We start from the raw sequence: 56090 nt of genomic DNA on the forward strand, positions 1-56090 counted from the left end.
AACCTGCAGAAGAAGGCTGCGATCGTCATGGAGTACTACCGTGGCGACGAGCCCCTGAAGCGCAAGGTCGCCTCGACGCTGCTCGAGTCGTTCCTCTTCTACTCGGGCTTCTACCTGCCGATGTACTGGTCGTCGCGGGCCAAGCTCACCAACACGGCCGACCTCATCCGCCTCATCATCCGCGACGAGGCCGTGCACGGGTACTACATCGGCTACAAGTTCCAGAAGGGGCTCGAGCTGGTCGACCAGGCCAAGCGCGACGACCTCAAGGACTACACGTTCTCGCTGCTCTACGAGCTCTACGACAACGAGGTGCAGTACACGCAGGACCTCTACGACGGCGTCGGCCTCACCGAGGACGTCAAGAAGTTCCTGCACTACAACGCGAACAAGGCGCTGATGAACCTCGGCTACGAGCCGATGTTCCCGAAGACGGTCACCGACGTGAACCCGGCGATCCTCTCGGCGCTCTCGCCGAACGCCGACGAGAACCACGACTTCTTCTCGGGGTCGGGCTCGTCGTACGTCATCGGCAAGGCGGTCAACACCGAGGACGAGGACTGGGACTTCTAGCGCTCCTGTGAGGCGCGTCGACGGCTCTGAGGTGACCCTGCTCTGAAACGGACGCTCTGGTCCGGGTGACTGCACCAGGACTACCCTTTCGCCTGAACGCAAGGTGAGGAGTAGTCATGAAGGTCGAGGGCATCACCTGGCACGCGGTCGTGCTCGAGGATGGGACGTTCGCTGCGACCCGGAAGCTGCTGACGGAGACCATGGGCCTGTCGCCCAAGCTCGAGATGGAGGGATGGTCGATGCTCGGCATGCCGAACGGCTCGATCATCGACCTGTTCGCTCCCGAGGCGGCGTCGGAGATGTGCCCGTGGGGCCTCAACGACGGCGTCGTCTTCGGCTTCCGGGTGGACGATCTCGAGCAAGCCTCCCAGCAGTTGGAGGCAAGCGGCTGCGAGCTCCTCGGTGAGGTCAACTTCATCGAGGAGTTGAACTACTCCTGGCGCCACTTCCGCGCGCCCGACGGCCGCGTGTACGGCATCAACCAGCAGCACTGACGGGCCTGCCGGGCCGAGGCGCCGCGTCGTATCGTGGAAACGGATATCCGACGCCGCGAGGGAGGTCGAGGATGAGCGAGGATCCCCAGCGCGCGGCGTGGCAGTACCGGATCGATCGCCTCGCCCGCGAAGAGGCGATCGCCCGTGGCGAGGAGCCCGAGATCGCCGACGTCGCGTCCGAACCGGCTCGACCGTCCACGCAGGCTGAGCGATCGGCGTACGTGGAGAACGCGATCCAGCAGGCGATCCGTCGCGGTGAGTTCGACAACCTCCCCGGAGCGGGAAAGCCCCTCGAGGGGTTGACCGGGCAGCACGACCCCGACTGGTGGATCCGTCGCAAGATCGAACGCGAGCAACTGCGCGGATTGGGTCCGCCGGCGCTCACCCTTCGGGTCGAGAGCCTTGAGCTCGAGGCCCGCCTGGATCGGATGCATCGCGAATCCGAGGTGCGCGAGGCCGTCGAGGACTTCAACCGGCGCGTGATCGAGGCCCGCCGCCAGCTGCTCGGCGGGCCGCCCGTCGTGACCCCGACTCGGGATGCCGGCGACGAGGTTCGTGCATGGCGCGAGCGCCGCGAAGCCCGACAGCGGCAGGCGGCCGAGGAACGCGCACAGCTCGAGCAGGAGCGGGGGACACCACGAACTCGGTGGTGGCGGCGTCGTCAGTCCTGAGGTGGGCGACGCAGCCGCTTGACGTCGGTGCGCCGCTTCTTCGCGTCCAGTCGCCGTTCCTTGGCGCCGCGACTCGGCTTCGTCGGTCGTCGTTGCGGTGACGGCGGCCGCAGCGCGTCGGCGACCACGGCAGCGAGCCGAACGCGAGCAGCATCTCGATTGCGCAATTGGGCGCGGTGCTCGGATGCTGCGATCGTCAGTACCCCGTCGACGAGGCGATTGTTCAGACGGTCGAGCAGCCGCTCCCGCTGGTGCGGAGTGAGCGCTGTCGAGCCGGCCACATCCCACACGAGCTCCGCTCGGGAGTCGGCGGTGTTCACACCTTGCCCGCCGGGACCTGACGACCGGGAGAAGCGCCAGGACAGCTCCGACTCGGGGATCGTGAGTCGGGAGTCGACCCGAAGGCCGGGGCGGTGGGCGGCGGGCATGAACCCATCATCCTCTTGTGGTCGAGCACTACGGGCGAGTCATATGCTCCTGCGCTCATGTGATTGGAGCCTTTTCACAATCACTGGGCACTTGCGTCGAGGTTTCCTCAATCCTCGCGCCAATCTTCGCGTGGCCGACTCCCGTCAGGACTACAACATCCCCAATCGGAAATGCAGTCGGATCGACCTGGGGGGATCTCATGCGTTGGATATGGTTCAGGGCCTCGGCCGCAATCGTCGCGAGTTCGGGCGTCGTCGCCGGACTGCTGGTCAACATCGATCGCGCCACACGCGAGGGTCAGGTTCGCGGTGACGTGCTGGCGAACTACTTCAGCCTGTTCACGATCGTGTCGTCGATCCTCAGCGCCGTCGTGCTGACGATCGCGGCGCGATGGATGTTGCGGCACCCCGGGCCCTCGCCTGAGCCGGTCAGCATCGCCATGGCGATCGCCGCGGTCACGGCGCCGGTGATCCTGCTCGGCATCGTGTTCAACGTGCTGCTGCGTGGGAATCCAGCCCCGATCGCCGCCACCGACCCCGGCTGGGTCTCATTCATGGACTCGTGGGCCACGGAGACGCTCCACGTCGTCCTGCCGATCTACTTCGTGATCGACCTGCTGTTCGCGAGCAGGCGCCGCGCGCTCCCGTGGTCGTCGCTTGCCATCATCGTCAGTTACCCGCTCGCGTGGACCGTCTACACGATGGTCCGCGGGGAACGCGTGGTCAACCCCGACGGCAGCACGCCCTGGTGGTACCCGTACGGGTTCCTCGACCCGCACACTGCGGGCTACGTGTCGGCGTTCACGTACATCGGCGCCATCCTGTTCGCGTTCCTGCTGCTCGGCGCCGCCATCATCGGGATCGGTCGGGCTCGCGAGCGGCGCGCCGCTCGTCAAGAAGCGTCCACACGGTCGCGCATCGGTGGCCTGCCGCTCTGAACCTCACCCGCCCGCGATCCGTGCTCGCCGACGATGACGGGAAGTGACCTCGTGCTGGACACCGCTTCACTCCACCTCCCCGCACCACCAACCGCACGCCAGGTTCGTCGGTCGGGTCTCATCTCGTACTGGCGATCGAAGCTCTGGGGCCTCCTCCTGTCGATCGTCACCGATGGGGTGACGACCATCCGGGCCAACGCAGCTGAAGCGGTCCCGCTCGCTTCGAAGCCGCCGGTTCCGGATGGGCCGCTCGTCGTCATCGCCAACCACTCATCCCACGCCGACGCGGCCGTCCTGCTCGCAACGCTCGGTCGGTCCCGCCCGGTCAGGTTCGTCGCCGCGGCCGACTACTGGTTCGGCAAGCGGCGGAACAAGCTCGTCGCGAACTGGCTGGTCGGCATCTGGCCCATCCGGCGTGACCGGAACGGCATGAAGGATCTGCTCGCCGCCGCTCCGACCGTCGCAGCGGGTGTCGTCGTCGTGGTGTTCCCGGAGGGCAGCCGCCGGCGCACACCGAAGCTCTCCGGCTTCAAGCGCGGCGCGTTCGAGCTCGCCGCGGCATCCGGGGCCAAGGTCCTGCCCGTCGGCCTGGCCGGCGCAGGCGACCTGCTTCCGGCGGAACGGAAGCTCATCCGTCGCGGGCCGGTGGAGGTGCGCTGGGGTGAACCCGTTCACCGTCGAGACGGGGCATGCGGAGGAGGCTGCCGCGGCAGCGTTCGAAACCATCGACACCCTCATCGAAGCGCCCGCCACCCAGCGCCCCGGCCGTGCCTGGATCCGGGTGCGCCGCATGGCGTTCGCCGCAGCGGGGCTGGCACTGGTCACCGCCTGGGCCTTCGCGGAAGGCATCTTCTGGCCGCTGATCGCGGAGATGCCGCTGCTGCTGCTCGTCTGCACGGTCGGACGGTCATGGCGCGGCCCGCTCCTGATCGCGGGATCCGCCCTCGCCTCCGCCCTCGGAATCCTCACCACCTGGTGGCTGGTGTCGCACGGCGTGGACACGCCCACCCCGTTGACCACGGCGCGGATGCAAGAGACCGCGATGTACGAGCTCGCGACCGACCCGTCGAACGCGTTCGCGCATCAGATGTTCAACGGCATCCCCGTCAAGGTGTATGCCCACAGCGCGGGTGAACTCGGAATGGACCTCCACGACGTCGCCTCCTCGATGCTTCCGAGGCTCGCTCGTATCGGAATCGTCGGCTGCATCGGATGGGTCGCGGGTGGTCTGCTGTCCCGCTACCTGAAACCGTGCCTGGGCGCCGTGCAAGCCGTCTGCCTGACGTTGTTCCCGCTCGCGCTCGGCCTCGTCATCTGGTGGTGGTCGTGATGCGCGGCCTGTACGCGGCGAAGCCGTGGTTCACCCGGCAGCTCGGGAGAATCGTGACCACTGCGGTCGACCGCGGGTGGTCGCCGGATGCGTTCACGGCGGTCGGTGTGGCCTTCGCCGTCGTGGCCGCCGGCGGCCTGCTCGTCGGATCCTGGCCAGTGGTGCTCGTCGGACTGGTCGGTCGGCTCGCCGGTGCGAACCTGGATGGCGCCGTGGCTCGAGCCCGAGGAGTCAGCCGCCCGTTCGGGTTCGTCCTCAACGAGATCGGCGACCGCGTCTCGGATGTGCTGCCGTTCGCGGCCCTCGGCATCCTCGCGTGGCAGTCCGGTTCCGTCCCTGCCTTGGTGCTGGCCCTGGTCGCGATGACGGCCGCGTCATGGCCGACCTTCATCTCGCTGTCCGCAGCGGCGGCCGGCGCGCCTCGAATCAACGGTGGACCGTTCGGGAGGACGGAGCGCACCCTCACCGTCTTCCTCATGTCGGTCGCGTTCACGTGGTTCCCCGTCCCTGCCGTGATCGGCGTCGGCTCGGGGGTGATCATCGCCGGTTCGGCGTTGACTGCTGCGACTCGGGCTCGAGCAGCCCATCGCCACCTCCGACTGGTCGACGCATGACCTGGCTCGGGCTGAGTGCCCCTGCGACCGTCGGACTCATCGTGCTCCTGGCCACCGCTCTGCCCGTGCTGCTCTTCGGAAACTCGACCATCCGAAGCAGATGGCTGACCTGGGCCGTCATCGGGGTGGTCATCGGCGCAGCGGAGGCGGTCGGCGTCGCCGGTGCGGTCATCGTGGCGGTCGCGGTCAGCGTCGTGTGCATCGTCGAGTACGTGAAGCTGGCCGGCCTCCGAGCCGTCGATCTCGCGGTCCTGATCACCGCCGGCGTCGGCGCACCGGTGTTGGCGGCGGTGCATCCGGCCGCGGTCAGCGCGTGGCTCCCGTTCGCGTTGCTGGCCGCCGCGGTGCTTCCCGTGCTCAGCCGGGATCCGGAGTCCGCCCTCCCACGAGCCACCGCTGCGGTGTTCGGGATGCTGTGGCTGGTCTGGGCGCCCGCGCAGCTGGTGATCATCCATCAGGACCTGACCCTGCTGGTCCTGACCGTCGCGCTCACGGACGTGACCAGCTGGGCGGTCGGGAAGACGCTCGGCCGGCTCCCCGGGCTGCGTGTTCATCCTTTCGCGGTGTCGCCGAACAAGACGGTCGCCGGGCTGCTGGGCGGGGCGGTCGCCGCCGCGGCCGTCCTGCTGCTCACGGGGCAGTTCAGCTGGGTGTTGCTGGTCGCGGCAGCGGTCGGTGCGCCGCTCGGTGATGTGGTCGCGTCGATGGTGAAACGGCACGCCGGTGTGAAGGATGCCGGGGCTTGGCTTCCGGGGTTCGGCGGGCTGCTCGACCGGGCCGACTCCCTGCTCGTGGTGGCGCCGCTCTTCGCCGCCTCTCTCGCCTGAGGCCGGTCAGCTCGCCCGGCGGTAGCGGATGTGCGTGGCCAGCGGCGAATGCAGCACCTCGACGGGCTCGAACCGGAAGGATTCCACGCCGTCGAAGATCCGCTCGCCGGTCCCGAGCAGGACCGGGGCGATGTCGAGCGTGAGCTCGTCGACCACCCCGGCGATGAGCGCCTGCCGAACGGTGGAGGCGCCGCCCGCGATGTCGACCCCGTGGTCGCCAGCCGCCTCACGTGCGCGTGCATACGCGACGTCGAAGCCGTCGGTGACGAAGTGGAAGGTCGTCCCGCCCTCCATCTCGATCGGTTTGCGAGCGTAATGGGTGAGCACGAACACCGGCGCGTGATACGGCGGCTCGGCTCCCCACCACCCGCGCCAGTCGTCATCCCACTCACCGCGGATCGGCCCGAACATGTTGCGGCCCATGACGTAGGCGCCGCGCGGGCGCATCAGCCAGCCGACCGCGATCTCGTCGGCCTCGTTGGCACGCGCATCACCGGTATGCCAGCCGTGCAGTTCGAATCCGCGCTTGCCGAGCGGGTTCTCGCGACTCTGGTCCGGCCCGGCGACGAAGCCGTCGAGCGAGATCGACATGTGGCAGGTGGTGTCCGGCATCCCGACCCAGCGTACTCGTGCGGTCACACATGCGACGGGGTAGCGTCCAGTGATCGGATGCCTCATGCGACGTGGAGGGGCGGGGACGGGGATGGCAGACCAGGATGACCGCTCGGTCGACGAGTACCTCGCTTCGCTCGATGAGCAGACGGCCACGGACAGCGAGACGCTGATCGAGATGATGCGGCGGATCAGTGGGCAGGAACCCACGCTGTGGAATGTCGGCACCATCGGATTCGGCACGTACCACTACCGGTACGAGAGCGGCCGCGAGGGAGACGGCCACACCATCGGCTTCTATCCGAGGAAGGGCAAGCTGACCGTCTACCTGATGGATGGCACGGCACGCCACTCGGCGCTCCTGGCGGAACTGGGCAAGCACTCCACCACGGGATACTGCGTCTACATCAAGCGGCTCAGCGACGTCGACCCGGTCGTGCTCGAGCGGATCGTCCGAGCGTCGTACGAGTACGTCGAGTCGAAGTCGCAGGAGGGGCCGATTCGCGAGATCCTCTGGAAATCCGAGGCATAGCCGATCACGCGCCTCAGCCTTCGGCCGGCTCCCGCGGCGGGTTGTACATGAACTCGAGGCGGATACCGTTGTCGTCCTCGACGAAGGACGCGTAGTAGCGGTCGTTGAACCGCGGGTAGAGCTTCGGCTCGCGCACAGCCGTCCAGCCGGCGTCGAGGGCGATCGCGTGCAGGCGATCGACCTCGTCGCGGGAGTCGATGGCGAAGGCGAGGTGCTGCCAGCCGACCCGGCCGTGCCGGTGAGGCCCGGTACCGGCTTCGCGCGCGGGGAAGAGGATCAGTTCCTCGACGCCCCGGTACCAGGACACTCCGTTATCGGCATCCTGCCGCGTGCAGCCGAGCGCCTGCATGACGGGATCGAACTGGGCGACCGAACGAGGCAGGTCATCGACGGTGATGCCGAGGTGATCGAAGAGAGGCACCGGGACATCCTATGGGGGCGACATGCGACACCGCCCGCGCGCTCCGGAACTCGCAGAGCGCACGGGCGGCCCGGCACGGCACAGCACGTGCGAACGGGCTATTCGACGAGCTTGCCCGCCGTCGACACCTCGCGCATGAGCGCCGCGATCTCCTCCGGGATCTCGGGGATGTCCTCGCGGGTCACGCCCGTCGACGGCGACCACACCAGGTTCACCTGCAGCGACTCGTCGATGGCCGGGTAGTCGCTCCGGTTGTGGCATCCGCGGGTCTCGCGCCGTTCGAGCGCGGCCTCGAGGGTCGCGCGAGCGGAGAGCGCGGCCGACTTCAAGTCGAATGCGTGCGCCAGGTCCTGGTAGCCGGCGATGTCGGGATGCACGCCGATGTCGGCCATGCGCGCCTCGATCCCGTCGAGCTCCGCGAGTCCGGCGAGGAGGCCGGCCTCGTCGCGCACCACGCCGGCGTGCTCGGTCATGGTGTTGCGGATGGCACGCTGGAGGGCGCGGACGTTCTCCGAGCCATCCGATGCCAGCAGCCCGGCGATCTCGGAGCGCGCTGCCTCGACCGCGGCCGCCGAGCGATGCTGCGCGGGGAGCGCGGCAGAGTACGCTGCCGCCGCCTGTCCCACGATGCGTCCGAAGACGAGCAACTCGATGAGCGAGTTACCGCCGAGGCGGTTGGCGCCATGCAGGCCCGAGGATGCCTCGCCGATGGCGTAGAGGCCCGGGACATCCGTGCCGTGGTCATCGGGGCGCACCCACACCCCGCCCATCGAGTAGTGCGCGGTGGGCGCGATCTCGATCGGCTCCTTCGTGATGTCGAGCATCTGCAGCTCGAGCATGGTCTGGTAGACGCGGGGGAGGCGCTGCATGATCGTCTCGCGCGGGAGGTGCGAGACATCCAGCCAGACACCGCCATTGGGGGTTCCGCGTCCCTCCTTGATCTCGGTGTAGGCGGCGAGCGCGACACGGTCGCGCGTCGAGAGCTCCATGCGCTCGGGGTCGTACTTGGCCATGAAGCGCTCGCCGAGGCCGTTGGTGAGGATGCCGCCTTCGCCACGCGCCGCCTCGGAGATGAGGGTGCCGGCGGCGCTCTCGGGCTCGATGATGCCCGACGGGTGGAACTGCACGAGCTCGGGGTCGCGCACGCGGCCGCCCGCCTCGACAGCGAGGCGCCACGAGTCGCCCGTGTTCTCGTCGCGACGCGACGAGGTGCGGCGCCAGATGCGGTTGTGGCCGCCGGCGGCGAGGATGACTGCGTCGGCGTGGATGAGGTAGCGCGTGCCGTCCTCGAGGTCGAAGCCGTAGGCGCCGAAGACCGCGCCGTCGTCGTTCACGAGGATGCGCGTGACGTACACCGTGTCGAGGATCGGCACGTTGAGCTGCGCGGCCCGGTTAATGAGGGTGCGCTGGATCTCGAGGCCGGTGTAGTCGCCCGCGAACGCGGTGCGGCGGTAGGTGTGGGCGCCGAAGAAGCGCTGCGAGATGCGGCCGTCGTCCTCTCGGGCGAACGGCATGCCGTAGCGCTCGAGGTCATGGATGCCGCGGGCCGCGTTCTTCGTGACGATCTCGACGGTGTGCGGGTTCGCGAGGAGGTAGCTCTCCTTCAGCGTGTCGGCGGCGTGCTGCTGCCAGCTGTCGTCGGGGTCCATCGTGGAGAGCGCGGCGTTGATGCCGCCGGCGGCGAGCGAGGTGTGCGCGTCGGACTTGGCGCGCTTGCCGAGCGCGAGCACGTCGACGCCCGCCTCGGCGAGTTCGATGGCGGCGCGCAGGCCCGATCCGCCGGTGCCGATGACGAGCACGGTCGTGGAGAGCTGCCGCTCGGACGTGGTACTGGTGGTCATGCGCTCCACGCTAAGCATCCCTCGCGTATTACTCCAATGCATATTCGGCGTGCGAACCATGCGCGTATCCTATCGACATGAACCTCGAGCAACTGCGCAGCTTCGTCGAGGTGGCGAAGTTCGGCAACTTCACCCGGGCCGCCGAGGAGCTCTACCTCGCCCAGCCCTCGCTGAGCCGCCAGATCGCCGCGCTCGAGCAGGATCTCGGCGCCGAGCTCTTCCACCGCGCCCGAGGCGGCAGCACGCTCACGGTCGCGGGCGAATCGCTACTTCCGCTCGCGCGCCGGATGCTCGCCGACGCCGACTCGGTGCGGCGCGAGCTCGCCGAGCTCGCCGGCCTCGAGCGCGGCCGGGTCCGGCTCGGCGCGACGCCGACGCTCTGCATCAGCCTCGTCGCCGAGGTGTTCAGCGCGTTCCACGCGGAGCATCCCGGCATCGAACTGCACCTGTCCGAACAGGGCTCGCGCCGGCTGCTCGACGAGCTCGGCAGCGGCGAGCTCGACCTCGCGCTGATCACGACCTCCGACGCCGCGACCGCCGAGCGGTTCACGGTCACCCCGCTGCTCGTCGAAGAGCTCGTGGTCGTGTCATCCGCCGCCGCACCGCCGGTCGCCGCCGGCGACTCCATCGCGCTGGCGGAGGTCGCGGGACTCCCGCAGATCGTCTTCAGCTCCACTTACGACCTGCGCAGCACCACGGATGCCGCGTTCCGCACGGCCGGCCTGACGCCCGAGGTCGTGCTCGAAGGCGCCGAGATGGACGCCGTGCTGCGGTTCGTGGAACGCGGGCTCGGCGTCGCGATCGTCCCTGCGATGGTGCTCATCGATCGCCCCGGCCTGCGATCGGTGCGGCTCGAGGCGCCGACGCTGACCCGCACGATCAACCTCGCGCGTCCGACCGACGTCGCCGCGACCGCGGCGGTCGACGTCATGCAGCGCACGATCGCCGCCACCGCCACCGCGTTCGCGGCCAGGGCGGGCGAGACGATGCGGCTCGCCGGCGCGACGCCCTGACCCGATTCCTCGTCGTTCAGTCTTCGATAGGCTCCCAGAGCAGCTGGGCCACATCCAGCACGAGCTGGGGGCCGGCATCCGAACCGCTGGAGGATCGCACTTCGCCGACGCACACGCACACGACGTCGTTCAGCCTGCGGTAGTCGGGATGATCGCTCAGGTGCAGCACCGTGCCGACGATCTGCCGCGAACCGACCGGGTGAGTCCGCCCATACCCGTGGCATTCGAACATGATCGTGGCAGCGTCGTCCGTCTCGATCACCCCGCGCATGTCGGGCAGGAACGGACCCTCGTCCGTCCGCCGCAGCGGGGCATTCGCCGCCCGGAAGCGACCGGTCAGCGCGCCCTCACAGGATCCCTCCGCCAGGTAGAAGTGCTGCTGCCAGCCGCCCTCGACGTCGACCGCCCAACCCTGCGGATAGACGAATCGAATTCGGTAGAGATACTCGAGCCGCATCCGCCCCGCTCCTCGCTTCGGACTCGATCGTTCAGGTGCGGCTCCGGGCCGCGCGACCCACGGTAGAAGTGCCGGCCACGGCGGTCAAGCGACGTCAGCCGGTCGAGCGCGGCACGTTCACCACTGGGGCCGGCGCCGCGGTTCCCTACACTGGCAGTCGTGGGGGACACACCGAAGGTACCCGCGCTCGCGTCGGACCCTCTCCGCAACCTCGTCGCACTCGCCGGCGCTGCGGTCGTCACGGTCGTGGCGTTCCTCGTCTACAGCGCGGTCCTGCCGGTCCGGTTCACGATCGACGCCGTGATCGTGACCGCGTTCGTGTTCTGGATCGCCTACTCGCTCGCCCACGTGGTGTTGACCCAGGCGCTGTTCGGCCGCGCGAGCAGCGACGACTTACGTCGCTGGCTCAGCATCAGCAATCGTCGCCGTCGCCGCTCGCCCCGCTCCGGCGAGGAGAGCGACCGCGTCGGCCCGACGGTAAACGCGCAATGGTCGATCCTCGCCGCGGCGGCCGTGGCGCTCGTGCTCATCGCCCCGGGCCTGCTCGACAGTCCACTCGCCAACGGGCTCAGCTTCGGCGTGGTCGTCTCGGCGTGGCTTGTCACCGTCTACGCCTATGCGGTGCACTACGCCCGCCTCGACGCCTCCGCCGAGAGCCTCGAGTTCCCCGGGAAGACCGACACCGACCCGGTGTTCGCCGACTACTTCTACCTGTCGGCGCAGATCGCGACGACCTTCTCCTCGTCGGATGTCTCGATCTTGACGACCCGCGCGCGCAAGGTCGTCTCGGGCCAGACCTTCATCGCGTTCGCATTCAGCACGTTCATCATCGCGCTGCTCATCACGGTGCTGTTCATGAGCAACTGAGCGTCCGCGGTTCGGCTCCGAGGGCCGCGCCGAAAGCCGCTCGCCGACCTCCCGCATGCCCGCGTACGGTGGATCAGGGTCGAATCTCCACGATGACGTGGAGTGAGGGGGGCCCCTTGGGCACGATCATCCACCAGCCTGCTGCACAGATGATGGCCGGGCACGCCGTCGGAATCCTGCTGCTGAACACCGGCTACCCCATCATCCCGGGCAACGTCGCGAACGCGTCGACCTACGACTACCCGGTGAGATTCACGGTCGTCGAGGGCGCCGACAGTCCCCGCCTGATCGGCGGTGATCCGACGCTGCTCGAGCCCATCCTCGCCGCCGCCCAAGAGCTGGTCCGCGATGGCTGCCGCGCCATCGTCGGTGCGTGCGGCTACTTCGCCCGCTTCCAGCGCGAGCTCGCCGAGGCACTGCCCGTCCCGGTGTTCCTCTCGAGCCTGTGCCAGGTCCCGATGCTGCTCGGCGCACTGCAGCCCGAGCAGCGGCTCGGCATCCTCTGCGCGAAGCAGAGCAGCCTCGACCAGCGGATGCTGACGGCGGTGGGCATCCGCGAGGACGCGCCGATCGTCGTGGCCGGCATGGAGCACAGCCCCGGGTTCCGCGGCGCGATCCTCGAGGACCAGGGCTGGATGGACGTCGATCAGGTGCGGGACGAGGTCGTCGGCGCGGCCGTTCGGCTGGTGACCGATCATCCCGAGATCGGCGGCCTGCTGCTCGAATGCAGCGACATGCCCCCGTACGCCAAGCAGATCCAGGACGCGACGGGCCTGCCCGTGTGGGACTACGTCACGCTCATCGACTGGATCCACTCGAGCGTCGTACGTCGCACCTACGACGGCTTCATCTAGCTCGACAGGGGAGTGCGCCCGCCGACTCCGAGGACTACCGTTGGGGGGTGTCCGTTCGCGAGGCCGACGCGCGCACCGCTCACGCCGACGGCGTGGAGCGGCTCCTCGCAAGCTACCGGGTACTGCCCGAGGCATCCGCGGTCCGGCTCGCGAAGCCCACGTCGAACCTGTTCCGGCCTCGCGTGCCGGCGGATGCCGCGGGGCTCGACACGTCGGGACTGACCCACGTCATCACGGTCGACCCCGAGGCCCGCACGGCCGACGTGGCGGGCATGTGCACGTACGAGGACCTCGTGACCGCAACCCTCCCGTACGGGCTCACGCCACTCGTCGTGCCGCAGCTGAAGACCATCACGCTCGGTGGTGCGGTCACGGGCCTCGGCATCGAGTCGGCGTCGTTCCGCAACGGGATGCCGCACGAGTCCGTGCTCGAGCTCGACATCCTCACCGGCTCCGGCGAGCTCGTCACGGCCTCGCCCGACGAGCATGCCGACCTGTTCCGCGCGTTCCCCAACTCGTACGGCACGCTCGGCTACGCGGTGCGCCTGCGCATCGAGCTCGAGCCCGTGCAGCCGTTCGTGGCGCTCACGCACGTGCGGTTCCACACCCTCGCGGAGCTCGTCGCCGAGATGGACCGGATCGTCGAGACCGGCCTGCACGACGGCGAGCGGGTCGACTACCTCGACGGCGTCGTGTTCAGCGCCGACGAGAGCTATCTCTGCCTCGGCACGCAGACCGCGGCATCCGGCCCGGTGAGCGACTACACCCGGCAGCGGATCTTCTATCGCTCGATGCAGCACGACGAGGGGGAGCTCCACGATCGCCTGACGATCCACGACTACCTGTGGCGGTGGGACACCGACTGGTTCTGGTGCTCGGAGGGGTTCGGCGCGCAGCATCCGCTCGTTCGCCGGCTCTGGCCGCGACGGTATCGCCGCAGCCGCTCGTACTGGAAGCTGATGCGGATCGCGCGGCGGTACGGCATCGCCGACGCGATCGAGCGGCTCAGGCGGCGCCCGCCGCGCGAATGGGTCATCCAGGACATCGAGGTGCCGATCGGGCGCACCGTCGAGTTCCTCGACTGGTTCCTGATGAACGTGCCGATCGAGCCGATCTGGCTCTGCCCCGTGCGGATGCGGGACGACGACGGCTGGTCGCTCTATCCGCTCCGGCCGCGCGAGACCTACGTCAACGTCGGCTTCTGGTCGACGGTGCCGGTCGGGACGACCCCCGGCGAGACCAATCGGCGCATCGAGCAGGAGGTCGGCGAGCTCGACGGGCACAAGTCGCTCTACTCCGATGCCTACTATCCCCGCGAGGAGTTCGACGCGCGGTACGGCGGCGACGCCTACTGCGCCGTGAAGGGCCGCTACGACCCCGACGGGCGACTCCTCGACCTCTACGAGAAGGCGGTGCAACGACGATGACGACGTTCAAGGACCAGGTGGGCGAGACGGCCGAGACGGATGCCGCGACCGGACCGTCAGGCGACGACGGCAAGCTCAGCCTGGCCGAGATCCTCGAGCTGCTCGCCGGCGGGCGGCTGCCGCTGCGGTTCACCGCGTACGACGGCAGCGCGGCCGGCCCCGAGGACGCCCCGTTCGGGCTCGAGCTGACGTCGCCGCGCGGCACCACGTACCTCGCCACCGCGCGCGGCGACCTCGGCCTGGCCCGCGCCTACATCTCCGGCGACATCGAGGTCCACGGCGTCCATCCGGGGGACCCGTACGAGCTGCTCAAGGCCCTCGCCGACGAGCTGGTGTTCCGGATGCCGCCGCCGAAGACCATGGCGAGGATCGTACGGTCCATCGGCGTCGAGCACCTGCGCCCGATCGCCCCGCCGCCGCAGGAGGTGCCGCCGCGCTGGCGACGGCTCGGCACCGGACGCCGGCACAGCAAGGCGCGTGACGCCGAGGTGATCCACTACCACTACGACGTCTCGAACACCTTCTACGAGTGGGTGCTCGGGCCGTCGATGACGTACACGTGCGCGTGCTACCCGAGCGCCGAGGCATCCCTCGACGAAGCGCAGGAGAACAAGTACCGACTCGTGTTCGAGAAGCTGCGGCTGGAGCCGGGCGACCGACTGCTCGACGTCGGCTGCGGCTGGGGCGGCATGGTGCGGTACGCCGCCCGTCGTGGCGTGCGCGCGCTCGGCGTGACCCTGTCGCAGGAACAGGCGACGTGGGCGCAGCGGGCGATCGCCGAGGAGGGGCTCGCCGACCTCGCGGAGGTGCGCTACGGCGACTACCGCGACATCCGCGAGTCGGGCTTCGACGCGGTGTCGTCGATCGGGCTGCTCGAGCACATCGGCGTGCGGAACTACAAGGGGTACTTCCGCTTCCTGCGGTCGCGGCTGCGGCCGGGCGGGCTGCTGCTCAACCACTGCATCACCCGCCCCGAGAACAGGACCGAGCCGTCGACGCACGGGTTCATCGACCGCTACGTCTTCCCCGACGGCGAGCTCACCGGCTCGGGCCGCATCATCACCGAGGCGCAGGATGCCGGGCTGGAGGTGCTGCACGAGGAGAACCTGCGTCCGCACTACGCGCTGACCCTGCGGGACTGGTGCGCCAACCTCGTCGCGCACTGGGACGAGGCCGTCGAGGAGGTCGGCCTCGAGAAGGCCAAGGTGTGGGGCCTCTACATGGCCGGGTCGCGGCTCCAGTTCGAGCGCGGCGGCATCCAGCTGCACCAGGTGCTCGCGGTGAAGGACGACGGGCACGGCGGCACGGGTGACCTGCCGCTGCGGCCGTGGTGGAGCGGGTAAGCGTTTTCGTCAGGGGGTGCCGCCGGCGCCTCGATGCCGGATAGGCTCCTGCGGGTGAAGCCTCTCGCCGCCGCCGCCACCGCCGCCCTGCTCATCACTGCGCTCGCCGGATGCGTCGGCTCCGACACCGTCACGCCCGGGACGTCCTCGTCGAGCCGGACGCCGAAGGCGAGCGCTCCGGCAACGCCGAGCGCGACGCCTGGCGCGACCGACGCGACCGAGACCACTCCGGGCGCGGCTCCGGATCCCGCGCAGCTGAAGTGCCTCACGGTCGACCAGTCCGCCATCGACGTGATCGCGCAGGGGCTGCTCAGCGGCGTCACGGTGAACTCGGCGGCCGCTCACCTGGCGACCGACGACAGCGGGGTCTTCTACGTCACGCTCGATCTCGTCGGACCGGGCGCGGAGTCGGGGCAGGCGGTGGCGACGTTCGCCACGAACGACGATCCATCGGTGCCCGGCGGGGAGGGGATCACGATCGCCGTCGGCGAGGCGGCCCACCAGTTCTCGGACTGGCCGCGGGGCGACGAGTCCGACTTCCAGCTGACCGCCGACTCCCCGGGCGTCGCCGAGTCGGTGGCGTGCCTCGGGCTCTGAGGCCGGGGCGGTGATACCGGGTCGACCGATGCGCCGCGAACGGGTGTCGGACCGAAACGCGGTCGTGGCTTAATCTCGTGACCATGGGTACGATGGCGACCGCATATCTCACGGGCTTCGGCCGGTACCTGCCCGGTGACCCCGTGGACAACGACGGGATCGCGGCCCGGCTCGGCGGCGACGACGCGGTCACCGAGCGCATCCGACGTCGCATCCTCGACGCCAACGGCATCCGCACGCGGCACTACGCCCTCGACGAGCACGGCGAGCCGACCGAGCTCAATGAGGAGCTCGCCGTCAAGGCGCTGCGCGCGGCACTCGACGACCGGGGGATCGACGCGTCCGACCTGCGGATGCTCGCGTGCGCGACGACCATGGGCGACGTGCTCGTGCCGGGCTTCGCGTCGATGGTGCACGGCCGGCTCGGCGGGGGACCGATGCAGCTGCTCACCGCATCCGGCGTCTGCGCGTCGAGCCTCGCCGCGCTCGACGCCGCCGCGAGCAAGATCCGGCTGGGCGATCATCCGCGCGCCGCGGTCGTCGGGTCGGAGCTCGCGAGCCGCAGCCTGCGCCAGCGCCGCTTCGACGGCATCCGCGCGGGCATGGACTCGCACTTCCTCCGCTGGATGCTCTCCGACGGCGCCGGTGCCGTGGTGCTCGAGTTCCAGCCGCATCCGACCAAGCCGTCGCTGCGACTCGACTGGGTGCGCCACGTCTCGCTCGCGCACGAGCACGACGTGTGCATGCGCGCCGGCATGGAGGGTGCCGAGCCCGTCGTCGGGCACACGTGGCAGGACGTCGACCTCGCCGACGCCGAGGCATCCGGCATGTTCGTCATCAGGCAGGACGTGAGCATGCTCGACGACCTCGCCGGCGCTGGGCTCAAGCAGTTCGAGGAGCTCGTCGACATCGGACTCGTCGACGTCTCGCACCTCGACCACGTGGTCTGCCACTACAGCACCAACGTCTTCCGCGACCTCGCATTCGAGGGGCTGCGGCGACGCATCCCCACGCTCGACACCGACCGCTGGTACTCGAACCTCGAGACGCGCGGCAACACCGGCTCGGCGAGCATCTTCATCGCCCTCGAGGAGGCGTGGCACGAGGGCCGCTTCGCCCCCGGCGAGACGGTGCTGCTCGCGGTGCCCGAGTCGGGCCGGTTCTCGTTCGCCTTCGCCCACCTCACCGTGGTCGCCCCACCCGAACAGCAAGGAGCATCGACATGACCGACACGACGACCGCCCCGACAGCCGGCGCCGCCGCGCCGCTCGCCCACGCCGCCGCGCCGCTCGCCGACGCCGGCACGCTCGCCGAACGCCTCGCCGAGGTGTGGATCGAGCTCGAGGAGCGCCTCGACCGGGTGCCGATCCTGCAGCGGCTCGCCGAGGGCACGGTGACCATCCACGACTACGAGCGGCTGCTCTTCAACCTCCGCCAGCAGGTCGTCGACGGGTCGCCGTGGATCTCGCGCGCGGCATCCAACTTCGACATCGAGCACTTCACCCTGCGTGCCGCGGCCATCAAGCACGCCGAGGAGGAGCACCGCGACTACCTCATGCTCGAGCGCGACTATGTGGCGATCGGCGGGTCCCTCGACGAGCTGCGCAACGGCCGGAAGAACCTCGGCTCCGAGGCGCTCTCGGGCTACATGTTCCACTCCGCCGACCAGCCGAACCCGGTCGGGCTCCTCGGCGCGATGTTCATCATCGAAGGACTGGGCGCGAAGCGCGCCGCGGGATGGGCCGCCCGGTTCCAGGAGGTGCTCGGCCTCGCCGACAACCAGGTGCACTTCATGCAGTACCACCAGGAGGCGGACGGCGCGCACACCGGCGACCTCGAGGCGATCCTCACGTCGGGCATCATCGACGACGCGGCCGCCGACGAGATCGTGCGGTGCGCGCAGGTGGTCGCCCGGCTGTACGCGCTGCAGCTCGAGGAACTGGATCGCTGACATGGCGGAGTTCGTCCGCTCCGATCCGAGCATGTGGGAGGCGGTGTACGCCGACCCCTCGGTGCCACTCGACCGCGCACTCGTGCGACTCATCATCGACGACCAGCGGCGCCGCTCACGGCGGTGGCTCTACCCGATCGCGCGCATCGTGTCGCGGATCCTCGTCGCACTCATCTCGATCGTCAAGCGCGTCCTGCCGTTCCGGTGGATGCCGCTGCACACGATGGACGTGCTGTGCGTGTGGTTCCTGCGGCGATTCGTCTCGCCCGACGCCGTCGAGCTGCTCATCCGGCACTTCGTCGTCGAGACCAACCTCGTCAACTTCATCATCCGCAACACGCCCGTCGCGATGGAGCCGGTGACGCTGCGTCCCGAGACCCTCTCCGGGCTCGGCGACCAGGCCGTCGTCGAACACGACGTCAACGTCTACGACGTGCTGATCGCGCTCGACGCCGTGCCGCTGACCCGGCCCGAGACGCTCGACTTCGCGCAGCTCGACATCCCGCCGCTCGACGCCGAGCGCTGGCGCCGACGCACCCTCCGCCTCGACATCCAGACCGCCCTCTGCTTCATGAACATCCCGTTCTCGATGGCGCTGACGGTCGAGGAGTACCGCCGCGCGGTGCACTCGATCCGGTTCGACGACTCGTTCCTCGAGATCCTCGCCCTCGTCACCGACGACGACACGTTCCGGCACTGGAAGAACGCGGGCATGAGTCTCTGGATGGACTCCAACGTCGACGTGCCGCGCATGGTCTACCGGCACGCGCTCGTCTGCGAGTACGCCCATGCCCACCTCGTGAAGCTCGCCGGCGGCGCGTATCCCCGCGACACCGACGTCGAGTTCGACTGACACGTGCCCTCTCCCGCCGCCGAGTTCATCGACCGCACGCTCCGGTTCGAGGGCTCGGAGTTCCGGGCGGAGGCGGACGCGGAGCGGATCGGCGGCGGGCTGCGGTTCTACGGGGCGTCGGTCGGGGCGATCCGCGGCACGGTGCGCGACGCGGGCCGGCGGCATCCGGGCCTGACGCACGACGAGGTCACGGCGCTCGCCGCGGAGCTCTGGGAGGAGCCGGTCTACGAGCGTCGGCTCGCCGCGATCGTCCTGCTCCAGGGGCAGGTGCGGATACTGCGGGGCAACGACCTCACGCGAATCGAGCAGTTCCTGCGCGATGCCCGCGTCGGCGAGCTCGTGGATCCGCTCGCCGCTGACGTGGTGCGTCCGCTGCTCGATCGGCTCGAGGGCGCGGAGGCGGAGCGCGCACGCAGGATCATCGAGCGATGGGCGACCGATCCCGATCCGAACCTGCGGCGGGCGGCCGCGTTGCTCTGAGGTTCGTCCGGGCGGATATTGCGCCGCCGACATCGAATCGCGGCCACCAGCATCGCACCGAGGCGCGGTAGCGCCGGAACTCGTCGCCGAATCGTGCCTCGAGGTCCGCTTCCTCGAGCGGTCGGACGGCGAAGTTCCACACGAGCGACCCGGCGACGGCGTACACGATCACGAGCCACGACGGAAGCATCAACCCGACGGCGATGCCCTGGACGATGCCGGAGACGGCCATCGGATTCCGGACGAACCGGTACGGACCGGCGATGACGAGACGGTTCGGCATCGCCGAGGGCAGCGGGGTGCCGGCACCGATCGTCGACATCGTCGCGGCAGCCCACAGTCCCAGCCCGCTCGCGAGCAGGAACACCACGAGGCCGACCGTTCTCGTTGCGCTCGGGAACGGGATGGCGAGGCTCCATTGCTCCTCGACGAAGGCGATCGTGAACGGGATCACGGCGAGGAAGACGCCCCAGAAGATCAGGATCTCGACCGCGGTGGCGATCACATGGCGGGTCGCGCCGGCCCGCGCGGAGGCGGGTCGGAATGCGAACGGGCCGCGGGCGACGATCCACTCGGTGGGCAGCCGTCCCAGCAGCATCAGTGACAGTGCGGCCAATGAGCCGCCGGCCGCCGCCATCATGAGGAGGGCACCCCAGCCCGCCTCCGTCGTCACGGTGGCGTATACCGCTATGCCCGCTGTGACGATGATCGTCCATCCGGTGGTCACCATGGCGGCAGTGCGAAGCCCCACTGCGGCCACCGCCGACGCCAGCACGAACAGCGGAATGTCGAGCGCCGCCATGATCATCGGGTCGAGGCTTCCCAACGTCGCCTCACGCACGAAGGGAACGGCGAACACGGCGATCCACCACGCGCTGCCGGCGAGGGCCTGCGCGGCGAAGTACAGGCGGGCCCACATGTCGGCAACATAGCATCGGCCGTCGGCTCCGGACGCCGCGTGCGAGACTGCACCGGTGGAGGACATCGAGCTCGCCCGCATCGCGGGCGGCACCGTGGGGCTCCACGACGCGCGCCGCAAGGTGCGGTGGACCGTCGAGCTCGAGCCGTTCGAGCTCGGCGTCTATCCGGTGACGCAGGCGCAGCTCGGCGAGCTGCTGGGGGAGACGGCGTCGCATCCGCGGCGGCCCGCGACCGACGTGAGCTGGCTGCGGGCGATCAGGTTCTGCAACGCGGCATCCGAGTGGGAGGGGCTCGACCCCGTGTACACGTTCGACGGCGAGGACGTGACCTGGCACGTCGACGCCGACGGGTACCGCCTGCCGACCGAGGCCGAGTGGGAGTTCGCGTGCCGCGCGGGGTCGACGGCTCCGCACTACGGCCCGCTCGCCGAGGTGGCCTGGACGAGCGCCGACGGCGTGACATCGCCGCAGGACGTCGGCGGGAAGCATCCGAACCTCAACGGGCTCTTCGACACGCTCGGCAACGTCTGGGAGTGGTGCTGGGACCTGCTCGACCCCGTGCGGTACGACGACTACCGGGTCTTCCGCGGCGGCGGGTTCGCCGACGACGCGTGGAGCGTGCGGGCATCGACCCGGCGCGGGGGAGCGCCGCGCATGCACCACGAGGACGTCGGGTTCCGCGTGGCGCGCGGCGGCTTCGACGCGACGGATGCCGCGCAGGGCTGGTCGGCGCAGGCGGACCTCGAGCGCGCCGACCTCGACGGTCCGACGCCGTTCGGGTGGACGCCCCGGCGCTGACCTGGCGTCGACGACGGGCCGCGGGTCGCGGCCGCGGGCACGCCGCGCCGCGACGCTACTTCACGACGCGATAGCGCAGGTGCGTCGCGGCATCCGTGTCGATCACGACGGGCCCCTCGAGCCGCACGTGCCGCTCGAGCCAGCCATCGCCGAAGAGGGGCGTGCCGCTGCCGAAGAGCACGGGCACCAGGTGGATCGAGATCTCGTCGACGACGCCCTCGGCCAGGTACTGCCGGGCGATGTCGGCGCCGCCCATGATGCCGACGTCCTGGTCGCCGGCCGTCGCGCGTGCGGCGTCGAGCGCCGAGCGGGTGTCGCCGACGAACGTGTAGACGCCGTCCTCGGGAACGTCGGCGGGCGTGTCGTGGCTCACGACGAACAGGGGGATCCGGGCCGGGCCGGTCGGGCCGTCGGCTCCCCACCACCTGATGGAATTGTCGTACGTGCGACGGCCGGCGATGACGGCGCCCAGCCGCTCGCCGGCCTGCTCGAGCAGTTCGCGGTCGCGCTCGCCGCCGTCGAGCGCCCAGTCGTGCAGCACCTCGCCGTCGACCCCCATGCCGACCTCGGGCGTCATGCCGCTCGCCGCGATGAACCCGTCGAGCGACATGCTGATGTCGAAGATGACCGTCCCCATGATGAGCTCCTTTCTCGAAACGTTCGCTCACTGCTGCGTCGAACGGGGAAGGGGCTGGATCGACAGCGCGAGGATGTTCAGTCGTGACGCTCCGCGTCGCCGGCGCGAATCAGCCGACGCGCGCTCGTCACCGACGGCCCCAGGTGCGCGAGGTGTGCGACGAGCTCGTCGGCCGTCGCGGCCAGCTCGTCGTCGGACATCGGGTCCAGCGCGTCGAGGATGAACACGGCGGTCGTCGTGTGCTCGGTGAGCTGCGTTCGACGGGCCTGACGCCAGTTCCAGCGTCGGCACGTCACGCCTGCATCGTCGCACCAGACGACCTCGCCGACCTCGGGATGCTCGACCAGCTCGGCCCCGTCGACCACCGTGTCGAACGGCTCGGCGCCGCTCGCCCGGAGCAGTCGCGGCGGACCCTGATAGCGCGAGAGGTCCTCGCCCCCGAGCGGTACCTGGTGCAGCACGGACACCGCGTTGTAGAGGTCGGTGAGCGGGTTCACCCGAGGCAGGCCGCTCGCTGCGCGGCGCAGCAGGGCCTCGAGGCTGTTGCGCGTACGCTGCGGCTTCGCGCCGAACGCGCGGTAGGCGTCGCGCCACGCGGCGACGTGGGGCAGGTCCTCGACGGGGCCCTTCGCCAGCGCAGCCCGAGCGGATGCCTCGGCGGACTCGATGAGCGCGGCGCTCGTGCCGTCGCTCGAGCCCGGCTCGAGTCCGTCGACGGCGATCAGGAGCGCCCGATAGTCGGGGCGCAGGCCGAACACGGCCGGTTCGACCTGCGCCCCCGACAGCGCGTCATGCAGTGCGTCCATCCCGTGACATCCTCCTCCGTCGAGGAGTCCGTGTCACCGGCGGTGCGCTCCGCGAGCGGGCTACTTCTCGGCGTCCAGGCGCTGCCGATCCTCGTCGAGCAGCGCGTCCTCGCCCTCGTCGCCCTCGGCGATGACCTCGTCCTCCTGCAGCGACAGGCGCAGGCGGCGTCGGAACAGTCGGGTCATCACGAGCAGCGCGACGAAGCCGATCGAAAGCCAGATCAGGCCGTAGGTCATGGCCTCGCTGCTCACGTTGAGCCAGAGCACGACCGTGAGCACGACGCCGATCACCGGCAGCACGATGTTGCGCACGACCTGCCACAGCGTCTTCGCCTCGCGACGGCGGATCGCGAAGTGGAGGATGACCGACAGGTTGACGACGGTGAACGCGATGAGCGCGCCGAAGTTGATCATCGAGAACACGAAGTCGAGGTCGGCGATGGCCGCGCCGAGCGACACGATGCCCACGAGCACCACCGCGACCGCCGGCGTGCGGAACTTCGGATGCACGTACGACAGGCGCCGCGCGATCGGGCCGGTGCCGTTGCGGCCCATCACGTAGATCATGCGCGAGACGCTCGCGTGCGACGCGAGGCTCGACGCCGCCGCAGCTGCGACCGCCGCCGAGACGAAGAAGATCTGGAAGACCATGCCGCCGACCGAGTACGCGATCTCGGGCAGCGCGGTGCCCTCGGTGAAGCCCTCGGTCGACGGGAAGAGCGACTGCGCGAACCACGCTGCGGTGAAGAAGATCACGCCGCCGATCACCAGGGCGAGCACGATCGCCTTCGGCACGGTGTGCGCGTCCTTCGCCTCCTCGGTGTACATCGTGATCGCGTCGAAGCCGATGAACGAGAAGCACACGATCGTGGCCGCGCTGATGACCGTCGCGATCTGCGTGTTGGCGTGGTACAGCGGCTCGAGGCTGAACGCCGTGCCGTTGCCGGCGCCCTGCGACAGCGCACCCCAGGCGAGCATCACGAAGACCGCGATGAGCACGACCTGGAACACGAGCAGCGTCGCGTTCACGCGCGAGGTCGACGAGATGCTCCAGAGGTTGAGCAGCGTGATCAAGGCGACGTAGCCGAAGACCCAGATCCAGCCCGGCACGTCGGGGAAGAATGACTCGAAGTACTGGCGCACGAGCAGTGCGTTCACGAGCGGCAGCAGGAGGTAGTCGAGGAGGGCCGTCCAGCCGACGAGGAAGCCGACGTTCGGGTGGATGGTCTCGGAGGCGTACGTGTACGCCGATCCGGCCGAGGGGTAGACTCGCGTCATCCGCCCGTAGCTGATGGCCGTGAACAGCATCACGACCAGGGCGAAGAGGTAGGCGAGCGGCACCACGCCGCCGCTCTCCTCCGAGACGTAGCCGAACGTGTCGAACACCGTCATGGGCGTCATGTACCCGAGGCCGAGGGCCACGATGGCCCAGAGGCCGAGGGAACGCCGAAGCTTCGTGGGGTTGGCAGTCCGTGCTGCGGTTGTGGTCATCGTGGATCCTGTCGTCGCCATTGTCGAGCGAGGTGACATTACGCCAGCCGACGTGCGCGAGGCATGTCCATGGCGGCGATCTCGAACTCCGCGATCCGCCACCGTGTCCAAGCGGGCTGCCCGTCGGGCGTTGAGCGGCCCCGTGGCTACGCGCGCACGAGCAGGAAGATCCCCGACGACAGCGTGAGCACCAGCACGATGCGCTCGAACCAGACGGGGGAGATCCGGCGCGCGACGGCTCGACCGCCGAGGGCGCCCAGGATCAACGCCGGCACCAGCACGAGGTTCAGCAGGAGCGACTGCCACGTCATGAGCCCGAGCCCGATCGAGAACGGCACCTTGAAGGCGTTCACGAGCAGGAAGAACCAGGCGGCGGTGCCGAGGATGGCCTGCACCGGGAGGCGCGACGCCACGAAGTAGAGCGTCATCACGGGTCCGGCGGCGTTCGCGATCATGGTCGTGAACCCGCCGAGCGGGCCGAACACGTAGGCCAGTCCCGTCGGCACGGGCCGTGGCTCCGTCGCGCTGCGGCGCTCGCGGAGCAGGAAGGTCACGCGGACCACCACGAGCAGGACGAGCGTCGCGCCGATGATCCGGCGCACGGCCGCGTCATCCGCGTACCAGAGCACGACGACGCCGAGCAGCACGCCCACGACGACCGAGGGGATGAGCCGGCGGAGGATCGTCCAGTCGGCGTGGGCGTGGTACATCCGGACGGCGATGAGGTCGCCGACGAGCAGGAGCCCGAGGACCGCGCCCGTCGACGCCTTGGCGGGCAGGACGGTCGCGAAGAGTGCCGCCGGGATCGGCCCGAACGCGGGCATTCCGCTCTTCGACGCGCCGACCGCGAGGGCGGCGACCGCGAGCAGCAGCCACTCGAGCGGGGTGAAGGCGGGCAAGGCGGGCACCATGCCATCCTCGTACGGCGACGCCGTCGGTCCGATCAGGATGACGCGCCGGCGTCATCGACGCTCGTCGGGTCGTCGCGTCGGTTCAGGCGTCGGATGCCGCGGCGCGGGCCGCTTCGGCCGCCCGCTCGACCCACTTCGGCACCTCGCCGTAGCGCTGCGACGGAACGAGTCGCCCGGCCGCGCTGTCGTCGATGAGCTGCGCGAGCCGTCGCTCGCGCGTGGCCTCCTGCTTGGCGGTGAGGATCCAGTGCACGACCAGGCGGCGGTAGGTCGGCGTCGCCGCCTCCCAGAACGCCGACGCCGCGGCATCCGCTGCGAGCTGCTCGGCGAACGCCGGCGGGAGGTCTTGCGCGGGGTTCTCGAACGAGTACACGCCCGAGCGGTCGTCGCGCCGACGCTCGAACGCCGCGACGCCGGCCGGATGCATGCGGCCCTCGGCGGTGAGTCGCTCGACGAGCGCGATGTTCACGGCCGACCAGTTGCTGCCCGACTTGCGCGGGGTCCAGCGCTGGCGCCTCGCGTCGTCGTCGATGCGCTGCGAGACCGAGTCGATCCAGCCGAAGCACAGCGCCTCGGGCACGGCCTGCTCCCAGGTGAGGCCCCGATCGGGCACGTGCCGCTTGTTGAGGCCCATCCACAGCTCGGTCTCGGTGGCGTGGTTGGCCTCGAGCCAGGCGCGGAACTCCTCGGGCCCGGTGAAGAACACGGCGGGTCGTTCGTTCGAACCGCCGGGAGTGCCGATGCTCGTGGCCATGCGACGAGTCTGCCAGCAGCCACCGACGGGAACGTGAATCGGTCAACCCCCTGACGGCATCCGCCACTCCGTCCGTAGGTTGGTCGCATGATGCACCTCACCGTGGCAGGCAAGTCCCTGTTCATCGGCGACGATGCCGCGCGTGCGGTGCTCGAGTACGCCACCGCACTGGCGGACCGAGGCCGTGCCGACCAGGTGACGGTGCGCGCGATCGGCGACGACGGGAACGAGGTCGAGGTGAGCTTCGTGCTCGACCCCGGCGTGGTCATCGCCGCGGAGACGACGAACGCCACGATCGAGCCGCCCGACAACGACTTCGTCGTGGCCGACATGCGTCGCCGGATCGGCCGGCTCACCCATCGGGTCGCACCCACGCCTCGCGTGTCGGGTGGATTCGACGCCGACGGCGACCACTGGCCCGAGGAGTACTGACCGCCGACGCTTCGATCCGCCCTGACGAGCGGCGGCGATTTCTTGCGCGTTGATAGCGACTGGAAACCGGTTACAAGTGAGATGTCACGTTGCACGCATGTGCCGTTCGGAGTGTGCGTGATGAGGCCCGGTCGGGGCCGGAAAGCGCGGGAATCCGCGGCATCCGGCAGCGCTTGCAGAGCGGAGATGCTTCTCCGATTCCGGGTCCGCCTTTCGGGGGACTGTGGTCGTCTTCCGCCGAGCGACCGACGCAAGATTGCACACTGCGCAATCCAGACCGTCAGATCCGCAACTATTGACGCTCCAAGTCGCGATCCGTTAGACAGAACCGCAAGCATCGGCCCGACTCACCCGAAGAGGCGCCGGCGCTCGTCGGAGTGACGCCTCCCCTGCATCACCCCCTCGGTACGACTCCGGCTCGACTGCACGACAGCGCCACCGCAACGAGGAGGGAATGCCTGATGTACACGTTGAGAAAGCAGAGAGCGATCGGGGGGTCGGCGGTCGTCGCCGCACTGCTCGGCCTCACGCTCACCACGATGACGCCGATCGGCGCGGCTGCCGGTTCCGAGCCGCCGCCCGAACTGACCCGCGACGCCGACGAGGAGGTCAGCGTCGTCGAGGTCACCTTGGCCGACAACACCGAGCTCGACCGCCTGGTCGACACCGGCGTCGACCTCGACCACGCCGCGCACCTGAACCCCGACGGGACCATCACGGCCCACGCCGTGATCAGCGACGGCGAGGCCGACGCCCTGCGCGCCCGGGGCTTCTCGGTCGGCGTCACCCTGCACGACGAGGACGACACCGAGGCGGTGCTCGCCGAGCGCGACGCGACGATCGCCGCCGCCGTCGCGGAGAACCAGCAGTTCGCCGCCGCGGCCGCCGCCGACGCCGCGGACGTCAAGATCATCCGCGCCGACTACTACACGCAGTTCGGCGTCGGCTACCTGTCGGTCGAGGCGAAGTGGGCCGACGGCCAGACGAACTCCGCCCAGCTGACGGTCCAGCGCGACAGCGGCCCGGGCACTCCGATGGGATCAGGCGGCACGCAGAACATCAGCCGCTTCGTCGACGCCGGCGTCTACCTCTACCACCGCGGTGCGTCGACGGTGACCACCCGGCCCGACACCGTGAGCATCACCGGCCCGACCGGCGACGTCGCCACCGCCAAGGTGAACGACTGGCTCCCGATCGAGGGCGAGGCAGCCTGGGGTCCGAACTACCAGACCGACTTCATCACCTCGTACCTCACGCCGACCGAGCTCTACGACCGGGTCAAGGCGCTGGCGGCGGAGTTCCCCGAGATCTCCGAGATCGTCGAGCTCCCGAACCCGACCAACGGCTACCGGCGTCACGCGCAGGCCGTGCTCGGCACCGCGAACGCGAGCCGCGTCGCGATCGACTCGAAGGCCTGGGGCCACGAGGGCGGCAAAGACATCACCCTCGCGCTGACCTCGCCCGGCACCGCCAACTCGCCCCTGTCGGTCTCGGTCAACGGGTCCGCCATCGCGGTCTCCCTGGGCACGAACGCCGGTGGCACCGCGACGAGCACCGCGGCGCAGGTCGTGGCGGCGATCAACGCGTCGCCCGCGGCATCCGCGCTGGTGGTCGCCTACACCTACCGTGGCAACACGGGCACCGGTGTCGTTGCCGCGGGCTCGGCCGCGCTCACCGACGGACTCTCGGCACCCGCCTCGGTGTCGCGCGACCCGCAGCCGGTGTACGCGATCCGGATCGGCAAGACGCGCGACGGCTCGAAGCCCGGCGTGCTGGCCTACGCGCAGGAGCACGCACGCGAGTGGGTCCCGCCGCTCGTGGCGGTCGAGTCGGCCGAGCGCCTGCTGCGCAACTACGCGCAGGACGCGTCGACGAAGAAGCTGGTGAACAACCTCGACATCTGGATCGTCCCGTCCGTCAACCCCGATGGTGGTCACTACTCGTTCTACGACTTCGCGTCGCAGCGCAAGAACATGACCAACCACTGCGAGCGCTCGGGCAGCGCCGACTTCCTGTCTCGCACGAGCTGGGGCGTCGACAACAACCGCAACTACGACACCTACAGCCTGTTCGACGGCTACAGCGGCGCCTCCTCGTCGTGCACCAGCGGCACGTACGCGGGTCCGGCGGAGCTGAGCGAGCCCGAGAGCGCGAACATCGACTGGATCGCGGGCGCGAACCCGAACATCAAGTTCGCGATGAACCTGCACAGCTCGGGCAACTACTTCATGTGGTCGCCGGGCGCCTACACGACGCCGGACCGCGGCTCCTCGCCGCGCCCGACGCTCGAGGAGGAGTCGTACTTCTGGGGCGCCTCGTCGCGGATCCTGACCGAGATCAAGCGGTACCGCGGCATGTCGGTGACGCCGGCCCGGACGGGCCCGATCTCCGACGTGCTGTACTCGGCGGCCGGCAACTCCGGTGACATGCTCTGGTACAAGTACGGGATCTACGCGTGGAACTTCGAGGTCGGCACGCAGTTCCAGCCGCCGTTCGAGAGCGACGACCCGAACGGTGCCTCGGCGCACGCCGAGTCGCAGGAGTTCGCCAACGGGCTCATCGAGCTCATGCGCGTGGCGTACGACTTCGACAAGGACTCGCAGCGCCCGACGAGCACCGTGAAGGTCACGGCGAGCGCCCAGGCCGGCATGGTCGACCTGACGTTCGAGGTCTCCGAGTCGGCGGCGGTGTTCTACACCCTCGACGGCTCGAAGCCGACCTACGAGTCGACGCTCTACGGCACGGCCGGCATCCGCGAGGGTGCCGAGGTGGTCACGGTGCCCGCGGGCACCACGGTCAACTGGTTCTCGGTGGATTCCGCCGGGAACGTCGAGAAGAACTACCGCCCCGACGGGAGCGGCAAGAACTTCAACAAGACGACGGTGACCGCTCCGAAGTGATCCGCCACTGAATCGGCTGCGGCCGCGGCATGCCCCCGGGATGCCGCGGCCGCGGTCGTTCGTCCCCGCCGGGAGCCCGTCGCGGGACGTACGATGGCAGTGTCACGCCCCGGTCATCGAGGGGAGGGGCACGATGGTCCAGGTCCGCGTCCTCGGCGTCGCGCTAGATGCCGCGCGCCAGCACATCGTGCTGCTGAAGCCGCTGCTCGAGGACCCGAACGCGCGCCGGGTGCTGCCGATCTGGATCGGCTCCCAGGAGGCCACCTCGATCCTGCTCGCGCTCGAGGGCGAGCAGGCGCCTCGGCCGCTGACCCACGACCTCATGACGACCTTCCTCGAGACGCTCGGCGCCCGCATCGAGCGCGTCGAGGTGACCCGCATCGAGGACGGGACGTTCTACGCCGAGATCACCCTGGCGACGCCCTCGGGCACGCTCGTGCTCGACGCCCGCCCGTCGGACGCCATCGCGCTGACGCTGCGCAGCGAGGCGCCGCTCTACGTGGCCGAGCGCGTGCTCGATGAGGCGGGGATCCCGGCGGAGCTGGCCGATCCACGCACCGACGACGCCAAGGTCGACGAGTTCAAGCGGTTCCTCGACGACGTGGACCCCGAGGACTTCCAGGGCTGAGACCAGTGGGCGGGTCCCGCCGCGTGGCGTCCGCGTCGACGGTCCCGCGGCTCGCGCGACAGCGCGAGGTAGAAGAAGAGCAGCAGGGCGGCGATCGCCGCGAGGCCGACCCCCGTCATCATGTCGAACAGCAGGTCCACGTCGACCCTCCTCCGTGCAGGCGCTCCGGCGGGTGCATCGCCGGTGTCCCGGAAGACTACGCACCGGGACGATTGGCGCGCAGGGACTTGACAGACGCGGGCTCGATGCGCCAGCAGGCAGTTCGACGGCGCCGTCGCTCACGCCCCGGCGGTGAGCTCCGCCGGGTCGCGCGCCTCCGCGACGACGGTGGCGCCGACCTCCGAGGGTTCGGCTGCGGCATCAGGCCGGGCCGTGTCGTGCTCGCCGTCGAGTGCGGCACGCACCACGCGGTAGGCGCGCGGGCCGTGCGCGCGGGCGTACCAGTGCAGCAGGTCGGTCATGGGGCACCTCCACGGGGTCGGTCGAGCGAACGCGATGGGCAGCCACGGTAACCGGGCGGATGCCGCGCCGCATCGTCGATGACGCCGCGTGACCGAGCGTCGAAACATGGCGTTATCAGGGCCGACGGATGCCGCGGCATCCGCGTTACCGATCGTGACCGTCGGTGACGCCGGACGTCGCGACGCATTGGGCGGATCGGGAGCCGGACCGCATGATGAGCCGCATGTCCTTCCCAGATGCGCCCGACGAGGTCGGGTTCGCCACCCGCCAGGTGCACGGCGGCGAGCTCGCCGACGGCGCGTTCGGCGCGCGCATCACGCCCATCTACCTGAGCGCCGGATTCCGGTTCGACGACTTCGACCAGGCGCGCGACCGGTTCGCGGGCGATGAGGCCGGGTACGTCTACACACGGGCGGGCAACCCGACGAATGCCGCCCTCGAGCGCAAGCTCGCGCAGCTCGAACGCGGGCGCGACGCCGTCGTGGTGGCCAGCGGACAGGCCGCGCTCACGATCGCGATCCTCTCGGTGGCGCGGGCCGGCGACCACGTGCTCTCGGCGCAGAGCATCTACTCGGGCACGCGCAGCCTGTTCACGCAGGGGTTCGACCGGCTCGGCATCGAGGTCGAGTTCGTCGACGAGGCGGCCGACCTCGACGACTGGCGACGGCGGATCCGGCCGAACACCCGGGCGGTCTACGCCGAGTCCATCGCGAACCCGACGAACGAGGTCGCCGACCTCGCGGGCATCGCGAGCGTCGCCCAGGCGGCCGGGGTGCCGTTCATCGTCGACAACACGCTCGCGACGCCCTACCTCGTGCGCCCCGCGAAGCACGGCGCCGACCTCGTCGTGCACTCCGCGAGCAAGTTCCTCTCGGGCCACGGCGCCGCGCTCGGGGGCGCCATCGTCGACGCGGGCACGTTCGACTGGTCGGCCCGGCCCGACGCGTACCCGCACCTCAACGAGCCCGACACGGGCCTGCAGGGTCGCAGCTATCTCGAGGCGCACGGCTCCGCGGCGTTCACCGCCTACGTGCGCGGCGTGACCTCGGCGCTCCTCGGTCCCGTGCTGTCGCCGTTCAACGCCTTCCTGATCCAGCAGGGCACCGAGACGCTCTCGCTGCGGGTGCAGCGCCAGTCGTCCACGGCGGCGGCGATCGCCGCGTGGCTCGAGCAGCAGCCCGAGGTGCTGCGCGTCGACTACGCCGGCCTGGCCTCGAGCCCGTCGTACGAGCTCGCCCGCCGCTACCTGCCGCGCGGCCAGGGCGCCGTGCTGTCGTTCGTGCTCGCCGGAGGCGAGGCATCCGCCGCCCGCTTCCACGACGCGGTCGAGCTCTTCAGCCGCATGAGCCACATCGGCGACACCCGGTCGCTCATCCTGCACCCCGCCACCACCACGCACGCGCATCTCGACGTCGAGACCCGCGCGCGCGGCCGCATCTCCGCAGGCCTGCTGCGGCTCTCGATCGGGCTCGAGGAGCCCGAGGACCTCGTGCGCGACCTCGAGCGGGCGTTCGGCGCGCTTCGCGCTGCAGCGGTGGCGTCCGCCGCGGTCGGCGACGTCGACGAGGCAGCGGATGCCGCCGCATCCGTGCTCGCGCCCGCGGCATCCGTTCTCGAGGGGAGCACTCGATGACCCGCATGCAGCACTTCGGCTGGTTCTTCTCGCGCGGCTTCGGGCCGCAGGGCTGGGGGCATCCGTACCACCGCTGGAACTACCGCTGGACCGAGCCGAAGCTCTACCAGCAGTCGGTGCGCGAGCTCGAGCAGGCTGGCCTCGACCTCGTGATCATCGAGGACGGTCCGTCGCTCGGCACGCCCGAGACGATCGAGCTGCGCGTGCGCAAGGCCTACGGCGGGCCGAAGCACGACCCGGTCGCGCTGACGCCGTACCTGCTCGGCGCGACCGAGCACATCGGCATCGCGCCCACGGTGAACGCGGGCATCTGGCCGCCGTACCTGGCCGCGCGCCAGTTCGCGTCGCTGCACCATCTGAGCGGGCACCGCGTGGGCATCAACGTCGTGACGGATGTCTCGTCGACGCGCCACACCGGGCAGCCGCCCGTGTCGCACGACCAGGCCTACGACCGGGCGAGCGAATGGCTCACCGCCGTGCGTGGACTCTGGCACAGCTGGGACGACGGCGCGCTCGTCGAGGACACCGAGACATGGCGGTTCGCCGACGGCTCGAAGCTGCGCGAGACCCGGTTCACCGGGGAGTACTTCGACGTGCCGGGGCCGCTCAACGCGATCCCGTTCACCGACGGCGATCCGGCGATCGTCTCGCCCGGCGGCTCACCGAAGGGCCTGGCGTTCGCGGGCACGCACTCCGACGTGCAGCTCGCGTACGCGCCGCTCGACCTCGACGTGGTGCGCGCGTACCGGCAGCGGATCGTCGACGCGGCGCTCGCAGCGGGCCGCCCGACGAACGCGGTCAAGACGCTGTTCGTGTTCAAGCCCGAGATCGTCGCGAGCGAGGAGGAGGTCGAGCGCGTGGTGCGCGCCTCCCTCGAGCCGAGCGATGAGGTGCTCGCCGCGATCCTCGAGGGCCAGTCGAGCGACCTCGAGACCGACCTCACCGGGCTGCCGCTCGACCGGCCGCTCGACCCGTCGATCTTCGGCGAGCACGTGTCGCAGGGCAGCATCAAGGGCCTGCTCGGCAAGACGGCGCCGACCTTCGCGGATGCCACGCTGCGCGAACTTCTCGTCGCGAAGGCCCGCAAGGGGCGCATCGCCGACCGCGCCGGATTCGTCGGCACCGCCGAGCAGGTCGCCGACTTCATCGAGGAGTTCGGTGAGGAGGCCGACAACGACGGCTTCATCTTCTCGGGCGACCTGCACCCCGTCACGGTGCACCGCTACCTCGACGAGCTCGTGCCGATCCTCCGTCGCCGCGGGGTGCTGCGCGACGAGTATGCCGCCGGCGGCATCCAGGGGAACCTGCAGGACTTCTAGCCCAGACGGTCGCCCGCGGACCATATCCGCAACACTCGCCGACGCTGCTCCCGGGATGCGAGAGGCTGGAGGGGGACCGACCCGAGAGGACACCATGGCCAGAGCAGTCGTCTACCGCGAGATCGGCGGACCCGAGGTGCTGCACCTCGAGGACGTGCCCGACGCCGTGCCCGGCGAGGGGGAGGTGGTCGTCGCGGTGCGCGCCGCAGGCGTGAACCCGATCGACTGGAAGCTCCGGTCGGGGGCCCGCGGCAACGGCACGGGTGGTCGCGCGGTGCGTCCGGGGTCGGATGCCGCGGGCGTCGTCGAGGCGGTCGGCTCGGGCGTCGACGGGGTGCGGGTGGGCGACGAGGTCATCGTGCGCAGCGCGCGCGGCGCGTACGCGACGCAGGTCGTGGTCCCCGCCGGACGGCTCGTGCCCAAGCCCCCTGCGCTCGGCTGGGCCGAGGCGGCGAGCATCGGCGTGCCCGCCGGCACGGCGTACCAGGCGATCCGATCGCTCGGCGTGGGCCCGGGCGACACGCTGCTCGTGCACGGCGGCGCAGGCGGGGTCGGCCAGGCGGCGATCCAGTTCGCGGTCGCCGACGGTGCTCGCGTCATCGCCACTGCGAGCGAGCCGAACCACGAACGGCTGCGCGAGCTCGGCGCCGTGCCCGTGGCGTACGGCCTGGGCCTCGTCGACCGGGTGCGCGCCGTCGCGCCCGAGGGCGTCACGGTCGCGCTCGACGCCGCGGGCACCGACGAGGCGCTCGATGCTTCGGTCGAGCTCGTCGCCGACCGCGACCGCATCGCGACCGTCGTGCGCGGCGCCGACGCGCCGAGGTGGGGCATCCATGCCTACGCGGGCGGCAGCGCCGTGCCGCTCAGCGACGAGGAGCAGCACTGGCGCGACGAGGCGACGGGCCTCGTCGCGCAGCTCGCCGCCGAGGGCCGGTTCGAGCTCGAGGTCAGCCGCACGTTCGGACTCGACGAGGCGGCGGAGGCGCAGCGCGTCAGCGAGGCCGGGCACGTGCGCGGCAAGCTCGTCATCCTCGTCTGAGCCGGTGCGGCATCCGTCGACGCGCGTTCGGCTCGCCGTACCGGGCTCGTGAACGTCGTCGGGCGCGGATGCCCCGCGGCATCCGTCGTCGTTCAGTGCACGCGGCGCGGTGCCGGGTCGGTCGACCGGCGCACCACCAGCTCGGGCTGGAACACGGTCTGACGGGGGATGTGCTCGGGGTCGGCGGTCTCCTCGAGGAGGATGCGCAGGGCGGTGCGGCCGATCATGCCGCTCGGCTGGCGCATCGACGAGAGCGGCACGGCCGCCGCGCCCGCGAACGCGATGTCGTCGAACCCGATGATCGCGATCTCGTCGGGCACCAGCATCCGCCCGCCGACGACCAGCGACTGCAGCAGGCCGAGCGCGATGAGGTCGTTCGCGGCGAAGAGCGCGTCGGGCCACTCGTGGCGCGGGCGCGAGACGATGCGGGCGCCCGCCGCCGCTCCCTCGTCGACCGTCATGGCCGCGGTCGCGACGACCTCGAGCTCGACGTGCTCCGCGTTCTCGGCGGCGACGCGTGCGCCTGCCAGGCGGTCGTTGACCTGGCGGATGTCGAACGGTCCGCCGACGAACGCGATGCGGCGACGCCCGGTCTCGATGAGGTGCTCGACGGCCATGCGACCGCCGGCGACCGAGTCGACCGACACCGAGCTGAACCGGCTGCTGCCGCCGAACCGGTCGACGAGCACGGCCGCGATGCCGCGCGAGCGGAGCCGCTCGAGCCGGGGGAGGATGTCGCCGTACGGCGAGATGAGCACGCCGCGCACCTGCTGCTCCTCGAACAGGTCGAGGTAGAGCTTCTCGCGGGAGACGTCCTCGTCGGTGTTGCCGTAGAGGATCGCGATGTTGTGGCGTGACGCCTCGTCTTCCGCGCCGCGCACGACGTCGTTGAAGAACGGGTTCTGGCCGTTGAGCACGACGAACCCGACGGTCGTCGAGACCCCCGCCCTGAGCTTGCGCGCCGCGTCGTTGCGCACGTAGCCGAGGGCCTCGATCGCGCGGTTCACGCGGGCGATCGACTCCGCCGACACCTCGTCGGGGCGGTTCAGCACGTTGGAGACCGTGCCGACCGACACCCCGGCGTGCTGCGCCACATCGCGGATGCTGGCCGGTGGCATTCGTGCTCCTCGTCGTCGATGTTGCACCGATGTCACGGGTGACTTGACCGATCACCCGTCCGTCCATAGAGTAGCCCTGAATCGCCCCTGAATCGATTCAGATCCAAATTCACCCTCGACGAGGAGGAACTCGTGCAGACGGACATCCCGCCGGCCGCAGCGGCCCCCATGCTGGAGCTCTCCCGGGTCGTCAAGTCGTTCGGCGCCGTCGTCGCACTTCGCTCCGGGAGCCTGCGCATGCAGTCCGGCTCCATCCACGCACTCATCGGCGAGAACGGCGCCGGCAAGTCCACGCTGGTCAAGATCGTGGCCGGGCTGTATCGCCGTGACGCGGGCGAGTTCCGCCTGAACGGCGAGGAGGTCGACTTCACGTCGACCGCCCAGTCGAAGGCCGCGGGTATCGCCGTGATCTACCAGGAGCCGACGCTGTTCCCCGACCTGTCGGTCACCGAGAACGTCTTCATGGGCCGCCAGCCGGTGGGCCGGTTCGGCCGCATCGACCGCAAGGCCATGCGCCGCGAGGTCGAGTCGCTGTTCCAGCGCCTCGGCGTGCGGATCGACCCCGACCGTCCGGCCGAGGGCCTGTCGATCGCCGACCAGCAGGTCATCGAGATCGCGAAGGCCGTGTCGCTCGACGCGCGCGTGCTGATCATGGACGAGCCGACCGCGGCGCTGTCGGGCGTCGAGGTCGACCGGCTCTTCGCGATCGCCCGCAGCCTGCGCGACGAGGGCCGGGCGCTGCTGTTCATCTCGCACCGGTTCGACGAGGTGTTCGACCTCTGCGACACCGTCACGGTCATGCGCGACGGCTCCTACATCGCGACGACGCCGATCGCCGAGATCACCGCCGACGAGCTCGTGCGGCAGATGGTCGGCCGCGACGTCACCGACCTGTTCCCGAAGATCGAGGCCGAGATCGGCGAGCCGCTGCTCGAGGTCGAGGGCCTGTCGAGCGCGGGCGTGTTCCACGACATCTCGTTCACGGTGCGCGCGGGCGAGATCGTCGGGCTCGCCGGCCTCGTCGGCGCCGGCCGCAGCGAGGTCGCCCGCGCCGTGTTCGGCGTCGACGGCTACGACTCCGGCTCGGTCTTGCTCGAAGGACGCCCGGTGAAGAAGGGCGACCCGGCACGCGCCATGCTGCAGGGCATCGCGCTGGTGCCCGAGGACCGCCGCAAGCAGGGACTCGTGCTCGAGTCATCCGTGGCTCGCAACATCACCCTCGCGATCCGCAACCAGCTCGCGAAGGCCGGCATCATCACGTCGGGCTTCGAGAACCGCGCCGCGAAGGTGTGGGCCAGCCGCCTCGAAGTGAAGACGAACGCCCTCTCGACGGTCGCCGCGACCCTCTCCGGCGGCAACCAGCAGAAGGTCGTGCTCGGCAAGTGGCTCGCGACCGAGCCGCGCGTGCTCATCGTCGACGAGCCGACCCGCGGCATCGACGTCGGCACGAAGGCCGAGGTGCACCGGCTGCTCTCCGAGCTCGCCGGACGCGGCATCGGCATCCTCATGATCTCGTCGGAGCTGCCCGAGGTGCTCGGCATGGCCGACCGCGTCCTCGTCATGCGCGAGGGCCGCATCACCGCCGAGATCGATCGCGCCGACGCCACCAGCGAGAACGTGATGTTCGCCGCGACCCACGCCCAGGGAGCCCACTCGTGACCGCCACGATCGAGAAGTCCGACGTCACGAAGCGCCTGCGCGCCGTCGGCGCCGCCCGCGAGTTCGGAATCCTCATCGCGCTGCTGCTCGTCATCATCGCCGCGACGATCGCGAACCCGAACTTCCTGTTCAGCACCGACGGATGGCGCGACCTGCTCCTGACCCCGTCGATCCTCGTGCTCCTCGCGGTCGGCCAGGCGATCGTCATCATCACCCGCAACGTCGACCTCTCGGTCGGCTCGGTGCTCGGCCTGTCGGCCTACCTGTGCGGGCGCCTGTTCATCGACCTCGAGGGCATCCCGATCGTCGCGGTGTTCGTCATCGTGATCATCTTCGGCGGGCTGCTCGGACTCGTGAACGGCGCGCTCGTCGCGTTCGCGAAGGTGCCGTCGCTCGTCATCACGCTGGGCACGCTGTACGCCTACCGCGGCATCAACGTGCTCTGGACCGGCGGCGACCGCATCAACGCGTCCGACCTGCCGCGCGACTTCCTCGCGCTCGGCACGGGGCAGATCCTGTTCATCCCGATCCTCACGATCATCGCCCTCGTCGTGCTCGCGGTCGCGGGCTGGCTCATGAAGAACACCCGCGGCGGGCGCGAGTTCTACGCGATCGGATCCGACCCGTCGGCGGCCGAGCTCTACGGCCTGCGCGTCACCCGGCGCCTGCTCACCGCGTTCGTGCTCTCGGGCGCCCTCGCCGGACTCGGCGGCGTGCTCTACGCCGCCCGTTACGGCACGATCAGCTCGCAGGCCGGATCGGGCTGGGAGCTCGACGCGGTCGGCGCCGCGGTCATCGGCGGCGTCGCGATCTTCGGCGGCAGCGGCACCGTGTGGGGCGCCGCGATCGGCGCCGTACTGCTGCTCACCATCAACCGCGCCCTCCCGATCCTCGGCATCCCCGACTTCTGGCAGCGCGCGGTCGTCGGCGCCCTGATCATCGGCGCCATCGTGCTCGACCGCGTCCTCGCGATCCGGCAGAAACGGAAGCTCCTCGAAGCCAGGGAGGAAGGCGAATGACCGCGACCACCACCACCGACGCGGCCGTGCGCACCTACCGCGACTACGACCGCCCCCTGTGGCAGCGCGTGCTGCTGACCCGCGAGATGGCGATCATCGCGCTGCTGCTCATCGTGGCGCTCATCGCGATCCCCACGGTGCGCGGGTTCAGCCAGCCGATCACGCTCACGTTCCTGCTCCTCGACGTGATGCCGATCCTGCTCATCGCACTGCCGATGACGCTCATCATCATCACGGGCGAGATCGACCTCTCGGTCGCGAGCATCGCGGGCCTCGCCAGCGTGCTGACCGGCGTGATGACGCAGGCCGGCGTGCCGTTCGAGCTCGCCGCCGTGCTGGCGATCGTCGCCGGTGCGATCGGCGGCGCGATCAACGGCTTCCTCATCACCGTGGTCGGCCTGCCATCGCTGGCGGTCACGATCGGTACCCTCGCGCTCTACCGCGGTCTCGCCGTGGGCCTGCTCGGCACCACCGCGATCACCGACTTCCCCGAGTTCTGGACCGACCTCGCCAAGGCGCGCGTGGGTGGTTCGAACATCCCGGTCGTGCTGTTCCTCTTCCTCGTGCTCCTCGTGGTGTTCGTGGTGCTGCTGCACTTCACGCCCTTCGGCCGCGGCATCTACGCCATCGGCCTCGCGAGCGAGGCGGCGCGGTTCTCGGGCGTGCGCGTCGAGCGGACGAAGTTCATCCTGTTCATGCTCTCGGGCACCATCTCGGCGCTCGCGGGCATCTACTACACGCTCCGCTACGGCAGCGCGCGCGGCGACAACGCGACCGGCCTCGAGCTGCAGGTCATCGCCGCGGTGCTGCTCGGCGGCGTGTCGATCTTCGGCGGCCGTGGCGCGATCCACGGCGTGATCGCCGGCGTGCTCCTCATCGGGGTGCTCGCGAGCGCGCTGCGCCTCGCGAACGTCACCTCCGACGTCATCAACATCATCACCGGCGTGCTGCTCGTGCTCTCGGTGGTGACCTCCAGCTTCCTGGCCTGGCTGCGAAAGCGGCGGCGAGCACCAGGGGGAACACCGCGCGTCGAGGCCTCCACAGCAGGGTGACCGGGCTGCGCGACTGTCGAGGCGATCACCATCGCCCTCATCCGATGAAGGGAAGAACAACGATGTTTCACAACAAGCGGCGTGCGGGCGCGCTGACGGCGCTCGCCGCGGCCGCGGCGCTGGTCCTGGCCGGCTGCGCGGTGGATTCGGGCAGTGGTGGCACCGGGGGCACGGAGGGTGGCGGCAGCGACAACCTGGCGATCACGTTCCTGCCGAAGAACCTGGGCAACCCGTACTTCGACACGTCGTCGGCGGGTGCGAAGGAGGCGATCGACGAGTTCGGCGGCACGTTCGCCGAGGTCGGCCCCGCGGAAGCGACCCCCGACTCGCAGGTGTCCTACATCAACACGCTGACCCAGCAGGGCGTGGGCGCGATCGCGGTGTCCGCGAACGACCCCGAGGCGATCTGCGACGCATTGAACGAGGCACGCGACGCGGGCGTGAAGGTGGTCACGTTCGACTCCGACACGAACCCCGAGTGCCGTGACCTGTTCATCAACCAGGCCACCGCGGAGGGCATCGCGAAGGTGCAGATCGACCTGATCGCCGACCAGATCGGCGACGCGGGCGAGATCGCGATCCTCTCGGCGTCGGCGAACGCGACGAACCAGAACGCGTGGATCGAGCTCATGAAGAAGGAACTCGAGAACCACCCGAACATCACCCTGGTCGACACGGTCTACGGCGACGACGACGACCAGACCTCGTTCGACAAGACCGCGGCGCTGCTGCAGACGCACCCGAACCTGAAGGGCATCATCTCGCCCACCACGGTCGGCATCGCGGCCGCGGCCCGGTACCTGTCGACCTCGGAGTACAAGGGCAAGGTCGCACTGACCGGCCTGGGCACCCCGAACCAGATGCGCGAGTACGTCGAGGACGGCACGGTCACCGCGTTCGCGCTGTGGAACCCGGCCGACCTGGGCTACCTGACCGCGTACGCAGCGAAGGCGCTCATCGAGGGCACGATCACCGGTGAGGAAGGCGACTCGTTCGAGGCCGGCAAGCTCGGCGACTACGAGGTCGGCGCCGACGGCACCGTCCTGCTCGGCGACCCGTACGTCTTCGACGCCGACAACATCGGCGACTTCGACTTCTAAGCCGACGTCGTCACGGCCGGGTCCTCCGTCCGGCCGCACCAGGGAAGAGCGGATGCCTCGCACGGGGCATCCGCTCTTCCGCGTCTTCCCCGTCTCGTGCGTCTTCCCCGCTCGGGCCGACTCCGCCATGATCGTCGTGGGGGTGGGACGCATGGAGATCTGCTCGTACGACGACACCGAGGCGCTGGCGGAGGCCGTCGACGTGATCCGGGCCGGCGGGGTGGTCGGCACGCACTTCGGCACGGTGTTCGGGCTCCTGGTCGACGGAAGCCACGCCGGCGTGGCCGACGAGATCATGTCGATCAAGGGCGCGGCGCGCGGGCACAAGCCGCTCGCCGTCGCCGCCCGGCCCGGACGGCTCCTCGAGCTCATCGACGTCGCCTCGCTGCCGCCCGAGGTGCGCCGCCTCACCGGGGAGTCGTGGTTCGCCGAGTCGCTGGGCGCCATGGTGGCGGTGCGAGCGCCCGCGGCGCCCGGGATCGCCATCCCCGAGCACCTCGTCTCCGAGGTGGACGGTCGCCGCTGGGTGCAGGTCTTCGACCCGCTGCGGATGCGGGGGGCATCCGACCTCATCGCGGCGATGTGGGCCGGGGGCGTCGACTGGGTCGCCGGCACGTCGATGAACGAGAGCGGGCAGGTCGAGATCGTCGACCTCGAGGAGGCCGTGGACTTCGCCGAGCGCCACGGGCTTCCGCTGCTGTTCCAGCCCGAGGCCATGCACGAGGCATCCGGTTCGCTGCCGATCCTCCAGCTGGACCCCGACGGGCTGCGGCTCGACCGGCAGGGCATCATCGCGCACAGCGACCTCGAGACCGCGACGCACGAGTCGATCGACGCCACGCAGGCGATCCCGGCGCACTACCCGCCGATGGCGGTGCCGCCCGGACTCCTCGACGGACTCGATCCCGCCGACGCGACGGCCGAGCTGCTGCGGCTGCTCTACCCGCTGTACCGGCCGGACGAGTCGACGGCCTGACCTGCGAAGAGCGGATGCCCCGCAGGGGAGGCATCCGCTCTTCGGTCTGTGGACGGACGGCGACCTAGGCGTGCAGGTCGACGCCCTTCGGCTCCTTCACGAGCGAGACGCCGATGAGCGAGACGACCGCGGCGATCGCGATGTAGACGCCGATCGTCCACGAGTGGCCCGTCGCGCCGATGAGGGCCTCGGCGATCATCGGGGCGAACGCGCCGCCGAGGATCGCGCCGAGCGCGTAGCCGATCGAGACGCCCGAGTAGCGCACGTTGGCCGGGAACATCTCGGCGTAGAGCGACGCCTGCGGGCCGTACGAGAGGCCGAGCCCGAACGTCATCACGAACAGGGCGACGAAGTACCAGACGATGTTGCCGGTGTCGATGAGGAACCACATCGGCACGGCCCACAGCGCGAGGAACGCGTAGCCGATCTGGAACGTGCGCACCCGGCCGAGCCGGTCGGAGACGGCTCCGCCCCAGAGGGTGAAGATCAGCCAGCCGAACGAGGCGAGCGCCGTCGCGAGGAGGACCGTGGGCCGGTCCATCCCGAGCACCGCGACCGCGTAGGTCGCGAAGAACGCGATGAGCAGGTAGCCCGCGGCGTTGTTGCCGATGAAGATGACCGCCGTGAGGATGACGTTCTTGCTGTTGTGGCGGAAGAGCTGGCCGAGCGGAGCGGACGATTCCTTGCGGCGACGGAGGAGGTCCTCGAAGATCGGGCTCTCCTCGACCGCGCGGCGGATCACGTAGCCGACGATGATGAGCACGATCGACAGCAGGAACGGGATGCGCCAGCCCCACTCCATGAATGCCTCGGGCGACATGGACGAGGTGAGGATGAACAGCGTCGAGGTCGCGAGGATCATGCCGACCGGCACGCCGATCTGCGGGAACGCGCCGAAGAAGCCGCGCTTGCGGTCGGGGGCGTGCTCGACGGCCATGAGCGCCGCGCCGCCCCACTCGCCACCCGCCGAGAAGCCCTGCAGGATGCGGAGCAGGATCAGCAGGATCGGTGCGGCGATGCCGATCGCGGCATACGTCGGCAGGAAGCCGATGAGCGCGGTCGAGATGCCCATCATGACGAGCGTGAAGACCAGCATCTTCTTGCGGCCGAGCTTGTCACCGAGGTACCCGGCGACGACGGCGCCGAGCGGGCGGAAGAGGAACGAGATGCCGATCGTGGCGAACGACAGCACCTGCGCGAGGCCGGGGTTGGACTCGGCGACCGGGGCGAGGAAGAGCGGGGCGAGCACGAGGCCGGCGGCCTGCGCGTAGATGAAGAAGTCGTACCACTCGATGGACGTGCCCACGAGCGTGCCCGCGAGGACCTTGCGTTCCTCGCGGGTGATGCTCCCGGTGCGTTCCTGTTCCTGGACAGATGTCGACATGCGAACTCCGTTGTTCTGATGCGTGCGGGGTATGGGGACCGGCACTGGGGTGGTGCGCCGCAATTCCTGACCGATCGTTCGGTCAGGTGTCCGACCATAGCGCATGGACGGCGCATTCCGGAAGTTCGGATGCGACGAACGGCCGGGTCTGTGCGGTGAGCGGTCGGGGCGGCGGATGCTGCGGGCGGGTGTGTGTTGTGCACGCAGTTGCGGCGAGTGGGCGATGTTGGCGGGGTGCGCGGGGTCAGGGCAGCCAAGATCGCCCAGTCGCGGCATCCGGATGCTGCGAGATCATCGAACCGGCGCAGATGCAGGGTTCGACTGTGCATCTGCGCCCGATCGATCTGGCGAGAGGGCGATGTTGGCGGGGTGCGCGCGGTCCGGCTCGCCAAGATCGCCCAGTCGCGGCATCCGGATGCTGCGAGATCGTCGAACCGGCGCGGATGCAGGGTTCGACCGTGCATCTGAGCCCGATCGATCTGGCGAGTGGGCGATGTTGGCGCGGTGCGCGGAGGCGGAGTCGCCAAGATCGCCCAGTCGTGGCATCCGGATGCCTCGTGCCGTCGAACCGGCGCAGATGCAGGATCGCGATCGCCGGGACAGTGCAGCTGCGACGGATCGACGGGGATGTGCCGCTACGCCGCCGCCTCGGCGACGCGCACCCGGCGACGCGCGGCGATGCCCGCGAACATGAGCCCGATGCCGAGCGCGGCCCAGCAGAGGAGGCCGACGAGGTCGGCCCAGCCGTCGCCGTTGGCGAGCGCCGCGAGCAGGAGGCCGAGCGCCGGCGTCGTCGGGAGCACCGCGGCGAGGGATTCGACGAACGGGGGGACCGTCGACGACAGGCCGACCGCGAGCGCCACCACGGCCACGAGCACCGCGAGGAACCGGCCGGGGCCGCCGAACGCCGCGGCGAGGCCCTGGTCGACCAGGGCGAACACGATCCCGATGAACGCGCACGCGCCGATGAACTTGACCCAGCCGAACGGGTCCGTCTGCACGGCGAAGAGCACCGCGATCCCGACGACGAGACCCTGTGCGGCGCCCAGCGCGACGCCCGGGAGCGCGGTCCGCAGCAGGATCGACCCCGACGACTCCGCCGTGAGCAGGGGCCGGGTCGGCACCGCCGACCGGGCGAGCGCGAGGGCGATCGCGCCGATCCAGAGCGCGATCACCGCGAAGAAGGGCACCGACTGCATGCCGGGCGCCGGCGTCACCCGGTCGGCGCGCACGGGCTGCGAGACGACCGAGGTGAGGATCGCGATGTCGTCGTCGGTGTAGGTCGGGATCTGCTCGACCGCCTGCGCGAGCCCGTCGGCGAGCTGCGCGGCGCCCGCGTCGACCTGCGCGGCACCCGCGGCGAGGTTCTGCGCACCGGTGTCGAGCGTCGCCGCCCCGTCGTCGGCCGAGGACGCCCCCGAGGCGACCTCGGCCGCGCCGGACGCCGAGGCGTCGACGCCGCCGACCAGGCCGGGCATCGCGTCGGCGAGCTGCTGGTTGCCCGAGGCGACCGCGTCCGCGCCGGCGGCGAGGGCGCCCACGTCCGAGTCGGCCTGCTGCAGTCGCGCGAGCGCCGCGCGGGCGCGGTCGCACAGCGGTCCGATCGTCTCGCAGACCGTGTCGACGACCCCCGCGAACTCGTCGGTGGCGCCCGAGATCGCGCTCGCCGCGGCATCCGTCGCCGACGCGATCTGGGCCGAGCCCTGCGCGAGCTGCGCCGTCTGGCCCGGAAGCGACTGTACGCCCGCGTCGAGCTCGGCGAGGCCGCTCGCGAGGGCGTCGGCACCGGCGTCGAGCTGGTCGAGTCCGGCCGCGAGCTGGCCCGCACCGGTCGCGAGCTGCGACGCGCCGTCGGCGACCGAGGATGCCCCGTCGGCGAGCTGCGACGCGCCGTCGGACGCCTGGCCGATCTGCTCGTTGATCGTGTTGAAGCCCGCGTAGACCTGCCCGAGGTACTGCGAGATGAGCTGCGCGTTGAGTGCGGACACCGCGGCCGAGGTGATCGCGGTGCTCAGCGCCGGGTCGAGCAGCGCCGACGTCGGGGCCGTCTCGACGTCGAGCTCGGCCTGCACCGCGTCGGACGCGGGTCCCGAGAACGACGTAGCAGACGCAGAGAAGGTGGGCGGGATCGTGACGACCGCGACGTAGGTGCCGTCGGCGAGGCCGGATGCCGCGTCGTCGTCGTTCGTGAGCACCCAGTCGAAGTCCGAGCCCGCGCCGGCATCGGGGGAGCCCGCGATGAGCCCGGCCGCGAACTGCCGCCCGACGGGCACGGTCTGGCCGTTCAGCGACACGGGCACGTCGTCGTTCACGATGGCCGCCGTGACGCGGTCGAGGTCCTCGGTCGGCGTCGACAGCGACCACGTCAGGAGCCCGCCGACGGCGAGCGGCAGCGCGACCAGCCCGATGCTCCCGAGCACGCCGAACCGCTCGGGTCCGGCGGTGGCGGCGAACGCGCGGCGGGCCATCTCAGCGCACCGTCGCCAGGGTCGGGCCGGCCGTGGACGAGGCGAGGGTCACGGTGCGCACGATCGCGCGCGAGGGGAGCAGGTCGTCGAGCCGGGCGTCGGGCCGGCACGCGACGACGAAGGTGAGGGGAGCGCCGTCGCGTCGGCGGTCGGCGATCGCGGCATCCGTCATCAGGTGGCGCACCCGGGCCCGCAGCACCGGGTCGGTCACCGCGTCGATCGCGTCGACCATGACGACGGATGCCCCGACGAGCGCATTCCGCAGGTCGCCGACCACGTCCTCCGTGCGGCCCGCGTGCACGTACGCGGTGCGCCGGCGCACGGCGCCCGCGCGCGTGGGGAGCACCAGCCCGTCGACCTTGACGCGCCCGCCGAGCACCGGCGACCGGCCGCCGAGCGCGAGCAGCACCGCGCTGCGCGCCGACGCCGTGCCGCCGCGCACGAGCAGCAGCTCGCCCGGTGCGACCGCGAGGTCCACCTCGGGTGCGCCCACGGCGTCGGACGTTCGGAGGCCTTCCGCGACGAGCGCGAGGTCGGAGCCGGGCTCGGGCCAGTCCGCGAGCTCGAGCTCGTGCGAGAGCCCCTCGCCCTCGACGTCGAAGCGGGGGAGCAGCCGGTCGAGCCAGGCGGGGATCCACCACGCGCGGTGCCCGAACAGCGCGAGCACGGCCGGGATGAGCGTCATCCGCACGACGAACGCGTCGATCGCGACGCCCACGGCGAGGCCGAAGGCGATCGGCTGGATCGACGCGTCGCCCTCGGGCACGAATGCGGCGAACACGGCGACCATGATGATCGCCGCCGCGGTCACGACCCGGCCCGAGCCGACGAAGCCCTCGATGATCGCGCGCCTCGGCCTGCCGTGGTGCACGTAGTCCTCGCGCATGCGCGTGACGAGGAACACCTCGTAGTCCATCGCGAGCCCGAACAGCACGCCCATGAGGATGATCGGCATGAAGCTGATCACCGTGCCGACGGACGCGACGCCGATCGGGCCGGCGAGGAAGCCGTGCACGAACACGAGCGCGGTGAGGCCGAGGGCCGCGGCGATCGACAGCACGTAGCCGAGCGCGGCGGTCACGGGCACGACGATCGAGCGGAACACCATCGCGAGCAGCACGAGCGAGAGCCCCACGATGAGCACGCCGAACGGCAGCAGCGCCTCCGTCAGCTGGATGGAGATGTCGATGCCCGCGGCCGTGTAGCCCGTGACCGCGAGGTCGACGCCGTACTCCTCCTGGAAGTGGTCGTGCATCCCGCGCAGCTCCGCGACGAGCGCCTTCGTCTCCTCGGAGTCGGGCCCGCCTTCGGGGATCACCTGCACGATGCCGGTGTCGCCCGCCTCGTTCGGCGTCGCGAGGGGCACGGATGCCACGCCCTTCACGGTCGCGATCTCGGCCCCGATGTCGTCCATGAGTCCGACGGGGTCCGTGCTCTGGATGACCTGGCCCGTGACGAGGAGCGGCCCGTTGTACCCCGGACCGAAGTGCTCGTCGATGAGGTCGTACGTGATGCGCGCGGGCTCGGCCTCGTCGAGCGAGCCCGCGTCGGGCAGCGCGAGCCTGAGGCTCGCCGCGGGCACGGCCAGCAGGCTCAGCCCGATCACGACGAGGGCGACCGTGACGATGGGCCAGCGGATGACGCCGCGGACCCATCCCGCGAAGAACCCGCGCCGCACCGGGGCCTCGGGCTCGTCGTCGGGGAGGGGTTCCGCGGCGGGCGCGTCGGGTGGCTCGGACGAGGCAACCGGCTCGGATTCCTCATCGGGAGCCGCCGGCTTCGCGGCATCCGTCACCGCCGCTGCCGCCGCGGCCGCGCCGCCCGGCCGGAACCGCCTCGCGACGACGTGCCACTTCGCGAAGCCGAGCAGCGCCGGCGTGAGCGTCGTGGAGATGAGGACCGCGATGGCGACGGCGAGGGCCGCCGCGACGCCCATGGTGGTGAGGAACGGGATGCCCGCGACGGCGAGGCCGAGCAGCGCGATGATCACCGTGGTCGCGGCGAACACCACTGCCGAGCCCGCGGTCGCCACCGCCCGCGACGTCGACTCCTCGGGTTCGATGCCCTGCTTCAGCTGGTCCTGGTGGCGGGAGATGATGAACAGCGCGTAGTCGATGCCCACCGCGAGTCCGAGCATCAGCGCGAGCAGCGGCGTGGTCGACGTGATCGTCAGGAACCGCGTGCCGACGTACACGATGGCGAGCGCTGCGCTCGCCCCGAGCAGCGCGGTGAGCAGCGGCATGCCGGCGGCGGCCAGCGAGGCGAACGTCACGAGCAGCACCACGAACGCGACCGCGAGGCCGACGAGCTCGGTCGCACTGATGCCGGTCGAGGTCTGCGAGAAGAGCTGGCCGCCCACCGATACCTGCGAGCCGTCGGGCAGGGATGCCTCGAGCGCGGCGCCCGCGGCCTGCAGCGACTGCGCCGTCGACGGCTCCACCGCCGTGGTGCCGACCGAGAGCTGGATCGGCACGAGCACGGCGGAGTCGTCCTCGGCGATGTTCGCGCTGCCGGGGGTGTCGTACGGGTTCGAGACCGACGAGACCTGCGGGATGCCCGAGATCGCGTCGATCGACGCCGCGACGTCGGCCTCGAAGTCCGACTGGGTGACATCGCCGCCGTCGGGCGCGACCGCGATGAGCTGCGCCGAGCTGCCGGCGACCTGGGGGAACGTGCGGGCGAGCGCGTCGAGCGCCTCCTGCGACTCCGTGCCCGGGATGCGGTACGTGTTGTCGGTGCCGGTGCCGACGAGCGCCGCGACGGTGAAGAGCACCGCGATCGCCACCGCCCAGCAGGCCACGACGAGCACGCGGGCCCGGTAGGCCCAGCGGCCGAGCATGGAGAGCACGGAGGACATGGCGCCCCGTTCCGATCAGCTGCCGTCCCGCCCGGCAGACAGTGCCCTCAACCTACGACCGGCCACGCGACAGCCGCAAGGCACCGATTCGGGGTACGTCCCGATACGCACGGCTCGGCGGCGCAGAGGCCGACCGGCGCTGTTGGCGAACATAGGCTCGAAGCGTGCCCCTCGCGACGATCGCCCTCGGCGACACCTCCTTCACCCTGCGTCGCGCCGAGCGCGACGATCTCGAAGCGCTGGTCGCGCTCATCGCCGCCGACGCGCTCCGTGCGAACGACGACAGCTCGGCGCCCGAGCACCTCGCGCGGTACGAGCGCGCGTTCGCGGCGATCGACGCGGACCCGGCGCAGACGCTCGTGGCCGTCGAGGCATCCGACGGCTCGGTGGTCGGCACCATGCAGCTCACGCTGATCCCCGGACTCTCGCGCGGCGGCGCGAGTCGCATGCAGATCGAGGCCGTGCGCATCGCCGACCGGCTCCGTGGCTTGGGACTCGGCGGCGCGATGATCCGGTGGGCGATCGACGACGCCCGGGCGCGCGGCGCCGCGCTCGTGCAGCTCACCTCCGACGCGCGGCGCACCGACGCCCGCCGCTTCTACGAGCGCCTCGGGTTCGCGGCGTCGCACGTGGGGTTCAAGCTGTTCCTCTGAGGCGATTACGCTGGCCGCGTGGCCGAAGACCCTCCGCTGCTCGACGTGGCCGGGCTCGACGCGACCGGTGAGCGCGTCTACGTGCACGTGCTCATGCACGGCCGGTCGAGTGCGGCCGAGGTCGCCGCGCAGTTCGACCTGGCTGAGGAGGCCACCCTCCGGCAGCTCGAGGGGCTGCGACAGCTCGGGCTCGTGACGCGCCTCGAGGGCCGGCGGCCGCAGTACTCGGCGGTGGACCCCCGGTTCGCCCTCCGAGCGGTGCTCGATCGGCTGAGCGACCAGGCGATGCGGATCCGCGAGGCGATCCCCATGCTCGTCGAGTACTTCGATGCGGCGTCGCCGAGCGAGTCGGGGTCCCACCAGGCGGTCGTGCTGACCGATCCCGACACGGTCGCGGCCTGGTACGCACGCCTGCAGCACCAGGCGACGCGCGAGTTCCTCTCGTTCGACCGGCCGCCGTACGTCTCGGCCTCGTTCGATCCGTTCGAGGCCGAAGTGCTCGCCCGCGGTGTCGACTGGCGCGCGATCTACACGCTCGCGAGCTTCGACGAGGGCTCGACCTGGGACGAGGTCGAGGGACTCGCCGAGCAGGGCGAACAGGCGCGCATCACCGATGAGCTGCCGGTCAAGCTCGCGATCGTCGACGGAGAGATCGCCCTGATCTCGCTGACGCTGGAGCCGGGACGCGTCGACGCCCTCATCACCCACGCGCCGCCGCTCGTCGAGGCACTGCGGGAGCTGTTCGAGTTCCACTGGTCGCGGGCCGTGCCACTGCCCGACGCCCGCGCGCAGGTCGGCGACGCGGGAACCGAGGGGCGGCTGCTGCCCGGTGCGCAGGTCCGGCAGGCGTCGGTCGAGGAGCGGTCGATCCTGGCGCTCATGGCCGTCGGGATGAAGGACGAGGCGATCGCGCGGCAGCTCGGGATGTCGCCGCGAACGCTCCGGCGCCGCAGCCAGGAGCTGCTCGCCGAGCTCGGTGCGGGCAATCGCTTCCAGGCGGGCGTCGAGGCGGCCCGCCGGGGCTGGATCTGAGCGCCGACAGCGTCTCGTGTAACGCCCGCGTTTCAAGATCTGGCCGGTAGCGGTCGTTGGCCTGAACCGGACATCGTGGCCGAGGAGCGCTCGCGCACAATGAGACCACCGTCGGCCCCTCGCGGGTCCGCCGCCCGGTCCCACCTCGTTTCCAAGGACTCCCGTGATCACACCTCCGCGCTCCTTCCATGCATCGCGGCGGCGCCTCGGCGTCGCCGTCGTGGCGACGCTGCTCGCCGCGTCCGTCGCCGTCGTCGCTCCCGCACCCGTGGCGGCGGCGCAGCCGATCCCGCCGTCCGAGCGAACGGCGCCGGCCGCTGCGTCGCCCGTCGGCGCCGACCCCGCCTCCGAGTTCGCCGACGGACGCTACATCGTGACCCTCCGCGACGAGGCCGTCGCGACGTACGCGGGCGGCGTGGACGCCTACGCGGCCACCCGGGCGAGGGAGGGCGACGAGCTGAACGCGCGCTCGAAGCGCGCCGTCGCCTACGCCGAGCACCTCGCGGTCACGCAGGAGGCCGTCGCCGGGTCGGTGGACGCCGAGATCATCAGCTCCTACACGCTCGCGACCAACGGGTTCAGCAGCCGGCTCAGCGCCGAGCAGGCCGCGTCGCTCGCGGCCGACCCGCGCGTGGCGACGGTCGTGCCCGACGAGCTCCTGCACATCCAGGAGGCCGTGCCGTCCACCGAGTTCCTCGGCCTCAGCGGCGACGGCGGCGTCTGGGACGACCTCGGCGGCAGCGACGCCGCCGGGGAGGGCATCGTCGTCGGCGTCATCGACACCGGGATCTCGCCAGAGAACCCGTCGTTCGCCGGCGACCAGCTCGGCGACGCATCGGGTCCGGCGCCCTACCGTGACGGGGACGCCATCGTCTTCGAGAAGGCCGACGGCGGCACCTTCCGCGGCGCCTGCGTGGGCGGCGAGCAGTTCGACGCGGCGGACTGCTCGACCAAGCTGATCGGCGCCCGGTACTTCGTCGAGAACTACGGCGGCGACTACATCGGCCGGGAGCGGGGCGAGGTCCTCTCGCCGCGCGACGGCAACGGCCACGGCTCGCACACCGCCAGCACGGCCGCGGGCGAGTTCGGCGTGACCGCGATCGTGGGCGGACGCGAGTTCGGCGAGATCTCGGGCGTCGCGCCCGCCGCGAAGGTCGCCGCCTACAAGGTCTGCTGGGCCGGCCCGACGCCCTCCGACGACGGATGCTCCACCGGCGACATCCTCGCCGCCATCGACGCCGCGGTGCACGACGGCGTCGACGTGATCAACTACTCGATCGGCGGAGGCGCAGCCCTCACGACGGTGTCGCTCACCGACCAGGCGTTCCTGCGCGCCGCGGCCGCCGGCATCTTCGTCGCGGCATCCGCCGGCAATGACGGACCGGAGGCATCGACGGCCGACAACGCGGCGCCGTGGGTCACCACCGTGGCCGCCTCCACCATCCCGAGCTACGAGGCGACCGTTCGCCTCGGCGACGGCCGCGCCCTGCCTGGCGGCTCGATCACCGTTCCGGCGGGCGGTGTCGCCGGTCCGCTCGTCGCGGCATCCGCCATCGCTGCGGCCGGTGCCGCCGACCCGCGCCTCTGCGGCCCGGGCACGCTCGACCCGTCGCTCGCGGCCGGACGGATCGTGCTCTGCGACCGCGGCGTGATCGACCGTACGGCGAAGTCGGCCGAGGTGGCGCGCGCGGGCGGCATCGGCATGGTGCTCGTCAACGCGACGCCCAGCTCGATCGACGTCGACGCGCACGCCGTGCCGACGGTGCACGTCGACGCCGAGTGGTACGAGGCGCTCAACGACTACGCCGCCACCTCCGATGCCTCGGCCGTGCTCGAGGACGGGAACACGACCGGTGGCCCGTCACCGGCGACGCCGCAGATCGCCGGCTTCTCGTCTCGGGGCCCGATCCTCGCCGACGGCGGCGACGTGCTGAAGCCCGACCTCACGGCGCCCGGCGTCGCGATCCTCGCCGACGGCCGCAACGCCGAGGGCGAGGACCCCACGTTCGAGCTGCTCTCGGGCACGTCGATGTCGTCGCCGCACGTGGCGGGCCTGGCCGCGCTCTACCTCGGCGAGCACCAGCAGGCGTCGCCGGCCGAGGTGAAGTCGGCGCTCATGACGACCGCGTACGACACCGTCGGCCCCGACGGCGCGCCGATGACCGATCCGTTCGCGCAGGGCGCGGGGCACGTCGACCCCACCCGCTTCCTCGAACCCGGCGCCCTGTTCCTCAACGGCCTCGACGACTGGTACGGCTACGTGCAGGGGCTCGGGATCGCGGACCTCGGCGTGGCGGGGATCGATCCGTCCGACCTGAACCTCGCGTCGGTCTCGATCGGCAGCCTCGCCGGCGTGCAGGCCGTGACGCGCACCGCGACCGCGACCGCGGCCGGCCGCTACGAGGCGCAGCCCGTGGACGTGCGCGGCGTCGACGTCACCGTCAGCCCGTCGGTGCTCGAGTTCGGCGCGGCCGGCGAGGAGCAGCAGATCACGATCACCTTCCGCCGCACGGATGCCGCGCTCGACGCCTTCACGACGGGCGTGCTCCGGTGGAGCGGCGACGAGGGCTCCATCACCATGCCGCTCGCGGTGCGTCCCGTCGTCATCGCGGTACCCGGCGAGGTCCACGGCGAGGGCGTCGCCGGCTCCGTCGGGATTCCGGTCTCGGCGGGCGACACCACGGATGTCCCGATCGACGTGCAGGGACTCGTCGCCGGTCGCGTCTTCCACGGCGCCATCACGGCGGGCGTGCGCGACCGCCACGTGATCGACATCCCCGAGGGCACCACGCTCGCGCGGTTCGACCTCGACGCCGCCGACGACGCGGCCGACCTCGACCTGCGGCTGTACACGGTCGATCCGTACGGCGTGACGTGGCAGATGCGGGAGGCGACCTCGCCGAACGCGGACGAGCAGATCGTGCTGCCCGACGCGGGCGCCGGGCGCTACGTGCTCGAGGTGGACGCCTTCTCGGGCGATGGCGACCTCGACTACGACCTGACCGCGTACCTGCTCGGCGGTGACCCGGCTGCGGGCGCGCCGACCGCCGACCCCGAGGTGCTCTCGATGCAGCTCGGCGAGCCGGCCGCGGTCGACGTGTCGTGGTCCGGCCTGGCTCCCGGCTCCCGCTACTACGGCCGGGTGCGGTTCGTCGACACCCGCGCCGTGACCGACGTGGTCGTCACGACGCCCGGCGAGCCGCTCGTCGATGACACCGAGACCTCGATGACGGTCGCTCCCGGCTTCGTGCGGCCCGGCAAGCCGTTCGCCGTGACTTCCGTCGGGCTCGAGCCGCGTGCCGCGTACACCGTGACGTTCGACGGCGCCCCCTTCGCGACCGGCGTGGTGGGCGACGACGGCAGCGCCGGCCGCCAATTCACGATGCCGGCGGATGCCGCGGAGGGCCCCCACGAGCTGCGGCTGGTCTCGGGCGACCGAGCGGCCGATGGTGTCGTGAACGCCGCGTCGCTCCTCGTCTACGAGGCGTGGGGAGCAGTGGACTACCTCGCCGACGGGACGGCGACGGCGGCCGCGGAGTTCTCCTATGGCGGCCGCGGCACGTCGCACGTCGTCATCACCAGCGCGGCGGGCACGGTGCTGCTCGACGAGCGGCTCGAGCTCGACCTCGACCCCATGTGGGACGTCGACTCGCGGCGATCCTCGAGCGTGACGGTGACCCCGGGCGACTACGTGGCGAGCGTCTCGACGGTCGCAGCGGACGGGGGTGACCTGCAGCTCCACGAGCAGACGTTCACGGTCGAGGCGACCGCGCCGAACGCGCTCACGCTGACGCCGAACGCCGACGACCCGAACGCGATGGACCTCCGGTACGACAACAGCGTGGGCGCGGTCTCGCAGCTCACCATGCGCTACAAGCTGTGCGCGGGGCCGCTCGTGTTCGCCTCGCTGTGGGTCGACAAGCCCGTCGTCTCGGGCACGTTCGATGTCACGGCCGTCACCGGCGTCGACGTGATCCTCGAGGGCGCCCTCATCGGCTCCTATGAGAACGAGGGCTCGGACCGCTGCGCCGAGGAGCCCGAGATCTCCAACGAGTTCTGGGCGACCTTCTCCGACGGTTCGCTCGAGGACGGTGCCCCCGCCGCCGCGGCCGAGACGCCGATCACGCTCACGATGACGAACCGGTACCCGGCCTACAGCAGCGGGTTCGACCTCTCGGTCGGCTACGGGGACTCCATCTACTCGGGTCGCTTCTACCTCGAGTCGGTGCCGCACGACCGCGTCACCGAGCCCGGGCCGACCGAGTCGCGCACCATCCAGGTCGAGGAGGATGCCGCGTTCTGGGTGCGCGCCAAGTACGAGGTGATCCACGACGACTACCAGATGTCCGCGCACCGGCTGATCCTGACGACGCCGGTGGCCCTCGAGGACCTGGCGCCGGTCGTCGACCCCGGTGATCCGGGTGACCCCGGTGATCCGGGCGACCCCGGTGACCCGGGCGACCCCGGCGACCCCGGGAACCCGGGAGGCCCCGGACATCCCGGCGACCCGGGCGACCACCCGGGCGGCACGAAGCCGCCGGCGGGCGGATCGGGCCTGGCGCACACCGGCGCCGACATCGCGGCCGCCGTGGCGCTCGCCGGCATCGTCGTGGTGCTCGGTGGACTGCTGATGGTCGCCGAGTTCCGTCGCCGGCGGCGCGCCGAGCGCTGAGCCCGCACCGGCCGGATGTCGTCACGAGCGGCATCCGGTCGGTTCGGCGCGGTGCGGTCGCCTAGGGTCGAGGCATGCCCACGCCCGACTTCGTGCTCGAACTGCGCCGCCACGTCGGCACCCTCCCGCTCTCGCTCGTGGGCGTGACCGCGGTCATCCTGCGCGGCGACGAGGTGCTGATCGGCCGGCGCTCGGACGACGGCGCCGTCACGCCGGTCACCGGCATCGTCGATCCGGGGGAGGAGCCGGCGGATGCCGCGCAGCGCGAGGCGCTCGAGGAGGCGGGCGTGCGCATCCGCGTCGACCACCTCGCATGGGTGCACCAGATCCCGCGGATCACCTACGCGAACGGCGACCAGGCGGACTACCTCGACCTGACGTTCCGGTGCACGTGGCTCGAGGGGGAGCCGTTCCCGGTCGACGGCGAGATGACGGAGGTGGGCTGGCATCCGCTCGGCGACCTGCCCGAGATGAGCGAGGAGCAGCATCGGCGCATCGCCGCTGCGATCGACGGGCAGGGCGCGGCGCGATTCGAGGGCGGCGCCTGACGCCTCACCCGCCGTGCGATAGCGCGACGGGTCGACCGTCACGCGTCGGGATCGAACGCGAGCCACGCGCGGATGAGCGCGGCCACCGCCGCCTGCGCCGCGGGGTCGTCGGCCGGCGGTGCCGTGAGGCTCGCCCGGATGTCGGAGTGCCAGGTGAGCAGCCCGTCGGGGTCGCCGTCGAACCGGGACGCACCGCCCGCGCGCTCCGCGCGTGCGGTGCCGAAATGCAGGATGAGTCGGACCGGCCCGCGCGGGCCCGAGTTCACGGTGACCCGGTCGACGCCGTCGAGCACGAAGTCGGGCGAATTCCATTTCACGGTCTCGACGAGTCGCGGCTCCGCCTCGCGCACGAGCGAGCGCAGCAGCTCGACCTGTGCTCGCCGCGCGGGATCCTGGGCGGCGAGGAACTCGTCGACCGTGCGGAAGCGATCGGCCATGCGGTTCAGCCCAGCTCCAGCCGCATGAGCACGCGGGGGAATCCGTTGAGCACCGAGTCGGTGTCGGCCGCCTTCGTGAAGCCGGCGCGCTCGAACAGTCGTCGCGTGCCCACGTAGGCCATCGTGAGGTCGACCTTCTCGCCGTGGTTGTCGACCGGGTAGCCCTCGATCGCCGGCGCGCCGTGCTCGCGCGCGAACCGCACCGCGCCCTCGAGGAGATGATGGGAGATGCCCTCGCCGCGGTGCCCGGGACGGACGCGGATGCACCACACCGACCAGACGTCGACGTCGTCGACCTGCGGGATCTTGCGATTCGTGGCGAAGCTCGTGTCGGCGCGCGGGTGCACGCCCGCCCAGCCGACGACCTCGTCGCCGTCGTACGCGAGCACGCCCGGGGGCGGGTCATGCCGCACGAGCCGCCGCACACGCTCCCCGCGCTCGGGGCCCTGCAGGGACAGGTTCTCCTTCGAGGACGTGAGCCGATAGCTCAGGCACCAGCAGACGTTGGCGTCGGGTCGTTTCGGCCCGACCACCGCGCGCACGTCGACGAACCTCGTCGCCGGACGCACCTCGATCGCCATATCGCCACCCTGCCAGCGGCCGCCGACGCCGGCAACGGGGGCAGCGGCCGCGGCCGTGAGGACGTCTTCACCACGGTCGGCTCGGGACGTAATCAGTCGCAGCAGTGGCATCCTTCGTCGGCTGAATCCAGAAGATGACGAGCACGATGAGCCCCGCGATCGGCACGAGCACCCAGAACATGTGGCCCCAGCCGTAGCCGGCGTCGCGCAGCCTGCGCACGCCGACTGCAAGCGTCGGCAGCAGCGCCGCAAGCCCCCACAGGCTCGTGAGCAGCCAGCCGAGGTTCGCGCCCTCGCCGAACGGCACGACGCTGAAGAGGCCGAGCGCGCTCGCCACCAGCACGTAGAACAGCGTCCACCACCAGAACTCGGCGCGCCCGGCGCGGCCCTCGAACTCCGCGTACTTGCGCACGACCGTCTGGATCGCCTCGCCGAATGACATCGCCGGGTCTCCCTCTCGGATGCCGCCCCAGGATGGGCGTCCGTGCCACCATCATGCCGCAGGGCTCGCCCGCCGCGCGGATGGGAAATCCTCCGGCTACTCCTCCGCCCAGGTCTGCACGATCACGTCGGACGCGTGGATGCAGAGCACTCGGAGCGGGCCGGTGCCCGCGTTCTTGAATCCGTGCCAGACGCCCGCCGGCACGGTCGAGGTGTCGCCCGCGTTCGCGACGAGCTCAT

54 protein-coding genes and 1 pseudogene (2 of these 55 cut by a window edge) are annotated in these 56090 nt (G+C 70.8%); 35 read left to right on the forward strand and 20 right to left on the reverse strand.

Annotation, left to right across the window (positions count from 1 at the left end; translation table 11 throughout):
• From nrdF to ACFVN5_RS14485, 3 genes are all read left to right on the forward strand, one after another.
• A protein-coding gene (gene nrdF, locus ACFVN5_RS14475; protein ID WP_376955938.1) for a class 1b ribonucleoside-diphosphate reductase subunit beta crosses the window boundary here: on the forward strand, positions 1 to 573 show its 3' portion. 450 nt of this gene lie to the left of the window's left edge; the window shows 573 of its 1023 coding nt (coding positions 451-1023); the start codon falls outside the window, past its left edge; the stop codon is at positions 571 to 573.
• Positions 574 to 689: 116 nt separating this feature from the next.
• Complete coding sequence (locus tag ACFVN5_RS14480; RefSeq protein ID WP_376955939.1) at positions 690 to 1067, forward strand: VOC family protein; 378 nt, start codon at positions 690 to 692, stop codon at positions 1065 to 1067.
• Positions 1068 to 1138: 71 nt separating this feature from the next.
• Positions 1139 to 1738 carry a DUF1992 domain-containing protein gene (locus tag ACFVN5_RS14485; protein ID WP_376955940.1) on the forward strand — a complete coding sequence of 200 codons (600 nt, stop codon included), beginning with the start codon at positions 1139 to 1141 and terminating at the stop codon, positions 1736 to 1738.
• Here the strand turns inward: ACFVN5_RS14485 and arfB are convergent.
• Positions 1729 to 2166: an alternative ribosome rescue aminoacyl-tRNA hydrolase ArfB gene (arfB, locus tag ACFVN5_RS14490; RefSeq protein WP_376955941.1), complete on the reverse strand. Its 438-nt coding sequence runs from the start codon at positions 2164 to 2166 to the stop codon at positions 1729 to 1731. The genes ACFVN5_RS14485 and arfB overlap by 10 nt on opposite strands.
• 200 nt (positions 2167 to 2366) lie before the next feature.
• Here arfB and ACFVN5_RS14495 point away from each other — a divergent pair, with 200 nt between their 5' ends.
• The 5 genes and pseudogenes from ACFVN5_RS14495 to ACFVN5_RS14515 all read left to right on the forward strand — a co-directional run bounded on the left by ACFVN5_RS14495 (position 2367) and on the right by ACFVN5_RS14515 (position 5875).
• A complete protein-coding gene (locus ACFVN5_RS14495) occupies positions 2367 to 3104 on the forward strand; it encodes a Pr6Pr family membrane protein (RefSeq protein ID WP_376955942.1) in 738 nt (245 codons plus the stop codon).
• A 33-nt stretch (positions 3105 to 3137) separates the two neighbouring features.
• A pseudogene (locus ACFVN5_RS14500) lies at positions 3138 to 3680 on the forward strand (lysophospholipid acyltransferase family protein); the annotation flags it as partial.
• Between the two features lie 85 nt (positions 3681 to 3765).
• A complete protein-coding gene (locus ACFVN5_RS14505) occupies positions 3766 to 4434 on the forward strand; it encodes a hypothetical protein (protein WP_376956843.1) in 669 nt (222 codons plus the stop codon).
• Entirely contained in the window at positions 4434 to 5048 is a 615-nt protein-coding gene (locus ACFVN5_RS14510) for a CDP-alcohol phosphatidyltransferase family protein (RefSeq protein WP_376956819.1), read from the forward strand. Before ACFVN5_RS14505 ends, ACFVN5_RS14510 begins: the two co-directional genes overlap by 1 nt.
• Positions 5045 to 5875 (forward strand): phosphatidate cytidylyltransferase, encoded by an 831-nt coding sequence (locus tag ACFVN5_RS14515; RefSeq protein ID WP_376955943.1) that lies wholly within the window; start codon positions 5045 to 5047, stop codon positions 5873 to 5875. Before ACFVN5_RS14510 ends, ACFVN5_RS14515 begins: the two co-directional genes overlap by 4 nt.
• A 6-nt stretch (positions 5876 to 5881) precedes the next feature.
• Here the strand turns inward: ACFVN5_RS14515 and ACFVN5_RS14520 are convergent, their stop codons facing one another.
• Positions 5882 to 6487, reverse strand: coding sequence for a dihydrofolate reductase family protein (locus ACFVN5_RS14520; protein ID WP_376955944.1), 606 nt, complete (start codon positions 6485 to 6487; stop codon positions 5882 to 5884).
• Between the two features lie 64 nt (positions 6488 to 6551).
• Between ACFVN5_RS14520 and ACFVN5_RS14525 the strand changes: the two genes are divergently transcribed.
• Positions 6552 to 7019 carry a DUF1801 domain-containing protein gene (locus ACFVN5_RS14525; RefSeq protein ID WP_376955945.1) on the forward strand — a complete coding sequence of 156 codons (468 nt, stop codon included), beginning with the start codon at positions 6552 to 6554 and terminating at the stop codon, positions 7017 to 7019.
• Between the two features lie 13 nt (positions 7020 to 7032).
• On the opposite strand, the gene ACFVN5_RS14530 is transcribed toward ACFVN5_RS14525, so the two are convergent.
• Positions 7033 to 7440, reverse strand: a complete 408-nt coding sequence (locus ACFVN5_RS14530) for a VOC family protein (RefSeq protein ID WP_376955946.1) — start codon at positions 7438 to 7440, stop codon at positions 7033 to 7035.
• 98 nt (positions 7441 to 7538) lie between these two features.
• Positions 7539 to 9281: an L-aspartate oxidase gene (locus tag ACFVN5_RS14535; protein ID WP_376955947.1), complete on the reverse strand. Its 1743-nt coding sequence runs from the start codon at positions 9279 to 9281 to the stop codon at positions 7539 to 7541.
• Between the two features lie 77 nt (positions 9282 to 9358).
• Between ACFVN5_RS14535 and ACFVN5_RS14540 the strand changes: the two genes are divergently transcribed.
• The gene (locus ACFVN5_RS14540; RefSeq protein WP_376955948.1) at positions 9359 to 10294 is read left to right on the forward strand and encodes a LysR family transcriptional regulator; all 936 of its coding nucleotides are present in this window, start codon (positions 9359 to 9361) and stop codon (positions 10292 to 10294) included.
• A 16-nt stretch (positions 10295 to 10310) separates the two neighbouring features.
• Here the strand turns inward: ACFVN5_RS14540 and ACFVN5_RS14545 are convergent, their stop codons facing one another.
• On the reverse strand, positions 10311 to 10751 hold the full coding sequence (locus tag ACFVN5_RS14545) for a hypothetical protein (protein ID WP_376955949.1): 441 nt from the start codon (positions 10749 to 10751) through the stop codon (positions 10311 to 10313).
• A 159-nt stretch (positions 10752 to 10910) separates the two neighbouring features.
• Between ACFVN5_RS14545 and ACFVN5_RS14550 the strand changes: the two genes are divergently transcribed.
• The 9 genes from ACFVN5_RS14550 to ACFVN5_RS14590 all read left to right on the forward strand — a co-directional run bounded on the left by ACFVN5_RS14550 (position 10911) and on the right by ACFVN5_RS14590 (position 19123).
• A complete protein-coding gene (locus tag ACFVN5_RS14550) occupies positions 10911 to 11618 on the forward strand; it encodes a DUF1345 domain-containing protein (RefSeq protein ID WP_376955950.1) in 708 nt (235 codons plus the stop codon).
• Between the two features lie 116 nt (positions 11619 to 11734).
• Positions 11735 to 12472, forward strand: coding sequence for an aspartate/glutamate racemase family protein (locus ACFVN5_RS14555; protein ID WP_376955951.1), 738 nt, complete (start codon positions 11735 to 11737; stop codon positions 12470 to 12472).
• A 47-nt stretch (positions 12473 to 12519) separates the two neighbouring features.
• On the forward strand, positions 12520 to 13899 hold the full coding sequence (locus tag ACFVN5_RS14560; RefSeq protein ID WP_376955952.1) for an FAD-binding oxidoreductase: 1380 nt from the start codon (positions 12520 to 12522) through the stop codon (positions 13897 to 13899).
• Positions 13896 to 15242: a class I SAM-dependent methyltransferase gene (locus ACFVN5_RS14565; protein WP_376955953.1), complete on the forward strand. Its 1347-nt coding sequence runs from the start codon at positions 13896 to 13898 to the stop codon at positions 15240 to 15242. The genes ACFVN5_RS14560 and ACFVN5_RS14565 overlap by 4 nt, the downstream gene beginning before the upstream one ends.
• 54 nt (positions 15243 to 15296) lie before the next feature.
• Positions 15297 to 15839, forward strand: coding sequence for a hypothetical protein (locus tag ACFVN5_RS14570; RefSeq protein ID WP_376955954.1), 543 nt, complete (start codon positions 15297 to 15299; stop codon positions 15837 to 15839).
• A gap of 92 nt (positions 15840 to 15931) precedes the next feature.
• Positions 15932 to 17065 carry a 3-oxoacyl-[acyl-carrier-protein] synthase III C-terminal domain-containing protein gene (locus ACFVN5_RS14575; RefSeq protein ID WP_376955955.1) on the forward strand — a complete coding sequence of 378 codons (1134 nt, stop codon included), beginning with the start codon at positions 15932 to 15934 and terminating at the stop codon, positions 17063 to 17065.
• Positions 17062 to 17790 carry an iron-containing redox enzyme family protein gene (locus ACFVN5_RS14580; RefSeq protein ID WP_376955956.1) on the forward strand — a complete coding sequence of 243 codons (729 nt, stop codon included), beginning with the start codon at positions 17062 to 17064 and terminating at the stop codon, positions 17788 to 17790. Before ACFVN5_RS14575 ends, ACFVN5_RS14580 begins: the two co-directional genes overlap by 4 nt.
• Before the next feature lies 1 nt (position 17791).
• Positions 17792 to 18643: a DUF6999 family protein gene (locus tag ACFVN5_RS14585; RefSeq protein WP_376955957.1), complete on the forward strand. Its 852-nt coding sequence runs from the start codon at positions 17792 to 17794 to the stop codon at positions 18641 to 18643.
• Positions 18644 to 18646: 3 nt separating this feature from the next.
• Positions 18647 to 19123, forward strand: a complete 477-nt coding sequence (locus ACFVN5_RS14590; RefSeq protein WP_376955958.1) for a DNA alkylation repair protein — start codon at positions 18647 to 18649, stop codon at positions 19121 to 19123.
• Here the strand turns inward: ACFVN5_RS14590 and ACFVN5_RS14595 are convergent.
• Positions 19062 to 20042, reverse strand: a complete 981-nt coding sequence (locus tag ACFVN5_RS14595) for a methyltransferase family protein (RefSeq protein ID WP_376955959.1) — start codon at positions 20040 to 20042, stop codon at positions 19062 to 19064. The two genes, ACFVN5_RS14590 and ACFVN5_RS14595, sit on opposite strands and share 62 nt — an antisense overlap.
• A 55-nt stretch (positions 20043 to 20097) precedes the next feature.
• On the opposite strand from ACFVN5_RS14595, the gene ACFVN5_RS14600 reads away from it, so the two are divergent.
• Complete coding sequence (locus ACFVN5_RS14600; RefSeq protein WP_376955960.1) at positions 20098 to 20841, forward strand: formylglycine-generating enzyme family protein; 744 nt, start codon at positions 20098 to 20100, stop codon at positions 20839 to 20841.
• A gap of 55 nt (positions 20842 to 20896) precedes the next feature.
• On the opposite strand, the gene ACFVN5_RS14605 is transcribed toward ACFVN5_RS14600, so the two are convergent.
• The 5 genes from ACFVN5_RS14605 to ACFVN5_RS14625 all read right to left on the reverse strand — a co-directional run bounded on the left by ACFVN5_RS14605 (position 20897) and on the right by ACFVN5_RS14625 (position 25440).
• Positions 20897 to 21478, reverse strand: coding sequence for a dihydrofolate reductase family protein (locus ACFVN5_RS14605; RefSeq protein WP_376955961.1), 582 nt, complete (start codon positions 21476 to 21478; stop codon positions 20897 to 20899).
• Between the two features lie 77 nt (positions 21479 to 21555).
• Positions 21556 to 22284: a B3/4 domain-containing protein gene (locus ACFVN5_RS14610; RefSeq protein WP_376955962.1), complete on the reverse strand. Its 729-nt coding sequence runs from the start codon at positions 22282 to 22284 to the stop codon at positions 21556 to 21558.
• A gap of 60 nt (positions 22285 to 22344) precedes the next feature.
• Positions 22345 to 23775 (reverse strand): APC family permease, encoded by a 1431-nt coding sequence (locus ACFVN5_RS14615; RefSeq protein ID WP_376955963.1) that lies wholly within the window; start codon positions 23773 to 23775, stop codon positions 22345 to 22347.
• A 146-nt stretch (positions 23776 to 23921) separates the two neighbouring features.
• Positions 23922 to 24683, reverse strand: coding sequence for a TSUP family transporter (locus ACFVN5_RS14620; RefSeq protein WP_376955964.1), 762 nt, complete (start codon positions 24681 to 24683; stop codon positions 23922 to 23924).
• 85 nt (positions 24684 to 24768) lie between these two features.
• Positions 24769 to 25440: a YdeI family protein gene (locus tag ACFVN5_RS14625; protein ID WP_376955965.1), complete on the reverse strand. Its 672-nt coding sequence runs from the start codon at positions 25438 to 25440 to the stop codon at positions 24769 to 24771.
• 87 nt (positions 25441 to 25527) lie between these two features.
• Here ACFVN5_RS14625 and ACFVN5_RS14630 point away from each other — a divergent pair, with 87 nt between their 5' ends.
• The 3 genes from ACFVN5_RS14630 to ACFVN5_RS14640 all read left to right on the forward strand — a co-directional run bounded on the left by ACFVN5_RS14630 (position 25528) and on the right by ACFVN5_RS14640 (position 29400).
• Positions 25528 to 25872 (forward strand): hypothetical protein, encoded by a 345-nt coding sequence (locus ACFVN5_RS14630; RefSeq protein WP_376955966.1) that lies wholly within the window; start codon positions 25528 to 25530, stop codon positions 25870 to 25872.
• A 461-nt stretch (positions 25873 to 26333) separates the two neighbouring features.
• Entirely contained in the window at positions 26334 to 28772 is a 2439-nt protein-coding gene (locus tag ACFVN5_RS14635) for a M14 family metallopeptidase (RefSeq protein WP_376955967.1), read from the forward strand.
• Positions 28773 to 28905: 133 nt separating this feature from the next.
• Positions 28906 to 29400, forward strand: coding sequence for a bifunctional nuclease family protein (locus ACFVN5_RS14640; protein ID WP_376955968.1), 495 nt, complete (start codon positions 28906 to 28908; stop codon positions 29398 to 29400).
• Positions 29401 to 29678: 278 nt separating this feature from the next.
• Here the strand turns inward: ACFVN5_RS14640 and ACFVN5_RS14645 are convergent, their stop codons facing one another.
• A complete protein-coding gene (locus ACFVN5_RS14645; protein ID WP_376955969.1) occupies positions 29679 to 29861 on the reverse strand; it encodes a hypothetical protein in 183 nt (60 codons plus the stop codon).
• 224 nt (positions 29862 to 30085) lie between these two features.
• Here ACFVN5_RS14645 and ACFVN5_RS14650 point away from each other — a divergent pair, with 224 nt between their 5' ends.
• The 3 genes from ACFVN5_RS14650 (at position 30086) to ACFVN5_RS14660 (ending at position 33853) form a co-directional block, all read left to right on the forward strand.
• Positions 30086 to 31495 carry an O-acetylhomoserine aminocarboxypropyltransferase/cysteine synthase family protein gene (locus tag ACFVN5_RS14650; protein WP_376955970.1) on the forward strand — a complete coding sequence of 470 codons (1410 nt, stop codon included), beginning with the start codon at positions 30086 to 30088 and terminating at the stop codon, positions 31493 to 31495.
• On the forward strand, positions 31492 to 32814 hold the full coding sequence (locus ACFVN5_RS14655; RefSeq protein ID WP_376955971.1) for an LLM class flavin-dependent oxidoreductase: 1323 nt from the start codon (positions 31492 to 31494) through the stop codon (positions 32812 to 32814). Before ACFVN5_RS14650 ends, ACFVN5_RS14655 begins: the two co-directional genes overlap by 4 nt.
• A 94-nt stretch (positions 32815 to 32908) precedes the next feature.
• The gene (locus ACFVN5_RS14660) at positions 32909 to 33853 is read left to right on the forward strand and encodes an NADP-dependent oxidoreductase (RefSeq protein ID WP_376955972.1); all 945 of its coding nucleotides are present in this window, start codon (positions 32909 to 32911) and stop codon (positions 33851 to 33853) included.
• 92 nt (positions 33854 to 33945) lie between these two features.
• Here ACFVN5_RS14660 and ACFVN5_RS14665 read toward each other — a convergent pair whose 3' ends face one another.
• Positions 33946 to 34971 carry a LacI family DNA-binding transcriptional regulator gene (locus ACFVN5_RS14665; protein WP_376955973.1) on the reverse strand — a complete coding sequence of 342 codons (1026 nt, stop codon included), beginning with the start codon at positions 34969 to 34971 and terminating at the stop codon, positions 33946 to 33948.
• 168 nt (positions 34972 to 35139) lie between these two features.
• Here ACFVN5_RS14665 and ACFVN5_RS14670 point away from each other — a divergent pair, with 168 nt between their 5' ends.
• The 5 genes from ACFVN5_RS14670 to ACFVN5_RS14690 all read left to right on the forward strand — a co-directional run bounded on the left by ACFVN5_RS14670 (position 35140) and on the right by ACFVN5_RS14690 (position 40777).
• Positions 35140 to 36630 (forward strand): sugar ABC transporter ATP-binding protein, encoded by a 1491-nt coding sequence (locus ACFVN5_RS14670; RefSeq protein WP_376956821.1) that lies wholly within the window; start codon positions 35140 to 35142, stop codon positions 36628 to 36630.
• Entirely contained in the window at positions 36627 to 37649 is a 1023-nt protein-coding gene (locus tag ACFVN5_RS14675) for an ABC transporter permease (RefSeq protein WP_376955974.1), read from the forward strand. Before ACFVN5_RS14670 ends, ACFVN5_RS14675 begins: the two co-directional genes overlap by 4 nt.
• Positions 37646 to 38701, forward strand: a complete 1056-nt coding sequence (locus ACFVN5_RS14680; protein WP_376955975.1) for an ABC transporter permease — start codon at positions 37646 to 37648, stop codon at positions 38699 to 38701. The genes ACFVN5_RS14675 and ACFVN5_RS14680 overlap by 4 nt, the downstream gene beginning before the upstream one ends.
• Before the next feature lie 62 nt (positions 38702 to 38763).
• Entirely contained in the window at positions 38764 to 39801 is a 1038-nt protein-coding gene (gene rhaS, locus ACFVN5_RS14685) for a rhamnose ABC transporter substrate-binding protein (protein ID WP_376955976.1), read from the forward strand.
• Between the two features lie 52 nt (positions 39802 to 39853).
• A complete protein-coding gene (locus ACFVN5_RS14690; RefSeq protein ID WP_376955977.1) occupies positions 39854 to 40777 on the forward strand; it encodes a hypothetical protein in 924 nt (307 codons plus the stop codon).
• A 64-nt stretch (positions 40778 to 40841) separates the two neighbouring features.
• Here ACFVN5_RS14690 and ACFVN5_RS14695 read toward each other — a convergent pair whose 3' ends face one another.
• The 3 genes from ACFVN5_RS14695 to ACFVN5_RS14705 all read right to left on the reverse strand — a co-directional run bounded on the left by ACFVN5_RS14695 (position 40842) and on the right by ACFVN5_RS14705 (position 47486).
• Positions 40842 to 42161, reverse strand: a complete 1320-nt coding sequence (locus ACFVN5_RS14695; protein ID WP_376955978.1) for an MFS transporter — start codon at positions 42159 to 42161, stop codon at positions 40842 to 40844.
• 635 nt (positions 42162 to 42796) lie between these two features.
• Positions 42797 to 44629 carry a hypothetical protein gene (locus ACFVN5_RS14700; protein ID WP_376955979.1) on the reverse strand — a complete coding sequence of 611 codons (1833 nt, stop codon included), beginning with the start codon at positions 44627 to 44629 and terminating at the stop codon, positions 42797 to 42799.
• Between the two features lies 1 nt (position 44630).
• Positions 44631 to 47486 (reverse strand): MMPL family transporter, encoded by a 2856-nt coding sequence (locus ACFVN5_RS14705; RefSeq protein WP_376955980.1) that lies wholly within the window; start codon positions 47484 to 47486, stop codon positions 44631 to 44633.
• A 164-nt stretch (positions 47487 to 47650) separates the two neighbouring features.
• Here ACFVN5_RS14705 and ACFVN5_RS14710 point away from each other — a divergent pair, with 164 nt between their 5' ends.
• From ACFVN5_RS14710 to ACFVN5_RS14725, 4 genes are all read left to right on the forward strand, one after another.
• The gene (locus tag ACFVN5_RS14710; RefSeq protein WP_376955981.1) at positions 47651 to 48139 is read left to right on the forward strand and encodes a GNAT family N-acetyltransferase; all 489 of its coding nucleotides are present in this window, start codon (positions 47651 to 47653) and stop codon (positions 48137 to 48139) included.
• 18 nt (positions 48140 to 48157) lie between these two features.
• Complete coding sequence (locus ACFVN5_RS14715) at positions 48158 to 49171, forward strand: helix-turn-helix domain-containing protein (RefSeq protein ID WP_376955982.1); 1014 nt, start codon at positions 48158 to 48160, stop codon at positions 49169 to 49171.
• Between the two features lie 163 nt (positions 49172 to 49334).
• Positions 49335 to 53843, forward strand: a complete 4509-nt coding sequence (locus ACFVN5_RS14720; RefSeq protein ID WP_376955983.1) for a S8 family peptidase — start codon at positions 49335 to 49337, stop codon at positions 53841 to 53843.
• Positions 53844 to 53917: 74 nt separating this feature from the next.
• The gene (locus ACFVN5_RS14725) at positions 53918 to 54391 is read left to right on the forward strand and encodes an NUDIX domain-containing protein (protein WP_376955984.1); all 474 of its coding nucleotides are present in this window, start codon (positions 53918 to 53920) and stop codon (positions 54389 to 54391) included.
• 38 nt (positions 54392 to 54429) lie between these two features.
• Here the strand turns inward: ACFVN5_RS14725 and ACFVN5_RS14730 are convergent, their stop codons facing one another.
• The 4 genes from ACFVN5_RS14730 to ACFVN5_RS14745 form a co-directional block, all read right to left on the reverse strand.
• Positions 54430 to 54828 carry a DUF1801 domain-containing protein gene (locus ACFVN5_RS14730; RefSeq protein WP_376955985.1) on the reverse strand — a complete coding sequence of 133 codons (399 nt, stop codon included), beginning with the start codon at positions 54826 to 54828 and terminating at the stop codon, positions 54430 to 54432.
• A gap of 5 nt (positions 54829 to 54833) precedes the next feature.
• Positions 54834 to 55409, reverse strand: a complete 576-nt coding sequence (locus ACFVN5_RS14735; protein WP_376955986.1) for a GNAT family N-acetyltransferase — start codon at positions 55407 to 55409, stop codon at positions 54834 to 54836.
• A gap of 67 nt (positions 55410 to 55476) precedes the next feature.
• Positions 55477 to 55851 carry a DUF805 domain-containing protein gene (locus tag ACFVN5_RS14740; protein WP_376955987.1) on the reverse strand — a complete coding sequence of 125 codons (375 nt, stop codon included), beginning with the start codon at positions 55849 to 55851 and terminating at the stop codon, positions 55477 to 55479.
• A 96-nt stretch (positions 55852 to 55947) separates the two neighbouring features.
• Positions 55948 to 56090, reverse strand: the end of a protein-coding gene (locus ACFVN5_RS14745) for a cupin domain-containing protein (RefSeq protein WP_376955988.1). 226 nt of this gene lie beyond the right edge of the window; 143 of the gene's 369 nt are visible here — the last part of the coding sequence; its start codon lies beyond the right edge, outside the window; the stop codon is at positions 55948 to 55950.

The sequence above is a fragment of the Agromyces sp. NPDC057865 genome, from assembly GCF_042796995.1.
GTDB lineage: Bacteria > Actinomycetota > Actinomycetes > Actinomycetales > Microbacteriaceae > Agromyces.

Coding starts and splice junctions, on each gene's coding strand:
- ACFVN5_RS14480 (WP_376955939.1), top strand. CDS start 690: ATGAAGGTCGAGGGCATCACCTGGCACGCGGTCGTGCTCGAGGATGGG.
- ACFVN5_RS14485 (WP_376955940.1), top strand. CDS start 1,139: ATGAGCGAGGATCCCCAGCGCGCGGCGTGGCAGTACCGGATCGATCGC.
- arfB (WP_376955941.1), bottom strand. CDS start 2,166: ATGCCCGCCGCCCACCGCCCCGGCCTTCGGGTCGACTCCCGACTCACG.
- ACFVN5_RS14495 (WP_376955942.1), top strand. CDS start 2,367: ATGCGTTGGATATGGTTCAGGGCCTCGGCCGCAATCGTCGCGAGTTCG.
- ACFVN5_RS14510 (WP_376956819.1), top strand. CDS start 4,434: ATGCGCGGCCTGTACGCGGCGAAGCCGTGGTTCACCCGGCAGCTCGGG.
- ACFVN5_RS14515 (WP_376955943.1), top strand. CDS start 5,045: ATGACCTGGCTCGGGCTGAGTGCCCCTGCGACCGTCGGACTCATCGTG.
- ACFVN5_RS14520 (WP_376955944.1), bottom strand. CDS start 6,487: ATGCCGGACACCACCTGCCACATGTCGATCTCGCTCGACGGCTTCGTC.
- ACFVN5_RS14525 (WP_376955945.1), top strand. CDS start 6,552: ATGCGACGTGGAGGGGCGGGGACGGGGATGGCAGACCAGGATGACCGC.
- ACFVN5_RS14535 (WP_376955947.1), bottom strand. CDS start 9,281: ATGACCACCAGTACCACGTCCGAGCGGCAGCTCTCCACGACCGTGCTC.
- ACFVN5_RS14540 (WP_376955948.1), top strand. CDS start 9,359: ATGAACCTCGAGCAACTGCGCAGCTTCGTCGAGGTGGCGAAGTTCGGC.
- ACFVN5_RS14545 (WP_376955949.1), bottom strand. CDS start 10,751: ATGCGGCTCGAGTATCTCTACCGAATTCGATTCGTCTATCCGCAGGGT.
- ACFVN5_RS14565 (WP_376955953.1), top strand. CDS start 13,896: ATGACGACGTTCAAGGACCAGGTGGGCGAGACGGCCGAGACGGATGCC.
- ACFVN5_RS14575 (WP_376955955.1), top strand. CDS start 15,932: ATGGCGACCGCATATCTCACGGGCTTCGGCCGGTACCTGCCCGGTGAC.
- ACFVN5_RS14580 (WP_376955956.1), top strand. CDS start 17,062: ATGACCGACACGACGACCGCCCCGACAGCCGGCGCCGCCGCGCCGCTC.
- ACFVN5_RS14585 (WP_376955957.1), top strand. CDS start 17,792: ATGGCGGAGTTCGTCCGCTCCGATCCGAGCATGTGGGAGGCGGTGTAC.
- ACFVN5_RS14595 (WP_376955959.1), bottom strand. CDS start 20,042: ATGTGGGCCCGCCTGTACTTCGCCGCGCAGGCCCTCGCCGGCAGCGCG.
- ACFVN5_RS14605 (WP_376955961.1), bottom strand. CDS start 21,478: ATGGGGACGGTCATCTTCGACATCAGCATGTCGCTCGACGGGTTCATC.
- ACFVN5_RS14610 (WP_376955962.1), bottom strand. CDS start 22,284: ATGGACGCACTGCATGACGCGCTGTCGGGGGCGCAGGTCGAACCGGCC.
- ACFVN5_RS14615 (WP_376955963.1), bottom strand. CDS start 23,775: ATGACCACAACCGCAGCACGGACTGCCAACCCCACGAAGCTTCGGCGT.
- ACFVN5_RS14625 (WP_376955965.1), bottom strand. CDS start 25,440: ATGGCCACGAGCATCGGCACTCCCGGCGGTTCGAACGAACGACCCGCC.
- ACFVN5_RS14630 (WP_376955966.1), top strand. CDS start 25,528: ATGATGCACCTCACCGTGGCAGGCAAGTCCCTGTTCATCGGCGACGAT.
- ACFVN5_RS14635 (WP_376955967.1), top strand. CDS start 26,334: ATGTACACGTTGAGAAAGCAGAGAGCGATCGGGGGGTCGGCGGTCGTC.
- ACFVN5_RS14640 (WP_376955968.1), top strand. CDS start 28,906: ATGGTCCAGGTCCGCGTCCTCGGCGTCGCGCTAGATGCCGCGCGCCAG.
- ACFVN5_RS14645 (WP_376955969.1), bottom strand. CDS start 29,861: ATGACCGACCTGCTGCACTGGTACGCCCGCGCGCACGGCCCGCGCGCC.
- ACFVN5_RS14650 (WP_376955970.1), top strand. CDS start 30,086: ATGTCCTTCCCAGATGCGCCCGACGAGGTCGGGTTCGCCACCCGCCAG.
- ACFVN5_RS14655 (WP_376955971.1), top strand. CDS start 31,492: ATGACCCGCATGCAGCACTTCGGCTGGTTCTTCTCGCGCGGCTTCGGG.
- ACFVN5_RS14660 (WP_376955972.1), top strand. CDS start 32,909: ATGGCCAGAGCAGTCGTCTACCGCGAGATCGGCGGACCCGAGGTGCTG.
- ACFVN5_RS14665 (WP_376955973.1), bottom strand. CDS start 34,971: ATGCCACCGGCCAGCATCCGCGATGTGGCGCAGCACGCCGGGGTGTCG.
- ACFVN5_RS14670 (WP_376956821.1), top strand. CDS start 35,140: ATGCTGGAGCTCTCCCGGGTCGTCAAGTCGTTCGGCGCCGTCGTCGCA.
- ACFVN5_RS14680 (WP_376955975.1), top strand. CDS start 37,646: ATGACCGCGACCACCACCACCGACGCGGCCGTGCGCACCTACCGCGAC.
- rhaS (WP_376955976.1), top strand. CDS start 38,764: ATGTTTCACAACAAGCGGCGTGCGGGCGCGCTGACGGCGCTCGCCGCG.
- ACFVN5_RS14690 (WP_376955977.1), top strand. CDS start 39,854: ATGCCTCGCACGGGGCATCCGCTCTTCCGCGTCTTCCCCGTCTCGTGC.
- ACFVN5_RS14695 (WP_376955978.1), bottom strand. CDS start 42,161: ATGTCGACATCTGTCCAGGAACAGGAACGCACCGGGAGCATCACCCGC.
- ACFVN5_RS14700 (WP_376955979.1), bottom strand. CDS start 44,629: ATGGCCCGCCGCGCGTTCGCCGCCACCGCCGGACCCGAGCGGTTCGGC.
- ACFVN5_RS14705 (WP_376955980.1), bottom strand. CDS start 47,486: ATGTCCTCCGTGCTCTCCATGCTCGGCCGCTGGGCCTACCGGGCCCGC.
- ACFVN5_RS14725 (WP_376955984.1), top strand. CDS start 53,918: ATGCCCACGCCCGACTTCGTGCTCGAACTGCGCCGCCACGTCGGCACC.
- ACFVN5_RS14730 (WP_376955985.1), bottom strand. CDS start 54,828: ATGGCCGATCGCTTCCGCACGGTCGACGAGTTCCTCGCCGCCCAGGAT.
- ACFVN5_RS14735 (WP_376955986.1), bottom strand. CDS start 55,409: ATGGCGATCGAGGTGCGTCCGGCGACGAGGTTCGTCGACGTGCGCGCG.
- ACFVN5_RS14740 (WP_376955987.1), bottom strand. CDS start 55,851: ATGTCATTCGGCGAGGCGATCCAGACGGTCGTGCGCAAGTACGCGGAG.